General features: G+C 62.5%; 54 protein-coding genes (2 of these 54 only partly in view). 36 read left to right on the plus strand and 18 right to left on the minus strand.

The window, feature by feature from the left end; translation table 11 throughout:
• From metF to LPA36_RS19635, 7 genes are all read left to right on the plus strand, one after another.
• Positions 1-374: the 3' portion of a methylenetetrahydrofolate reductase [NAD(P)H] gene (gene metF / locus LPA36_RS19605; protein WP_228880244.1), read on the plus strand. It extends 460 nt beyond the left edge of the window; only the last 374 of its 834 coding nucleotides appear in the window; the start codon falls outside the window, past its left edge; it ends in the stop codon at positions 372-374.
• A gap of 336 nt (positions 375-710) precedes the next feature.
• Entirely contained in the window at positions 711-2,342 is a 1,632-nt protein-coding gene (locus LPA36_RS19610) for an ABC transporter substrate-binding protein (RefSeq protein WP_228880247.1), read from the plus strand.
• Between the two features lie 139 nt (positions 2,343-2,481).
• The gene (locus tag LPA36_RS19615) at positions 2,482-3,492 is read left to right on the plus strand and encodes an ABC transporter permease subunit (RefSeq protein ID WP_228880248.1); all 1,011 of its coding nucleotides are present in this window, start codon (positions 2,482-2,484) and stop codon (positions 3,490-3,492) included.
• A 10-nt stretch (positions 3,493-3,502) separates the two neighbouring features.
• Positions 3,503-4,420, plus strand: coding sequence for an ABC transporter permease subunit (locus LPA36_RS19620; protein WP_228880250.1), 918 nt, complete (start codon positions 3,503-3,505; stop codon positions 4,418-4,420).
• A gap of 1 nt (position 4,421) precedes the next feature.
• The gene (locus LPA36_RS19625; RefSeq protein ID WP_228880255.1) at positions 4,422-5,426 is read left to right on the plus strand and encodes an ABC transporter ATP-binding protein; all 1,005 of its coding nucleotides are present in this window, start codon (positions 4,422-4,424) and stop codon (positions 5,424-5,426) included.
• Positions 5,423-6,448, plus strand: coding sequence for a peptide ABC transporter ATP-binding protein (locus LPA36_RS19630; protein ID WP_228880256.1), 1,026 nt, complete (start codon positions 5,423-5,425; stop codon positions 6,446-6,448). Before LPA36_RS19625 ends, LPA36_RS19630 begins: the two co-directional genes overlap by 4 nt.
• Positions 6,441-7,556, plus strand: coding sequence for a TraB/GumN family protein (locus tag LPA36_RS19635; RefSeq protein WP_228880259.1), 1,116 nt, complete (start codon positions 6,441-6,443; stop codon positions 7,554-7,556). The genes LPA36_RS19630 and LPA36_RS19635 overlap by 8 nt, the downstream gene beginning before the upstream one ends.
• A 72-nt stretch (positions 7,557-7,628) precedes the next feature.
• Here the strand turns inward: LPA36_RS19635 and LPA36_RS19640 are convergent, their stop codons facing one another.
• The 5 genes from LPA36_RS19640 to pxpB form a co-directional block, all read right to left on the minus strand.
• On the minus strand, positions 7,629-8,582 hold the full coding sequence (locus LPA36_RS19640) for a DUF979 domain-containing protein (RefSeq protein WP_228880261.1): 954 nt from the start codon (positions 8,580-8,582) through the stop codon (positions 7,629-7,631).
• A complete protein-coding gene (locus LPA36_RS19645) occupies positions 8,579-9,337 on the minus strand; it encodes a DUF969 domain-containing protein (RefSeq protein WP_228880264.1) in 759 nt (252 codons plus the stop codon). The genes LPA36_RS19640 and LPA36_RS19645 overlap by 4 nt, the downstream gene beginning before the upstream one ends.
• A gap of 291 nt (positions 9,338-9,628) precedes the next feature.
• The gene (pxpA, locus tag LPA36_RS19650; RefSeq protein ID WP_228880266.1) at positions 9,629-10,381 is read right to left on the minus strand and encodes a 5-oxoprolinase subunit PxpA; all 753 of its coding nucleotides are present in this window, start codon (positions 10,379-10,381) and stop codon (positions 9,629-9,631) included.
• A 10-nt stretch (positions 10,382-10,391) separates the two neighbouring features.
• Entirely contained in the window at positions 10,392-11,453 is a 1,062-nt protein-coding gene (locus tag LPA36_RS19655) for a 5-oxoprolinase subunit C family protein (protein WP_228880268.1), read from the minus strand.
• A complete protein-coding gene (gene pxpB, locus LPA36_RS19660; RefSeq protein ID WP_228880271.1) occupies positions 11,450-12,103 on the minus strand; it encodes a 5-oxoprolinase subunit PxpB in 654 nt (217 codons plus the stop codon). The genes LPA36_RS19655 and pxpB overlap by 4 nt, the downstream gene beginning before the upstream one ends.
• Positions 12,104-12,309: 206 nt before the next feature.
• Between pxpB and LPA36_RS19665 the strand changes: the two genes are divergently transcribed.
• Positions 12,310-12,822 (plus strand): winged helix DNA-binding protein, encoded by a 513-nt coding sequence (locus tag LPA36_RS19665; protein ID WP_228880273.1) that lies wholly within the window; start codon positions 12,310-12,312, stop codon positions 12,820-12,822.
• Between the two features lie 24 nt (positions 12,823-12,846).
• Here LPA36_RS19665 and LPA36_RS19670 read toward each other — a convergent pair whose 3' ends face one another.
• A complete protein-coding gene (locus LPA36_RS19670; RefSeq protein ID WP_228880275.1) occupies positions 12,847-13,446 on the minus strand; it encodes a 5-formyltetrahydrofolate cyclo-ligase in 600 nt (199 codons plus the stop codon).
• 20 nt (positions 13,447-13,466) lie between these two features.
• On the opposite strand from LPA36_RS19670, the gene LPA36_RS19675 reads away from it, so the two are divergent.
• The 4 genes from LPA36_RS19675 (at position 13,467) to LPA36_RS19690 (ending at position 18,385) form a co-directional block, all read left to right on the plus strand.
• On the plus strand, positions 13,467-15,434 hold the full coding sequence (locus tag LPA36_RS19675; protein ID WP_228880277.1) for a lytic transglycosylase domain-containing protein: 1,968 nt from the start codon (positions 13,467-13,469) through the stop codon (positions 15,432-15,434).
• A gap of 83 nt (positions 15,435-15,517) precedes the next feature.
• Positions 15,518-16,471: a complex I NDUFA9 subunit family protein gene (locus LPA36_RS19680; RefSeq protein ID WP_228880278.1), complete on the plus strand. Its 954-nt coding sequence runs from the start codon at positions 15,518-15,520 to the stop codon at positions 16,469-16,471.
• A 28-nt stretch (positions 16,472-16,499) separates the two neighbouring features.
• Complete coding sequence (locus LPA36_RS19685) at positions 16,500-17,147, plus strand: glutathione S-transferase family protein (protein WP_228880289.1); 648 nt, start codon at positions 16,500-16,502, stop codon at positions 17,145-17,147.
• Entirely contained in the window at positions 17,144-18,385 is a 1,242-nt protein-coding gene (locus LPA36_RS19690) for a multifunctional CCA addition/repair protein (RefSeq protein ID WP_228880292.1), read from the plus strand. The genes LPA36_RS19685 and LPA36_RS19690 overlap by 4 nt, the downstream gene beginning before the upstream one ends.
• Positions 18,386-19,201: 816 nt before the next feature.
• Here LPA36_RS19690 and LPA36_RS19695 read toward each other — a convergent pair.
• Both LPA36_RS19695 and LPA36_RS19700 read right to left on the minus strand, forming a co-directional pair.
• Positions 19,202-19,396, minus strand: coding sequence for a DUF2905 domain-containing protein (locus LPA36_RS19695; protein WP_228880295.1), 195 nt, complete (start codon positions 19,394-19,396; stop codon positions 19,202-19,204).
• Positions 19,397-19,406: 10 nt separating this feature from the next.
• A complete protein-coding gene (locus LPA36_RS19700; RefSeq protein ID WP_228880298.1) occupies positions 19,407-20,594 on the minus strand; it encodes a class I SAM-dependent methyltransferase in 1,188 nt (395 codons plus the stop codon).
• A 13-nt stretch (positions 20,595-20,607) separates the two neighbouring features.
• Here LPA36_RS19700 and LPA36_RS19705 point away from each other — a divergent pair, with 13 nt between their 5' ends.
• Both LPA36_RS19705 and LPA36_RS19710 read left to right on the plus strand, forming a co-directional pair.
• Entirely contained in the window at positions 20,608-21,432 is an 825-nt protein-coding gene (locus tag LPA36_RS19705; protein WP_228880300.1) for an SDR family oxidoreductase, read from the plus strand.
• An 80-nt stretch (positions 21,433-21,512) separates the two neighbouring features.
• Positions 21,513-21,908, plus strand: a complete 396-nt coding sequence (locus LPA36_RS19710) for a dihydroneopterin aldolase (RefSeq protein ID WP_228880303.1) — start codon at positions 21,513-21,515, stop codon at positions 21,906-21,908.
• Here LPA36_RS19710 and ttcA read toward each other — a convergent pair.
• Entirely contained in the window at positions 21,905-22,855 is a 951-nt protein-coding gene (gene ttcA, locus LPA36_RS19715; protein ID WP_228880306.1) for a tRNA 2-thiocytidine(32) synthetase TtcA, read from the minus strand. The two genes, LPA36_RS19710 and ttcA, sit on opposite strands and share 4 nt — an antisense overlap.
• A gap of 331 nt (positions 22,856-23,186) precedes the next feature.
• Here ttcA and LPA36_RS19720 point away from each other — a divergent pair, with 331 nt between their 5' ends.
• From LPA36_RS19720 to LPA36_RS19790, 15 genes are all read left to right on the plus strand, one after another.
• Positions 23,187-23,576, plus strand: a complete 390-nt coding sequence (locus LPA36_RS19720; RefSeq protein WP_228880308.1) for a hypothetical protein — start codon at positions 23,187-23,189, stop codon at positions 23,574-23,576.
• A gap of 227 nt (positions 23,577-23,803) precedes the next feature.
• Positions 23,804-24,949 (plus strand): amine dehydrogenase large subunit, encoded by a 1,146-nt coding sequence (locus LPA36_RS19725; protein WP_228880309.1) that lies wholly within the window; start codon positions 23,804-23,806, stop codon positions 24,947-24,949.
• 10 nt (positions 24,950-24,959) lie between these two features.
• Positions 24,960-25,526: a MauE/DoxX family redox-associated membrane protein gene (locus LPA36_RS19730; RefSeq protein ID WP_228880312.1), complete on the plus strand. Its 567-nt coding sequence runs from the start codon at positions 24,960-24,962 to the stop codon at positions 25,524-25,526.
• Complete coding sequence (gene mauD, locus LPA36_RS19735) at positions 25,526-26,143, plus strand: methylamine dehydrogenase accessory protein MauD (RefSeq protein WP_228880315.1); 618 nt, start codon at positions 25,526-25,528, stop codon at positions 26,141-26,143. The genes LPA36_RS19730 and mauD overlap by 1 nt, the downstream gene beginning before the upstream one ends.
• A gap of 37 nt (positions 26,144-26,180) precedes the next feature.
• Positions 26,181-26,720 (plus strand): methylamine dehydrogenase light chain, encoded by a 540-nt coding sequence (locus tag LPA36_RS19740; RefSeq protein ID WP_228880317.1) that lies wholly within the window; start codon positions 26,181-26,183, stop codon positions 26,718-26,720.
• A 35-nt stretch (positions 26,721-26,755) separates the two neighbouring features.
• Positions 26,756-27,223, plus strand: a complete 468-nt coding sequence (locus LPA36_RS19745; protein WP_228880320.1) for a c-type cytochrome — start codon at positions 26,756-26,758, stop codon at positions 27,221-27,223.
• The gene (locus tag LPA36_RS19750) at positions 27,220-27,687 is read left to right on the plus strand and encodes a c-type cytochrome (protein WP_228880322.1); all 468 of its coding nucleotides are present in this window, start codon (positions 27,220-27,222) and stop codon (positions 27,685-27,687) included. Before LPA36_RS19745 ends, LPA36_RS19750 begins: the two co-directional genes overlap by 4 nt.
• Before the next feature lie 49 nt (positions 27,688-27,736).
• A complete protein-coding gene (locus LPA36_RS19755; protein WP_407674308.1) occupies positions 27,737-29,098 on the plus strand; it encodes a DUF1329 domain-containing protein in 1,362 nt (453 codons plus the stop codon).
• Between the two features lie 60 nt (positions 29,099-29,158).
• Positions 29,159-30,982 (plus strand): DUF1302 domain-containing protein, encoded by a 1,824-nt coding sequence (locus LPA36_RS19760; RefSeq protein ID WP_324250954.1) that lies wholly within the window; start codon positions 29,159-29,161, stop codon positions 30,980-30,982.
• A gap of 85 nt (positions 30,983-31,067) precedes the next feature.
• A complete protein-coding gene (locus LPA36_RS19765; protein WP_228880327.1) occupies positions 31,068-33,431 on the plus strand; it encodes an efflux RND transporter permease subunit in 2,364 nt (787 codons plus the stop codon).
• A gap of 9 nt (positions 33,432-33,440) precedes the next feature.
• Complete coding sequence (locus LPA36_RS19770; protein WP_228880329.1) at positions 33,441-34,451, plus strand: YCF48-related protein; 1,011 nt, start codon at positions 33,441-33,443, stop codon at positions 34,449-34,451.
• Positions 34,452-34,467: 16 nt separating this feature from the next.
• Positions 34,468-35,946 carry a phenylacetaldehyde dehydrogenase StyD gene (styD, locus tag LPA36_RS19775; protein ID WP_228880333.1) on the plus strand — a complete coding sequence of 493 codons (1,479 nt, stop codon included), beginning with the start codon at positions 34,468-34,470 and terminating at the stop codon, positions 35,944-35,946.
• A gap of 25 nt (positions 35,947-35,971) precedes the next feature.
• Complete coding sequence (locus LPA36_RS19780) at positions 35,972-37,162, plus strand: MFS transporter (protein ID WP_228880334.1); 1,191 nt, start codon at positions 35,972-35,974, stop codon at positions 37,160-37,162.
• Positions 37,163-37,198: 36 nt separating this feature from the next.
• The gene (locus LPA36_RS19785) at positions 37,199-38,482 is read left to right on the plus strand and encodes an aminotransferase class III-fold pyridoxal phosphate-dependent enzyme (protein ID WP_228880337.1); all 1,284 of its coding nucleotides are present in this window, start codon (positions 37,199-37,201) and stop codon (positions 38,480-38,482) included.
• Between the two features lie 10 nt (positions 38,483-38,492).
• Positions 38,493-39,530, plus strand: a complete 1,038-nt coding sequence (locus tag LPA36_RS19790) for a phosphotransferase enzyme family protein (protein WP_228880339.1) — start codon at positions 38,493-38,495, stop codon at positions 39,528-39,530.
• Positions 39,531-39,560: 30 nt separating this feature from the next.
• Here the strand turns inward: LPA36_RS19790 and LPA36_RS19795 are convergent, their stop codons facing one another.
• Positions 39,561-40,346 (minus strand): helix-turn-helix domain-containing protein, encoded by a 786-nt coding sequence (locus LPA36_RS19795; protein WP_228880342.1) that lies wholly within the window; start codon positions 40,344-40,346, stop codon positions 39,561-39,563.
• A 6-nt stretch (positions 40,347-40,352) separates the two neighbouring features.
• Here LPA36_RS19795 and LPA36_RS19800 point away from each other — a divergent pair, with 6 nt between their 5' ends.
• From LPA36_RS19800 to glmS, 3 genes are all read left to right on the plus strand, one after another.
• Positions 40,353-40,586 (plus strand): hypothetical protein, encoded by a 234-nt coding sequence (locus LPA36_RS19800; RefSeq protein ID WP_228880345.1) that lies wholly within the window; start codon positions 40,353-40,355, stop codon positions 40,584-40,586.
• A gap of 354 nt (positions 40,587-40,940) precedes the next feature.
• Positions 40,941-42,302, plus strand: a complete 1,362-nt coding sequence (gene glmU, locus LPA36_RS19805) for a bifunctional UDP-N-acetylglucosamine diphosphorylase/glucosamine-1-phosphate N-acetyltransferase GlmU (RefSeq protein ID WP_228880346.1) — start codon at positions 40,941-40,943, stop codon at positions 42,300-42,302.
• A gap of 60 nt (positions 42,303-42,362) precedes the next feature.
• Entirely contained in the window at positions 42,363-44,180 is a 1,818-nt protein-coding gene (gene glmS, locus LPA36_RS19810) for a glutamine--fructose-6-phosphate transaminase (isomerizing) (RefSeq protein WP_228880348.1), read from the plus strand.
• 87 nt (positions 44,181-44,267) lie between these two features.
• On the opposite strand, the gene LPA36_RS19815 is transcribed toward glmS, so the two are convergent.
• A complete protein-coding gene (locus LPA36_RS19815) occupies positions 44,268-45,515 on the minus strand; it encodes an MFS transporter (RefSeq protein ID WP_228880353.1) in 1,248 nt (415 codons plus the stop codon).
• A gap of 467 nt (positions 45,516-45,982) precedes the next feature.
• Between LPA36_RS19815 and LPA36_RS19820 the strand changes: the two genes are divergently transcribed.
• Together LPA36_RS19820 and LPA36_RS19825 are read left to right on the plus strand one after the other, a co-directional pair.
• On the plus strand, positions 45,983-46,210 hold the full coding sequence (locus tag LPA36_RS19820; protein WP_228880355.1) for a DUF2964 family protein: 228 nt from the start codon (positions 45,983-45,985) through the stop codon (positions 46,208-46,210).
• Positions 46,211-46,574: 364 nt separating this feature from the next.
• Positions 46,575-46,832: a DUF4148 domain-containing protein gene (locus LPA36_RS19825; protein WP_228880358.1), complete on the plus strand. Its 258-nt coding sequence runs from the start codon at positions 46,575-46,577 to the stop codon at positions 46,830-46,832.
• Between the two features lie 95 nt (positions 46,833-46,927).
• Here the strand turns inward: LPA36_RS19825 and LPA36_RS19830 are convergent, their stop codons facing one another.
• From LPA36_RS19830 to LPA36_RS19855, 6 genes are all read right to left on the minus strand, one after another.
• Entirely contained in the window at positions 46,928-47,746 is an 819-nt protein-coding gene (locus tag LPA36_RS19830) for a winged helix-turn-helix domain-containing protein (protein WP_228880361.1), read from the minus strand.
• Positions 47,747-47,788: 42 nt separating this feature from the next.
• Positions 47,789-49,573 carry a tetratricopeptide repeat protein gene (locus LPA36_RS19835; RefSeq protein ID WP_228880364.1) on the minus strand — a complete coding sequence of 595 codons (1,785 nt, stop codon included), beginning with the start codon at positions 49,571-49,573 and terminating at the stop codon, positions 47,789-47,791.
• 285 nt (positions 49,574-49,858) lie between these two features.
• Positions 49,859-50,224, minus strand: a complete 366-nt coding sequence (gene copC / locus LPA36_RS19840; RefSeq protein ID WP_228880366.1) for a copper homeostasis periplasmic binding protein CopC — start codon at positions 50,222-50,224, stop codon at positions 49,859-49,861.
• On the minus strand, positions 50,221-51,144 hold the full coding sequence (locus LPA36_RS19845; RefSeq protein WP_228880369.1) for a hypothetical protein: 924 nt from the start codon (positions 51,142-51,144) through the stop codon (positions 50,221-50,223). The genes copC and LPA36_RS19845 overlap by 4 nt, the downstream gene beginning before the upstream one ends.
• A gap of 105 nt (positions 51,145-51,249) precedes the next feature.
• The gene (locus tag LPA36_RS19850; RefSeq protein WP_228880372.1) at positions 51,250-51,651 is read right to left on the minus strand and encodes a DUF2946 domain-containing protein; all 402 of its coding nucleotides are present in this window, start codon (positions 51,649-51,651) and stop codon (positions 51,250-51,252) included.
• 135 nt (positions 51,652-51,786) lie between these two features.
• Positions 51,787-53,310 carry a DUF1254 domain-containing protein gene (locus LPA36_RS19855; RefSeq protein WP_228880374.1) on the minus strand — a complete coding sequence of 508 codons (1,524 nt, stop codon included), beginning with the start codon at positions 53,308-53,310 and terminating at the stop codon, positions 51,787-51,789.
• A 242-nt stretch (positions 53,311-53,552) separates the two neighbouring features.
• Here LPA36_RS19855 and LPA36_RS19860 point away from each other — a divergent pair, with 242 nt between their 5' ends.
• On the plus strand, positions 53,553-54,281 hold the full coding sequence (locus tag LPA36_RS19860; protein WP_228880485.1) for a DUF2242 domain-containing protein: 729 nt from the start codon (positions 53,553-53,555) through the stop codon (positions 54,279-54,281).
• Between the two features lie 72 nt (positions 54,282-54,353).
• Here LPA36_RS19860 and LPA36_RS19865 read toward each other — a convergent pair whose 3' ends face one another.
• Positions 54,354-55,661: an NYN domain-containing protein gene (locus tag LPA36_RS19865; RefSeq protein WP_228880377.1), complete on the minus strand. Its 1,308-nt coding sequence runs from the start codon at positions 55,659-55,661 to the stop codon at positions 54,354-54,356.
• A gap of 552 nt (positions 55,662-56,213) precedes the next feature.
• Between LPA36_RS19865 and LPA36_RS19870 the strand changes: the two genes are divergently transcribed.
• Positions 56,214-57,146: the 5' portion of a M30 family zinc metallopeptidase gene (locus tag LPA36_RS19870; protein ID WP_228880380.1), read on the plus strand. Its footprint extends 765 nt past the window's final position; only the first 933 of its 1,698 coding nucleotides appear in the window; it begins with the start codon at positions 56,214-56,216; its stop codon lies beyond the right edge, outside the window.

The following is a 57,146-nucleotide window of genomic DNA, read 5'->3' on the forward strand; positions in this document are numbered from 1 at the left end:
CGCGCAAGGTGAAAGCCGGCGCGAACTCCGCGATCACGCAGTATTTCTTCAATGCGGACGCGTACTTCCGTTTTGTCGACGATGCGAGGAAGCTCGGCGTCGATGTGCCGATCGTGCCGGGCATCATGCCGATCACGAACTTCTCGCAGCTGATGCGCTTCTCCGACATGTGCGGCGCCGAAGTGCCGCGTTGGGTTGCACGCCGCCTCGAGAGCTTCGGCGACGATCTCGAATCGATCCGGGCGTTCGGACTCGATGTGGTGACCGGCCTGTGCCAGCGGCTCGTCGACGCGAAAGTGCCGGGCCTGCACTTCTACACACTGAACGGTGCTGTGGCGACCCGAACCATCTGTGAGCGTCTCGGCGCACAATAGCCGGATCGCCGCGGCGCGCATACGTGCACCGCGGCGACCCTGACATGATGCAAACGCGCCTTCGGGTTTAAGATCAACCCCATTGATCCCATCACCCGGATGTCCCTGCGTGTTTCCGCGGTTGGCTGCACAAGCGGGCAGAAATAGAACAATAGCGGACGATATTTCTGAAATATTCCTGTAAGCCACGCGCCGCCCGCCTGCCGCATTGCAGCAACGCACGTCAAGTGTGTTTCCGATCGTGAACGCAGGGAATTTCCTCCGCTTGTTCGGGTTAGCAAAGGTCAGTAATATCGCGCTACGCCGGCGCAAGCCGGTTCCGAACCTGGAGGAAACATGAAGCAAAACAATCTGTTGCGCGTCGCGCGTATGACCACGCTCGTCGCTGCTGCAGCGGCGTCGATGGTGGCGGCCAATGTTGCTGGCGCTGCCGAGATTCCGAACAAGACGCTCGTTTACTGCTCAGAAGGCAGTCCTGCGGGCTTCGACCCGGCCCAGTACACCACGGGCGTCGATTTCACTGCGAACACGTTCACTGTTTACAACCGTCTCGTCGAATTCGAACGGGGCGGCACGAAAGTGGAACCTGGCCTCGCTGAAAAGTGGGATGTTTCGGCTGACGGCAAGACCTACACGTTCCACCTGCGTCATGGCGTGAAGTTCCAGACCACGTCGTACTTCAAGCCGACGCGCGAATTCAACGCGGACGACGTCGTGTTCACGTTCCAGCGCATGCTGGATACGAACCAGCCGTTCCGCAAGGCGTACCCGGTCCAGTTCCCGTACTTCACGGACATGGGCCTCGACAAGCTGATCGACAAGGTCGAAAAGGTCGACCCGTACACCGTCAAGTTCACGCTGAAGGAAGTCAACGCGCCGTTCATCCAGAATCTGGCGATGGAATACGCGTCGATCCTGTCGGGTGAATACGCCGATGCGCTGCTGAAGGACGGCAAGGCCGCCGACATCAACCAGAAGCCGGTTGGCACGGGCCCGTTCATCTTCCGCAGCTATACGAAAGACGCGACGATCCGTTTCGACGGCAATCCGGATTACTGGAAGCCGAACGCGGTCAAGATCTCGAAGCTGATCTTCTCGATCACGCCGGACGCCGGCGTGCGCGTGCAGAAGCTGAAGCGCGACGAATGCCAGGTGATGAGCTACCCGCGTCCGGCCGACATCGCGCCGCTGAAGGCGGAAGCGAACATCGCGATGCCGTCGCAGGCAGGCTTTAACCTCGGCTACCTCGCGTACAACGTGACCCACAAGCCGGTCGACAAGGTCGAAGTGCGTCAGGCACTCGACATGGCGATCAACAAGAAGGCGATCGTCGAATCCGTGTACCAGGGCGCAGGCCAGTCGGCAACGAACCCGATGCCGCCGACGCAATGGTCGTACGACAAGAACCTGAAGTCGCAGACGTACGATACGGAGAAGGCGAAGGCGCTGCTCGCGAAGGCCGGCTACCCGAACGGCTTCGACATCACGCTGTGGGCTATGCCGGTGCAACGTCCGTACAACCCGAACGGCAAGCTGATGGCCGAAATGATCCAGGCTGACTGGGCGAAGATCGGCGTGAAGGCGAAGATCGTCACGTACGAATGGGGTGAGTACATCAAGCGCGCCCACGCAGGCGAAGACGACACGATGCTGATTGGCTGGACCGGCGACAACGGCGATCCAGACAACTGGCTCGGCACGCTGCTCGGTTGCGATGCGGTGAACGGCAACAACTTCTCGAAGTGGTGCGACAAGCCGTTCGACAGCCTGGTGCAGAAGGGTCGCGAAACGTCGGATATCGCGGCACGGACGAAGGCGTACATGGACGCGCAGCAGATTTTCGCGCAGCAGCTGCCGTTCTCGCCGATCGCTCACTCGACGGTGTATCAACCGGTCAGCAAGAAGGTTGAAGACATGCGCATCGAGCCGCTGGGTTATGCCCGCTTCGACGGCGTTAGCGTGAAGTAAGACTGGCGTACCAGGTTTTCCACACGTTCCATAAAAACAGGAAAACTGGTCGAAAATATACCGGCGACCGGGGCCACGAGCCCTCGTCGCCGGTTGCATTTTTTCTGTTCATCAAGCACCAAGCATATAGGGACGAACCATGTTCCGATTCGTTTTGCGCCGCATCGGCATGGTGATACCGACGTTCATCGGCATCACCATTCTGGCGTTTGCGCTGATTCACCTGATCCCCGGCGACCCGATCGAAGTCATGATGGGCGAACGCGGGGTCGATCCAGCGATGCACGCTGCCGCGATGCATCGCCTCGGGCTCGACGAGTCTCTTCCCATGCAGTACGTCCATTACGTTGGGCGCGCATTGCATGGCGACCTCGGCATGTCGATCATCACCAACACGAGCGTGATGGATGAATTCCTCGCGCGCTTTCCGGCCACGGTCGAACTGTCGATCTGCGCGATGTTTTTTGCGCTGATCGTGGGTCTGCCCGCTGGCGTGTTCGCCGCGCTCAGACGCGGCACGGTGGTCGATCACGGCGTGATGGGCACGGCGCTCACGGGTTACTCGATGCCAATCTTCTGGTGGGGGTTGATTCTCATCATGGTGTTCTCGGCCGATCTTCAATGGACGCCGGTTGCCGGCCGCATCGCCGTGGAATACGACATTCCGCGCGTGACGGGTTTCCTCCTGATCGACTCGCTGCTCTCGACTGACGAAGGCGCGTTCCGCTCGGCGGTGAGCCATCTGATCCTGCCTTCGATCGTGCTCGGCACGATTCCGCTGGCGGTGATCGCGCGCATGACGCGCTCGTCGATGCTCGAAGTGCTACGCGAGGACTACATCCGTACCGCCCGCGCGAAGGGTCTGGCGCCGGCGCGGGTGATCGTCGTGCATGCGCTGCGTAACGCGCTGATTCCCGTGGTGACCGTGATTGGTCTGCAGGTCGGCACGTTGCTCGCGGGCGCGGTGCTGACCGAGACGCTGTTCTCGTGGCCGGGCATCGGCAAATGGCTCATCGATGCGATCAGCCGGCGCGACTATCCCGTCGTGCAGGGCGGCATCCTGATGATTGCCACGTTAGTGATCTTCGTGAATCTGATCGTCGATCTGTTGTACGGCGTGCTGAATCCACGCATTCGCCATACGAGGTAATAGAAAAGCTATGGCAGACATCCAAAACACCGTCCCCACGGCGGTCACTCCCCCGAGCGGCCGCGCGCTGGCCGCCCGTGAATTCTGGGCCAACTTCTCGCGCAATCGTGGCGCGGTCGTGGCAGGCATCATCGTGCTGACGCTGATCTTCATCGCGATCTTCGCGCCGTTGATCTCGCCGCACAGCCCGATCGAGCAGTACCGCGACTTCGTGAAGATTCCGCCGGCATGGCTTCAGGGTGGCAACTGGAAGTTCATCCTCGGTACCGACGAAGCCGGTCGCGATATTCTTTCGCGCCTGATGTACGGCGCGCGGCTGTCGTTCTGGATCGGCTTCGTTTCGGTGGTGCTGGCGCTGATTCCGGGCATCGTGCTCGGGCTCGTCGCCGCGTTCTTCGACAAGTGGGCCGATACGCCGATCATGCGCATCATGGACGTGCTGCTCGCGCTGCCGTCGCTGCTGCTGGCTGTGGCGGTGGTCGCGATCATCGGCCCGGGTCTCATCAATACGATGCTTGCGATCGCGATCGTCGCGCTGCCCGGTTATGTGCGTCTGACGCGCGCGTCGGCGCAGGGCGAGTTGCAGAAGGAATACGTGACGGCTTCGCGCGTCGCGGGTGCGGGCACGCTGCGGCTGATGTTCTCGCAGGTGCTGCCGAACTGCACCGCGCCGCTGATCGTGCAGGCGACGCTCGGCTTTTCGTCGGCGATTCTCGATGCCGCCGCGCTCGGTTTTCTCGGCCTCGGCGTGCAACCGCCTTCGGCGGAGTGGGGCGCGATGCTCGCTTCGGCGCGCGACTATATCGACAGCGCCTGGTGGATCGTCACGATGCCGGGCCTTTCCATCCTGATTTCGGTGCTCGCCATCAACCTGCTCGGCGACGGGCTGCGCGATGCGCTCGATCCCAAACTGAAACGGATGGCCTGACATGAGTAATCTTCTAACCATCCGCAACCTCGCGGTGAACTTCAGCGGCGCGCCCGCTGTCGATCGTATCAATCTGGACGTGAAGCCTGGCGAAGTGGTTGGTGTGGTCGGTGAATCCGGTTCGGGCAAAAGCGTGACGATGATGGCGCTGATGGGCCTCATCGACGCGCCAGGCAAGGTCACCGCCGACGAAGTCACGTTCGACGGCAAGGACCTGTTGAAGGCATCGGCGAGCGCACGCCGGAAGATCATCGGCAAGGACATCGCGATGGTCTTTCAGGATGCGCTGACGAGCCTGAACCCGAGCTACACCGTCGGCTACCAGATCAAGGAAGTGCTGAAGCTGCACGAAGGCCTGCGCGGCGACGCGTTGCATAAGCGCGCGCTGGAACTGCTCGACCAGGTCGGCATTCCGGACGCGAAGAACCGCATCACGTCGTTTCCGCACCAGATGTCGGGCGGCATGAACCAGCGCGTGATGATCGCGATGGCGGTGGCGTGCAACCCGAAGCTGCTGATCGCCGACGAGCCGACCACCGCGCTCGACGTCACGATCCAGGCGCAGATCATGGAACTGCTCGTGAAGCTGCAAAAGGAACGCGGCATGGCGCTCGTGCTGATTTCGCACGATCTTGCCGTGGTGTCGGAAGTCGCGCAGCGCGTGGCCGTGATGTACGCCGGCGAGATCATCGAGACCAACAAGGTGCCCGATATTTTCGCCGCGCCGCATCATCCGTACACGGAGGCATTGCTGGCGGCGATTCCCGAGCACAACGTGGGCGCAGTGCGGCTCGCCGCCTTGCCCGGCATGGTGCCGGGCAAGGACGACCGGCCGCGCGGGTGCCTGTTCGCACCGCGCTGCAAGTATGTGGTCGACGATTGCATGAAGGCGCGTCCGGCGCTCGCGCCGCTGCCGTCGCACGGCGAAGCGGCGCAGGTCCGCTGCATCAAGCCGCTGAACCTGACTGGCGACGCCAACATTCACACTCGCGGAGGCGCACGATGAATGCAGTATCCGAAACGCGCCGCGCGGAACCGGCGCGTCCCGCCGGCGACAAGGTGCTGATCGCCGACCAGCTCGCACGTCACTACGCCGTGAAGCGCGGCATGTTCGGCCACGGCACGGTGAAGGCGCTCAACGGCGTCTCGTTTTCGCTGGAACGCGGCCGCACGCTCGCCGTGGTCGGCGAATCCGGCTGCGGCAAGTCGACGCTCGCGCGTCAGCTCACGATGATCGAAGCGCCCACGGCCGGGCGTCTGCTGATCGACGGTGAAGATGTCGCGGGTGCGGATCACACGAAAATCGCGGCATTGCGCCGGCGTGTGCAGATGGTGTTCCAGAACCCGTTTGCCTCGCTGAATCCGCGCAAGACGGTCGAGCAGACGCTCGGCGAACCGCTCGCGATCAACACGCAGCTCACCGCCGCGGAGCGCGCCGAACGCATCGCGCAGATGATGCGCACGGTCGGCCTGCGCCCCGAGCACGCGAAGCGTTATCCGCATATGTTCTCGGGCGGGCAGCGTCAGCGTGTCGCGATTGCGCGCGCGATGATTCTCGATCCGCAGATCGTCGTGGCCGATGAACCCGTTTCCGCGCTCGACGTGTCGATCCAGGCGCAGATCCTGAACCTGTTCATGGATCTCCAGGAAGAGTTCAAGACGAGCTACGTGTTCATCTCGCACAATCTGTCGGTGGTCGAGCACATCGCGGACGACGTGATGGTGATGTACTTCGGCGGCGTCGCCGAACTCGGCGACAAGAAGACGATTTTCAGCCGGCCGCGGCACCCGTACACACGGGCGCTGATGTCGGCGACACCGTCGATCTTCGAAGCCGACCGGCGCATCCAGATCAAGCTGCAGGGCGAAATGCCGTCGCCGCTCAATCCGCCGCCGGGCTGCACGTTCCATCAGCGCTGCCCGTACGCGATCGACCGGTGCCGCGCCGAAGAGCCGAAGCTGCGCGAAGTGGATGGCCGTCAGGTATCGTGTCACCGCGCCGAGGAGGTAGGGGAGGCGGATGCCTGATCCGTTGGCGGCGCGTGGTGCTGCGCGCCGCCTGCGTGAGGGCGGCCTCTGCGCCGCCTTCGCGCTTTGTGCTGCGCTTTTGAGCGTGTGTGCCGCGATCACCTCGCCGGTAGCGTACGCCGCGGGCGCATCGGCGAATACGCCGGTGCAGTCCGGGCGTCCCGTTCCCGTTCCAGCACCGCCCGTTCCCCCTCCGGCGCCGCCGCGCGCCACCCTGCCTGGTTTCAACCCGCCGCCGTCGAGCAATTCCACGAGTGGCGCGGTGCGCGTGCAGCCCGCGCGCATGCCGTTCTATGTCGCGACGCGTGGCACCACGACGATCTACCTGCTCGGCACGCTGCATGTCGGCGACCCCGCCGACTATCCGCCGGATCAACCGTTTCGCAAGCCGATCCTGGCCGCGCTCGCCGCCTCGCCGACGCTCGCGCTCGAACTGTCGCCCGACGATCTGCTCGTATCGCAGGACGACGTCTCGAAGTACGGCGTGTGTTCGCGCGAATGTCTGCCGCGCCTCTTGCCCGATTCGCTGTGGCGCAGGCTCGCGATGCGTCTTCGCAGCAATCCGGCCGCGCTCGAAGAAATCAAGAAGATGCGTCCGTGGCTCGCGGCGCTGCTCGTCGAAACCTACGATTCGCTGAGCGCCGGCCTGCAGACCGAATATGGCACCGAGGCGCAGTTGCAGAACGTCTATCTGAAGACGCGTGGCAAGCTTGTCGGGCTGGAAACGCTGTCGGAGCAGATGCGCGCGTTTACCGGGCTTTCCCTCGCGCAGCAGCGCGAAATGCTGGCGCAGGATCTCGTGCAGACGCCCGAAGAAAACGTCGCCGATGTGCGGACGTTGCACCGGCTCTGGCGCGTCGGCGACGCGGACGCGATCGCCGCGTGGGATACCGCGAAGTCCGAGAAGCTGGCACGCGACCCGCGCCTGTCGGCTTCGATCGACAACAAGATCGTCTACGACCGTAACCGGCGCTTCGTCGCGCGGATGGTGGCGATTGCCGCGCCGAACAAGCCGGTGTTCGTCGCGATCGGCGCGCTGCATCTGGGTGGCCCCAAAGGCGTGCTTGCATTGCTGCGCCAGCGCGGATTTATCGTCGACGCAAACTGAGCGTCAACCGAAGCCCGGGGCGCCTGCCCGCTGCGTCAAACGTGACGCAGCGAACAGGCGCGAATCCGGGCCTTAAAGAAACATCAGGAAGTTCAGCAGGAAGATGTTCAGGACGAGCAGCGTCAACGCGGTCGGCACCTGCACCTTGATCACCGCATTCTTGTCCGGCAGTTCCAGCAGCGCCGCCGGCACCATGTTGAAGTTCGCCGCCATCGGCGTCATCAGCGTGCCGCAGTAGCCGGAGAACATGCCGATCGCCACCATCACAGCCGGATTGCCGTGGAACACGCCGACCAGAATCGGCACGCCCACGCCGCCCGTCATGACCGGGAACGCGGCGAAGCCGTTACCCATCACCATCGTGAAGAGCGCCATGCCGATGCAGTACACGGCCACCGCGACGAGCCGGTAGTCGAGGTTCACGTACGCGATCGTCAGATGCGCGACGGCCTTGCCGACGCCCGCGTCCGAGAACACGAGGCCCAGCATGCCAAGCATCTGCGGCAGGACCGCGGCCCACGAAAGCGCGTCGACGAGGCGGCGCGTTTCTTTCATCGACTGCCCGACGGTGTCGCGCGTCATCACACACGCGACGGCGAGCGCGACCACGCAGCCGATGCCAAAGCCGATCAGCGTGACGTTCTTCAGTTCGACGAGCGGCATGCCGCCGACGACGAAATATTTCGCCGTGAGCGTCACGATCACGGTGACGACGGGAATCGTCAGCGCCGGAATGAAAAGCTTGTTGCCGAGGCGTCGCGCGCTGGCAAGCCGCGTTTCTTCCGACAGCACTTTCGGCTTCGCCGCGGTAACGCCGCCGAAACCCGCGATCAGCGCCATCACGATCACCAGCACGCCGACCACTTCAGGCGGCAACCGGTCGCCGACGAGGAAGATCAGCGCATAGAGGATCCAGAACCCGCCCGCGAGAAAACGGCGCGGATGCTCGCGGTCCGACATGATCATGCCGCCGACCACCAGCAGCACGATGCCGAGCAGCCAGAACAGATAGTTGATGGTGATCATGCGCGGTCTCCCGAAGCCGTCTGCGATTGCGACTGCGACTGCGATTGCGACGCGCCCGCCGGCGCGCTGCCGCGCAGTTCGCGCTCGAGCCTGCGATCGAGCAGCCACAGCCGGAACCCGTGCACGATGAACGCGCAGATCGCAGTCGGAATACCCCACACCGCCACATGCATCGGCTCGACGACGATGCCCGCTTCCTTCAGGAAGGTGACCATCAGCACGATCGCGCCGAACGCGACGAAGATGTCTTCGCCGAAGAAGAGCCCGACGTTGTCTGTCGCCGCCGAATACGCGCGCAGTCGATAGCGGATGGCATCGCTCAGCTTGCCGAAGCGGGTTTCCGTCGCACCTTCGGCCATCGGCGCGAGAAGCGGACGCACCATCTGCGGATGGCCGCCAAGGCCGGTCAGGCCGACGGCGGCGGTCAGCTCGCGCACCAGCAGATAAACGATCAGCAGACGCCCGGCGGTCGCGGCCTTGATGCCGCCGATCCAGATCTGCGCGCGTTCACGCAGGCCGTGGCGCTCGAGCAGCCCGATCACCGCGAGCGGCAGCAGGATGATGAGCGGAATGTTGCGGGTCTTGATGAAACCGGTGCCGATGGCCGCGAGGATTTTCTCGGGCGGAAAGTGCGCGGCGAGCCCCGTGGCGATCGCGGCGGCCGCCACGATCAGCATCGGATTGAAGCGCAACACAAACCCGATGATGATGACGGCCACGCCAATGAGCGGCCATAAACTGACTGATGTCTGCATCTGGATCTCCAAACTGGGTTCGTTGTGTATGAATGAACCCGGATGCCGCGGTTGGCGGCTCATATCGGGCGGCGTGCGGGCGTGCCGTGCGCCGTCCTGCCCTGCGCGGCTCTTCGTGGCCGCGTCGACTGTGTCGTTGTTGCAGGTGTTACGGTGATGCGGGTAGTGCGTTTGCAACGTGTGCTGCGGCTGAGGCGACTGCTGTTTCAACGGTATCTGGCAAACGCCCCGCGAAGGGCGGGGCGTCGTTGTGTTTCGTTTGCTGTCGGTGGGACCGGCGCGCGCAGTGGATCAGACGCGCGTGCTGCCGGCCGCATGAACGTCGATGCCGGCATCCGCGAGCGCCGCGCGGATGCGCCGCGCGAACGCTAGCGCGTGCGGACCGTCGCCGTGCAGGCAGATCGTCTGCGCGTTGAGCGGCACCCACTGGCCGTCGACCGCCTGCACGCGCTGCTCGCGCACCATCGCGAGCGTGCGCTCGAGTACGAGCTCTTCGTCGTCGAGGAGCGCACCCGGTTGCGAGCGCGGCACGAGCGAGCCGTCCGCGCGATAGCCGCGGTCGGCGAACACTTCTTCGATGGCGGTTAGCCCGGCTTCGCGCGCCGCCGTCACGAGCCCGCTGTTCGCGAGCGCGAACACCGCGACCGAAGGATCGAAGTCGTGCACCGCGGACGCGATCGCATCGGCGATCTTCGGGTCGCGCGCGGCCTGGTTGTAGAGCGCGCCGTGCGGCTTCACGTGCGCGATGCGCCCGCCTTCCGCCTCTGCAATCGCCGACAGCGCGCCGAGCTGGTACAGCACGCCCGCGTAGATATCGCCGACGGGCAGATCCATCTCCTTGCGGCCGAAGTTCTCGGGATCGTTGAAGCTCGGATGCGCGCCGATCGCTACACCTTTCTGCACCGCCCAGCGCACGCAGTCACGCATCGCGGTCGCGCCGCCGGCGTGCCAGCCGCACGCGATGTTGGCGGAGCTCACGAGATCGAGTAACGCTTCGTCGGTGCCGCAGCCTTCGCCGAGATCGGCGTTCAGGTCGATTTCCATGTGTTCTCTCCTACTTGGCCTGCAAGGCCGCCAGCGCCGGCTGACGCGCGCAGCGTTCTTCGTGCATGGCGATCGCGGCATCGATCTGCCGCAGATACGTCCGTTCTTCGAGCAGCGCGTAATGCGCTTCTTCGGGTGTCGTGGGCAGAAAGCGGATCGAGCCGTTCAGGCGCACCTGCGCGAGCTTCCACATGTCGGCCTGGATCACGGCGCCGATCTTCGGATAACCGCCCGTCGTCTGCGCGTCGCCCATCAGGATGATCGGCTGGCCGTTCGGCGGCACCTGGATCGTGCCCGGCAAGACCGCGTGCGACAGCAGATCGGCTTTTTGCTGACGTTCGAGCGCCGTGCCTGCGAGGCGGTAGCCCATCCGGTTGCTATTGGGCGTGACGAGCCATTCGTCGTCCCAGAACGCGCTGTGCGCGCTCGCGGTGAAGCTGTCGTATTCCGGCCCGGCCAGCACGCGGATCGGCACCGCCCAGGGCACGTTCGCAGGATGACGCCCGCGCCGCACGGGCTCATTCACCAGCACGAACTTGCACCAGGCGGGCGCCTTCACGCCGAACTCGGGCGCGTCGGGGCTGAACCACGAGCCGGGGCGCGCGGGCGGCACGCCGACGGGCAGCCGGTCGCCGTCGCGGAGCGCCCGTCCACCGAGCCCGCCAAAACCGCCGGCCAGGTCCGTGCTGCGCGAGCCGAGCATCGGCAGTACGTCGATGCCGCCGGCCACCGCGATGTAGCCCCGCATGCCGCGCCTCGCGCCATTGAGCGTGAGTTCCTGGCCGGCCTGCACCGGCAGGCTCCACCACGAATAAACGGGCTTGCCGTCGAGCGTCGCGCCGAATTCCGTGCCGGTGATCGCGACGCGTGTCGCGCGCGGAAAGCGCAGCACCGTCGGGCCGAACGTGATTTCGAGGCCGGCCGCATCGGGCCGGTTACCGACGAGCCGGTTGCCGACTTCGAGCGACAGCCGGTCGAGCGCGCCGCCCATCGCGACGCCGAGATGCCGGTAGCCGTGGCGGCCGAGATCCTGAATGGTGGTCAGAAGACCTGCGCGGACGACGTCGATCATGCGTCGATCCCCGCGATGGTAAAGCGCACGCGATCGCCCGATTGCAGCAATGTGGGCGGCGTCTGCACCGGATCGAAGAGCGCCAGTTCCGTGCGGCCGATCAGTTGCCAGCCGCCTGGCGACGCGGCCGGATAAATCCCGGTTTGCGCGCCGCCGATGCCGACCGTGCCCGCCGGCACTTCGAGCCGCGGCTCGGCGCGCCGCGGCGTGTGCAGCTTTTCGTCGAGGCCGCCCATGTAGGCAAAGCCCGGCTGGAAGCCGAGAAAGAACACGACGTATTCGCCCGCGACGTGTCGCTTCACGACTTCATCCGCCGACAACCCCGTGTGTTTCGCGACGGCGGCCAGATCCGGGCCCGCCTTGCCGCCGTACACCACCGGGATTTCGACTTCGCGGCCCGTGGCGGTTGGGTCCGCCGCGCTGTCCCAGGCGGCGCGCAGCAGGTCGGTGAGGGCGTCGCGATCGGCTTCGAGCGGGTTGATGACGAGCGTCAGATTGTTCATCCCCGGTACGACTTCGAGCACGTGCGGCCACGCGCGCGCGGCTCCGGCTGCTGCCCAGATACGCTGCTGGCAGGCAAGCGTGGCCGGCGGCGCGGATTCGCAGACGAGTGCGTTATCGCCCAACGGATAGATGCGTGGCTGATTCATGAGTGACCTGGTTCGTTCGGGTACCCACCTGCGCGGGCGCCCGGTCCGGATCGGCTGACCCGTTTGCAAAGCGCGTGGCATGGCAAGTAACGTACATTCTCAATAATTTATCTACAATTTATCAATAAGCGTTTGTGCCAGGCTCCCATTTTCAGGTGGGCGTCGTACACTTCCGGCACCTTCCCAACGTGTGTCGAGATTGCCTCATGTCGCGTCATCCCACCAAGATCGTCTCGTCGGAACACCTCGTTTCCGAATCGAGCGCGGAGCTTTCCGAGCTCGAGTACGCGCTGATCATGGCGGGCAACGCGTTCAACCGCTGGATGGTGCGCTGCATGTCGGCGGCGGGCGACAAGGACATGACCGCCATCGAAGTCTCGCTGCTGCACCACGTGAGCCATCGCGAGCGCCGCAAAAAACTGGCCGATATCTGCTTCGTGCTGAACATCGAGGACACGCACGTCGCGACCTATGCGCTGAAGAAGCTCGTAGCTAGAGGGTATGTAAAAAGCGAAAAGACCGGCAAGGAAGTGTTTTTCGAGGCGACGGAGGCCGGCCGTGCGCTGTGCCTGCGCTATCGTGAAGTGCGCGAGAGTTGCCTCATCTCGACGCTGAAGGAAAGCGGTCTGACCAACGAGCAGATCGGCGAGGCCGCGCAGCTGCTGCGCAACGCATCGGGCCTCTACGACACGGCGGCGCGCGCGGCGGCTTCGCTTTGATGCGCCCGACAGCCGGGCAAAATCTCAATCAGCCTGTTCTGGATAGCGCGCGCGCTCCGTGATGACCGCGTCGAGCGGTATGTCGTGCGCCTCGCGCGGGATTGCATCGGTGCGGCAGGCTTCGTACGCGATACCGACCGTTACCGGGCGCATCGCGCCTGGCCACACCGCCAGCGTGCGGTCGTAATAGCCACCGCCGTAACCGAGCCGGAACGCATCCTGGTCGAAACCCACGCAGGGAATCAGCAGCAGGTCAGGGGTCACGTCGCGGCTCGACTCCGGTTCGGGAATGCGGTGATGACCGGTTTTCATGGCCATGTCCGGCGTCCACGCGTGAAACGCGAGCGGCGAATGGAGGCTGTGAATCACTGGCAGGCCGGCCTCGCGTTTCGCATCGGCGGCGAGCCATTCCGCGATGGCTTCGCGCGCGTCGAACTCGCCCGCGAGCGGCCAGTAGAACCCCACGCATGCCGGCGCATAGCGTTCCAGTGTCTGAAGCACATGATGCTTTAGCGCGAGTGCATGCGCGGGCTCGCGAGCCGCGTCGAGACGGGCTTTGAGCAGTGTTGCGCGCAGTTCCTTTTTCGATTTTGCGTGGGGGTTGCGTGCTATGCTTGGCTTCAATTCCCGCTCCAGAAACAACGATGTCCAAACGCCTCTTTCGAGTATATCGCGCGGCCGGTTCTGCGCTGGCTGCCGCGGCACTCGTCGCGTGCGGCACGGCGTCCGCCGTCCGTCCTGTCACCCTCACCCAGCTCACACCGGACGACCAGACTTTCATCCAGCTTCGCGAAGCAGCGCGCAATAACGACGCGCCGCGCGCCGCGCAGCTGGCGAGCATGATTCCCGACTATCCCGCGCCGTCGTATCTCGAGTACTTCACGCTGAAGCCGCAGCTGTTCGACGGATCGGGCCACGCGCGTATCGACGCGCCCGATGCGCCCGTGCTGTCCTTCCTGCAGAAGTACGATGGTCAGGCGATTGCCGACCGCATGCGCAACGACTATCTCGTCGTGCTGGGCGCGCGTCACGACTGGCGCAACTTCGACCTGCAATATGCACGTTTTGTGCTGAACGACGACACGCAGGTGAAGTGCTACGCACTTGAATCGCGCGCGGCGCGCGGCGAAAACGTCGCCGATGCGGCACGCGCGCTGCTCGTCGATCCGAAGCAGTACGGCGACGGCTGCGTCGATCTGATCACGTCGCTCGCGATCAATCAGCAGTTCACGACCGACGACGTGTGGCAGCAGATCCGCGTCGCGTACGAGCAGAACTACACGAACACGGGCGCGAAGCTGGTCGACGCGCTGGGCAACCAGCGTCCCGATCCGGTGCTGTTCGGCCAGGCCGCCAGCACGCCGCCGCTGCTGCTCGCGCGCGGCGTCGGACCCGATACGCAGTCGCATCAGCTGGCGCTGCTCGCGATCACGCGCATGGCGCGCAACGATCCGGCGATGGCGGCTTCGACGTTCGCCTCCGTCGCGCCTTCGCTCACCACGCCCGAGCGCGCGATCGGCTGGGGCACGATCGCTTACCAGGCGGCGGCAAAGCAGATGCCGGCCGCAGTCGACTGGTACCGGCTCTCGGCGAACGCGCCGCTTTCGAACCCCGCCTACGAGTGGCGCACCCGCATGGCGCTTCTTGCCGGCGACTGGACGATGGTGCGCTGGTCGATCGAGCAGATGTCGCCAACGCTGCGCACACAGCCTTCGTGGGTCTACTGGCACGCGCGCGCGGTGAAGCAGAACGGCGACACCGTCACGGCGAACCAGGAATTCGAGTCGATCGCCGCGGGCTATAACTTCTACGGTCAGCTCGCTGCCGAAGAACTCGGCCAGAAGATCACCGTGCCGCCGAAAACCACCGTGAGCGACGCTGAAGTCGAGCAGGCCGGCGCGACGCCCGGCTTCGCGCTCGCACAGCGTTTTTACGCGCTGAACCTGCGTCTTGAAGGCAATCGCGAATGGAACTGGCCGCTGCGCTCGATGACCGACCGCCAGCTCATCGCGACCGCCGAGTTCGCACGTCGCATCGAACTGTACGACCGCGCCGTGAACACCGCCGACCGCACGAAGTCCGAGCACGACTTCTCGCTGCGCTATCTGTCGCCGTTCCGCGATATCGTCGAACGCGATGCACAGTCCACCGGTCTCGACGTCGAATGGGCGTATGGACTGATCCGGCAAGAGTCGCGTTTCATCATGAACGCGCGCTCGGAAGTCGGCGCGAGCGGCCTGATGCAGCTGATGCCCGGCACCGCGCAGCTGGTGGCGAAGAAGATCGGACTTGGCACGATTTCGCGCGCGCAGATGAACGATATCGACACGAATATCCTGCTGGGTACCAACTATCTGTCGATGATCTACAATCAGTTCGACGGGTCCGCCGTGCTGGCTACGGCCGGCTACAACGCCGGTCCAGGACGTCCGCGCGCGTGGAAGCAGAACCTGTCGCACGGCGTTGAAGGCGCGATTTTCGCGGAGACGATCCCGTTCCAGGAAACCCGCGACTACGTGAAGAATGTGCTGTCCAACACGGTCTACTATGCGGCACTGTTCGAAGGCCGTCCGCAATCGCTGAAAGTGCGTCTGGGCTATATCGCACCATAAACGCCAGCGCCATGCCGCCGCGCTTCGCTGCGCGGCGGCCGCCTCACCAGCCGTTGCTGCGGCTTCCACCCAGGGAGTCGAAAATGCGCCATCAAGCCATCGCGATCATCGGCGGTTCCGGATTCATTGGCAGCCATCTCGTCAACGCGCTCGTTGAACTCGGCAAGGACGTGCGCATTGCCACCCGACGCAGGCATCACGCGCGGCATCTCACGCTGTTGCCCATCGACGTGATCGAAGTCGACGTGTTCGACCCCGTGCAACTTGCCAGCTTCCTCGAAAACGCCGACGCGGTGATCAACCTCGTGGGCACGTTGCACGCGAACCGCGCGAACCCGTATGGCGAAGCGTTTGCGAAAGCGCACGTCGAACTGCCCGCAAAAATTGTGGCTGCCTGCGAAGGCAAGGGCGTGCATCGTCTGATCCACGTGAGTGCGATTGGCGCCGACCCGAAAGGGCCGAGCATGTACCTGCGCTCGAAGGGCGACGGCGAGAAAGCCGTGCGCCAGTCGACACTGGCAACCACGGTGTTCCGGCCATCGGTCGTATTCGGCCCCGAGGACGCGTTCCTGAACAAATTCGCGTTCCTGCAACGTGTTTTCCCGATGATTCCGCTTGCGATGCCTGACGCGAAGTTCCAGCCCGTGTTTGTCGGCGATGTTGCGAAGGCGATTGCAAACGTGCTCGATCTCGATGCCGCGACTGGCCGCACGTATGAACTGGGCGGTCCGACCGTCTACACGCTGGAGGCACTGGTGAAATTCTGCGGCGACGTGATCGGGCGCCACGCGCGGATCATCCGTTTGCCGGACGCGCTGGCGCGACTTCAGGCGATGACGTTCGAAATGGCGCCTGGCGAGCCCGTGCTTACGCGCGACAATCTCGATTCGATGAAAGTGGACAGCGTGCTGAGTGGGCCGCTTGCACCCGAACTCGACATCGAGCCGGCGAGCATCGAAACGATCGCGCCGGTGTATCTGACGGGTGCTTCGATGCGTTCGCGTTTCAACACGTTTCGCGCGAGCGCGGGGCGGTGACTTTTACTTTCTCTTATTCATTAGACGCATGAAACTCGTTATCGGTGACAAGAACTATTCCTCGTGGTCGATGCGGCCGTGGCTCGTGCTGAAGCATTTCGGCATTCCTTTCGAGGAGCGCACGATCGAATTGCAGGAGGCGGATTCGACGACGTCGATTCTGGCGCTGTCGCCTTCGGGCAAGGTGCCGTGCCTGATCACCGACGACAACGTGCCCGTATGGGATTCGCTTGCCATCTGCGAGACGCTTGCCGAACAGTTTCCGCAGCACGCGATGTGGCCGCGCGACGCCGCTGCGCGTGCGCAGGCGCGCAGCGTGAGCGCCGAGATGCACTCCGGTTTTGTCGGACTGCGCTCGTCGATGTGGATGAACATCCGCGCTTCGTTTCCGGGCAAGGGCGCGACGCCGGAGGCGCTTGCCGATATCGCGCGCGTCGATGCGTTGTGGTGCGACTGCATCACGAAGCATGGCGGCCCGTTCCTGTTTGGCGACTTCGGCATTGCGGACGCGATGTATGCACCCGTCGTGATGCGCTTCAACACATGGCAGCCCGCGCTCTCGGAAGTTGCGTCCGCTTACGCGCGTCGCGTGACGGAGCAGCCGGCCGTGCGTGCGTGGATCGACGACGCGTTGCGCGAGACGCATCGCGTGCCGCACTACGACGCTTGCGCATGAATATCTACGCAGTGGGCGGCGCGATCCGCGACGCGTTGCTGGGCGTGCCCGTCAAGGACCGCGATTATGTGGTGGTTGGCGCGACGCCTGAGCAGATGGTCGCGCAGGGCTATCGGCCTGTCGGCAAGGATTTCCCGGTCTTCCTGCATCCGCTGACGCACGAGGAATATGCGCTTGCGCGCACCGAGCGCAAGACAGCGGCGGGTTACCACGGCTTTCAGTTTTTCTACGCGCCCGACGTGACGCTCGAAGAGGATCTGGCGCGACGCGATCTGACGATCAACGCGATGGCGCGCGAGGTGCGTCCGGATGGCGAGCTTGCCGGGCCCGTGATCGATCCGTTCAATGGACAGGCTGACGTGAGGAATCGCGTGTTCCGTCATGTCAGCGATGCGTTTCTTGAAGATCCCGTGCGGATCCTGCGCATTGCCCGATTTGCGGCGCGCTTTGCCGATTTCACGGTTGCGCCGGAGACGATGGCGCTGATGCAGAAGATGGTCACGGCGGGTGAGGTGGATGCGCTGGTACCGGAGCGCGTGTGGCAGGAGGTGTCACGCGGACTGATGGAGGCGAAGCCTTCGCGGATGATCGGGCTGTTGCGGGAGTGCGGCGCGCTTGCGCGTGTGTTGCCGGAGATCGATGCGTTGTTTGGCGTGCCGCAGCGCGCCGATTACCACCCTGAGGTCGATACGGGTGTGCACGTGATGATGGTTCTGGATCATGCGGCTGCGCAGGGATATGCGTTGACGGTCCGGTTTGCCGCGTTGACACATGACCTGGGCAAGGCGACGACGCCCGAGGATGTGTTGCCGCGGCATATTGGGCATGAGGGGCGCAGCGTGAATTTGCTGAAGCCGTTGTGCGACCGGTTGCGGGTGCCGAATGAGTGTCGCGATCTGGCGGTGCTGGTGGCACGTGAGCATGGAAATATTCATCGCGTGATGGAGACCGGACCGGCGGGGTTGGTGCGGTTATTCGAGCGATGTGACGCGTTGAGGAAACCTGGGCGTTTTGCCGAGGCGTTGCAGGCATGCGAGGCGGATGCACGCGGACGTCTCGGGTTGGAGGCGAGGGCGTATCCGCAGGCGGAGCGACTGCGCATCGCGCTTGTTGCTGCGCGGGCTGTGGATGGTGGGGCCGTTGCCGGGCGGTTTGCTGATCGGCCTTCTCTTATCAAGGATGCTGTTCAGCAGGAGAGAATTCGGGTTGTTGCAGCGGCGCTTGGAGAGAGTATTTAGGTTTGTTTTTTTTGCCCCTTTGGCGGGGTTTCTTTTTTTTCGTGCCGAAGCTGGGTCTTTGCTTTGGCCTTTCCTTGTTTTCGTGTCGGTCTATTGGCGTTGCCCCTTGTGCGGGGCGGCACTTACTTTTCTTTGTCCCCCAAGGGGACTTCCTTCGGGGCGTCTTCCAAAGAAAAGTAAGCAAAAGAAAGGCGCTTCGAGAACTCACCTTTTCCAGGTGTGTCATCTCTGGGGAATGGCAACCCGTGAGGTGTCGCCCTCGTGCGTGAAGCCATATGGGTCCGCGCACGATCTGATCCCCACACAGCATCGCCCGTGACACAGGGCTAATCCATCCCCACTCCGCACTCCGTGCGTCGCGGTGCGGTCGTTCGGCGCGGCATGTGCTGGGCCGCGGATCATTGCGATCGCAGCGACGGGTCCGGGTACAAAGCCGGTGCGTTGTCGGTGAGTGAGAGCTGCCGGCGGGGTCATGCCGATCGGCGACGCGCGCAGCGCGGAGTCGGGTGGATGACGGCTTTGTCACGGGGGCGGAATGCGCGCGGGCTGGGATCGCGCGGGGACCGATACGGTCTGAAGTGTGGGGGCGACACTTCATGGGTGGCCATTCCCCGAACGGGGCACACCGGGAAGAGACACGTTTTCGAAGCGCCTTTCTTTTGCCTACTTTTCTTTGGAAGACAAAGAAAAGTAGGTGCCGCCCCGCACAGGGGCGACGCTAATAGACCAAAAGCAAAACAAGGAAAGGCCAAAGCAAAAACAGCTTCGGCACGAAAAGAACCGAAATGCCGCCCCGCCAAAGGGGCAAACCCAACCTCAAATCAACCGAACAACCAAAGACAAAACAATACTGAGCAACAAAGTAGACATAAAGGGAAAAGGGTACTCTTTCCCCCCAACCCGGAGGGTGACATCACCGGGCAATCTCCCGATGCCGACCTTCCTGAGCCAGGGCCAGCACCTGGACAAAACAGCGACGGCAACAAAAGTAGTGAGTAGCCAGCGGATCATGACATCGCGCTCAAAGCGAATGTGACCGGTCGCCGCGAGCAAACGCGGCAATCCCTTCATCGATGCCGCGCGAAAACGCGATCACCTTGAAGAGCTCGCCCATCTCGGCCTCAGAAAGTAGCTTCTGAACGGCATTCGCCGCCGGCAGATACCGCTTGATATCCGAAGGATCAAGATCCCCAAGCGCATCGGTAATGCCGGCATTCAACAGAAACCTCGCCTGCGACGTATACCCAAGCAGATCAGCCCCCGTATCGACAGCCGCTTCAGCAACACCCGTAAACTCGACGTGCGCCGTAATGTCCTGCAACCCGGGATACAAAAAAGGATCGCCATGCGCACGATGCCGGTAGTGACACATCAACGTTCCCTGCGCGCGCTGTGCATGGTAGTACTCGTGTCGCGGAAAACCATAGTCAATAAAGAACGCGGCGCCACGCTCGAGCATCGTGCAGATCGTTCGCGTAAAAGCAAACGCAGCCTCGTGCGTTTCGGCGACGTAGTCGCCCTCCACGTCGAGTGAATCCAGAAACGCCATGTCGGCAGTCGTACCAACCGGCCGGTCCTCGAACGTCAAGGCACCATCGCGCCACGTCACGCCGCGCTCCTGCCACTCCTCATCGCCGCGTGCGAAGAGTCGCACCGGCATCGCGTCAAGCACCTCGTTGCCAATCACGACACCCTCGAAGCGCTCCGGCAACGCATCCAGCCAGCGCACCTTCGCAGCCAGCGCGGGCGCGTCGGCTTCGATCGTCGCGCGCTGACGCTCGCGCAGTTCTCCCGACAGATCGACGATCGAATACGTGTCGAATTCGACGCCCTGCGCGGCAAGTTCATTCAGTAATCCCGCAGCGAGCTTGCCCGTGCCGGCGCCAAACTCCATCACCGCACGCGTGCCGCTCGCGGCCAGCGTCTCCGCGATGGGGCGCGCCAGCGTCGCGGCAAATAGCGGCGACAGTTCGGGCGCAGTGACGAAATCGCTGCCATCCTCCGCGCGACGCCCAAATTTCATGGCGCCGCCGCTGTAATAGCCAAGGCCCGGCGCGTATAGCGCGCGCTCCATGTAGCGATCAAACGGCAACCAGCCGCCGTTCGCGTCGAGTTCCGCGCGGATCTGCGCGACCAGCGCCTCCGACTGCGCAAGCGCGGCGGGGCCAGGAGCGGGTAAACTATCGGGTTCGTGAGCTTTCGGATTCATCCGCATATTGTAAATGACCGACTCTTCCAGCACTTCGCACGCCAGCAGCATCCACAGCGCCCCCGCCCGCGTCGTCCTGATCACCGGCGCCGCCCGCCGGATCGGCCGCGCACTCGCCATCGGCTTCGCGTCGAAAGGCTGGGACGTGGCCGTGCATTACGGCGCATCCCGCGAAGAAGCGGATGAAGTGGTCGAGGAAATCGTCGCGCTCGGCCGTCGTGCCGTCGCGCTGCACGCGGATCTCGCCGATGAGACACAGGTCCTGAAGCTCGTGCCGGATTGCGTCGCGGCGCTGGGGCGTCCGGCGTGCGTGATCAACAACGCGTCGCTCTTTGCCGAAGACGCGGCGACCGACATCGGCTACGAGCGTCTGCTACATCTCACGGCAATCAATCTGGCCGCGCCGCTTGTGCTTGCGCGTACGTTGCACGAAGCGACGCCGGACGCCGCACGTAGCGATGAATTGCTGCGCGGTTGCGTCATCAACGTGCTGGATCAGAAGCTGTACAACATGAATCCGGACTATCTTTCATACACGGTGCTGAAGGCCGCGCTGCAAACGGCAACCGTCGCGCTCGCGCAGGCGCTCGCGCCAAAATTGCGTGTGGTCGGGCTCGCACCAGGACTCACGCTGCAATCCGCAGATCAGACGCCACAAGGTTTCGCCGAAGCGCATACGGTCACGCCGCTTGGCCGTGCTTCGCGTCCGGACGATCTGGTGGCGGCCGCGCTGTATCTTGCAGATGCACACGGCGTGACGGGTTCGACGCTCGTCGTCGACGGCGGTCAGCATCTCGTGCCGCTGCCGCGTGACGTCATGTTTTTAACGGGCGCCTGAACGTACGCAAAGGTTCTTCAGGCCCGCTGCGCACAGCGCTCCTTGCGTGTCCGCACGCTTTTATCGACACTGGAACAATCATGTTCGACGCTCTCTCGCATCCCCGGCTCGCCGACTGTCGCAGGCTCTTTCTACGCAACTATGAAGTGCACATCAACATCGGCGTGCATGACTTCGAGAAGCGCGGCGAACAGCGCGTCGTGATCAACGTGGAGCTATACGTGCCGCTCGCCTTGTCGACACCGGTAGCCGACAAGCTGAGCGAAGTCGTCGACTACGACTTCATGCGCTCCACCATCGCGCGTCGCGTCGAACAGGGGCACATCCATCTTCAGGAAACGCTCTGCGACGATCTCGTCAAGACGATGCTCGCCCATCCGCAGGTGTGCGCCGCACGCGTCTCGACTGAAAAACCCGATGTGTATCCGGACTGCGACGCCGTCGGCGTCGAAGTCTTTCGGATCAAGGAAGATTAAGCGTCCGCTGTGTTGCCAGCCGTCGCACCGACGTCAGCTTTAGCGGCAGCGTTGCGCGCGGCAGGGCGCACGAACTCGATGCGGTTCTCGCTCGAATGCGAGAACACGAGCGCCGTCTGCGTGTAGGACGTATCGCCGAAAAGCGACGCCTCGTCGATTTTGGCGAGGCCCGTGGCGAGCGCGCGGAAGTCGAACAGGCTGGTGTCGGCGAGATGCGACGGCACGACATCGGACAGCGCGCGGAACACGTTATCGACGCGGCCCGGCGTGTCGCGCTCCCATTGTGTCAGCATGTCCTTCACTTTCTTGCGCTGCAGATTTTCCTGCGAGCCGCACAGGTCGCACGGAATGATCGGGTATTCCATCGCACGCGCGTAAGTCGCGATATCCGACTCCTTGCAGTACGCAAGCGGACGGATCACGATGTGCGCGCCGTCGTCGGTGGCAAGCTTCGGCGGCATCGCTTTCATCTTTCCCCCGAAGAACAGGTTCAGGAAGAACGTCTCGACGATGTCGTCGCGATGGTGGCCCAGCGCAATCTTGTTGACGCCCAGCTCTTTTGCCGTGCGGTAAATCACACCGCGGCGCAGACGCGAGCACAGCGAACACGTCGTTTTGCCTTCAGGCACCTTTTCCTTGACGATCGAATGCGTGTCCGCTTCGACGATGCGGTACTTCACGCCGATCGACTCGAAATACTGCGGCAGGATTTCGTCGGGAAAGCCAGGATGCTTCTGGTCCAGATTCATCGCGATGATCTCGAAGTCGATCGGCGCGCGCTTTTGCAGCGCGAGCAGAACGGAGAGCATCGTGTACGAGTCTTTGCCGCCGCTCATGCAGCACAGGATCTTGTCGCCGTCTTCGATCATGTTGAAGTCGGCGATCGCTTTGCCGACCTGCGACTGCAACCGGGTTTCGAGACGGAAAAAATTGTTTGAGGCTTTCATGGCAGACACGCGACAGAGTGAAGGTTGTCGCAGCAGCGCATGGACGCTCGGAAAAAGCGCCAAAAAACGGTGCCGGACAGAACCCCGAATGATACATCCAAATACAAATCAAGGACTTGGGCGACGAACGGGGCATCCTCAGGAAAATCGCGCGACTCGGCTTTTCGCGTAGGAAACGGCTCATATCGAACCGGTACCGCGCCATGGTGCCAGGCCGCCAACACCTCCGAATTCGGCAAAGCGAATAGCGGCGAACGCTCGCGGCGGTCCTTTTCGGCGATGATGTCCGCGCACTAGTCAACGCATCGTGGACAGGATGGCCCAGGCTGATATGAACGAAGGTCTTTTGTTGTTTCCCGTCGCGGCGCTGCTCGTCGAGCCGACCGGGCGGCCCCTATGGTTTCGCCGTCCAGTGGATGCGCACGCCGCTGTCATTTCCGAGTTCGACGATGTCACCGAGGTCCTCGTCCGCCTGCCGGAAAGCTGGAACGTCGTACCCGACGCGCGCCTTGAAGGCCTGCACGACGACGAAGACATCGTTGCCGCCGATCCGCGCTTCAACGGCGAACTCAAGGAGCGCGCGTTCGCGGTGATACGCCACACCGATCGCAAGATCTGCGTCTCGCTGCTTCTGATCAACGCAGTGGAAGCGATCCTCCTGCCCAGGCGCACATTCGCACGCGGCAATCTCTTTGACCTTTGCGTGCCCGGCATTGCTTAGGCATGCCACTTTTCTTCAATAGACGCGCCGTATCTGGCTACTGCGTTCATCCTTTCACATGCCTTAAGCCCTAGCTTTCAGTTTGGCGTCGCATTCTGCAGCGTAATCGCAACGTAAGTATTTCCTTGACGGTTTGCCGATTTGGGAACTGCCCTGCAATATTTTCCAAGCTAATTTTCCCCACACGCAAATGCGCTTGATGAAGTCGCTTAGTGAGTGGAGAAGAAATGCGAAGAAAATGGAGACTGGCGTTCGCACTGGCCGGCACTGCAATGATGTCCTTGCATGCTGCAGCCGTCGAAAAGCCGGAGGAACTGACAACTGCAAAGATGCCGGCGTACAGCCCGCATCAGGTCTACGTGATCGACGCGAACTTTCCGTCGATGACGGATGGGCGCGTGTACGTCGTCAATGGCGACGACGGCAAACTGCTCGGTCAGATCGACGGCGGCTTTTCGCCGGGCCTTGCCATCAGCCCCGATCACAAGACGACCTATATCGCGACGACCTACTTCGCACGCGGCTCGCATGGCGCGCGCACTGACGTCGTCGAATCGACGGACAACACCACGCTGCAGATCACCGGCGAAGTCGTGATTCCAGCGAAGCACGGACAGCAGACGCCCACGCCTTACAACACCGCGTTGTCGACCGACGGCAAATGGCTGTACGTCGCGAACATCACGCCGGCCACGTCGGTGACGGTCATCAATCTCGCCGCGCATCGTGTCACCGCGGAAATCGATACCGATGGCTGCGTGCTCGCGTATCCGAGTGGGAACGACCGCTTTACGGCGATGTGCGAAAGCGGCAAGGGCCTGACGATCACGCTAGCTAACGGCAAGGAGAAGAACCGCAAACTCTCCGAAGCATTCATCGACGTCGACAAGGATCCCGCCTTCGTCAACGCCGTGCGCGACCAGAACACGTACTGGTTCACCACGTTCAACGGCAACGTACGCACCGCGAATTTCGCAGGCGCGGCACCCGTGTTCGGGAAGTCGTGGGCGCTCGTTACCGCAGACGAACAGAAGGCGGGCTGGCGTCCCGGCGGTCTCCAGCAAACGGCATTGCACACCGGTACGCAGCGTCTTTTCGTGCTGATGCATCAAGGCGGTGAGGGCTCGCACAAGGAGCCGGCGACGGAGATCTGGGTCTTCGACGTCAAGGCGCAAAAGCGCGTTGCGCGCTGGAAGCTGGCTGACCAGAAGATCGATCCGCTTCTCGCGGTGCAGGTGAGCCAGGATGCGCATCCGCTGCTGTATGGCATCACGACGACCTCCGATGTGGTCATTGCGGACGCAACGACCGGCAAGCTCAAGACCGTGCAAAAGCAGATCGGCGCGACGTCGTCGTTGCTCGTCAATCCGTGAGGCAGATGAAATGACTTTAAGCCTCGCTCTTGACCCCGTTGTATCGACCATCGCGCTTGCCGCGACATCGATTGTCACGCTGATCGGCGCGTTAGCCAAAGCCTTGCGTCTGCACGCGTTCAAGCGCTCGGTGGCCGGCTTTGGCCTCCTGCCGCAAGCGCTCGTCGCGCCAGTTGCCGCCGGCATTCCTGCATTCGAAGTCGTCGCCGTGCTTGCGTTCCTGCTGCCTGCAACGCGCTTCTCCGGCGCTGCCGCGCTCGTCGTGCTGTTCGCTGCATTCGCACTGGCGCTCGCCGTGAACGTCGCGCGTGGACACACCGACATCGATTGCGGCTGTTCCGGATTCGTCACGTCGACGCGCGAGGTCCCGCACGCAATCGGCTGGACGCACGTGGCACGCACGCTCTTTCTCGCATTGCTCGCGGCAAGCGCCTGGATGCCGCAAACCGCGCGCGACATCGTGTGGATCGATTACCTGACGGTACTCGCTGGAACGCTGATCACCGTCGCTGTCTTGCTGACCCTGGATGTGTTGCTGGCCAACCGTCCGAAGTTGAAACACCTGAGGAACTCGTAATGGAAAACGCACTGTTGATTTCGACCGCTCTGCTGTGGATCGCGGTTCTCGCGCTTGGCGCCATCTCGCTGGCACTCGTTCGCCAGGTCGGCATTCTTTACGAACGCCTGATGCCGGTTGGCGCACTGATGATCGACAAGGGCCCGGCCGTCGGCACGGTGGGCCCCGCATTCGAACTCGGCGCGCTGGATGGCCGTCAGGTGAAGGTGGGCGGCGTTTCGCCGAAGGGCCGCAGCACGCTCGTGTTCTTCCTTTCGCCGACGTGCCCGGTCTGCAAGAAGCTCCTGCCGCTGCTGCCTTCGATCCAGTCGCGCGAAACCGCCACCGACATCGTGCTCGCAAGCGACGGCGACACAACCGAACACGCAGCGTTCTACAAGAAGACTGGCCTGCAACAGTTCCCGTACGTGCTTTCCCAGGAACTGGGTCTTGCGTATCAGATCGGCAAGCTGCCTTACGCGCTGCTGCTCGACGAAACAGGCAAGGTGCGCGCAAAGGGCCTCGTGAATTCGCGCGAGCACCTGGAGAGCCTCTTCGAGGCGAAGGAACGTGGCGTGGCATCGCTACAGGAGTTTGTCCACGGCGAGCACCACGATCACGGCGAGCAACACGCCTGAACGCGCCATACAAGACACGAACGACAGGACATCAAGCATGAAATGGTTCGACTCCTTCTTTGAGCTGTCGGCACGCGGCGTCGCGCAGCGCAGCTCGCGACGCGGTGCGATGGCGAAGCTTGGCCGTGTGCTGGTGGGCTCGGCACTCGTGCCGCTGCTGCCGGTGGACCGCACGTTCGCCGCTGGAAACGCGGAGCCTGCCAGCGGCGCGTCGGGCGCCGCCGCCGGCAAAAGCGACGACCCGTATAGCTGCGACTACTGGCGCTACTGCGCGATCGATGGCTGGCTTTGCAGCTGCTGCGGTGGCACAGCGAGCAGCTGCCCGCCGGGCACGACGCCTTCGCCGATCACATGGATCGGCACGTGCCGCAATCCGCACGACGGCAACGATTACATCGTTTCGTACAACGACTGCTGCGGCAAGACTTCGTGCGGCCGCTGCTTCTGCAACCGCAACGAACGCGAGAAGCCGCTTTACAAGCTGTCCCTGAACAACGACATCAACTGGTGCATGGCAAGCGGCAACGCCAATTACCACTGCTCGGTATCGGCACTGCTCGGAGTATCAAAGCAATGAAGTCCTCAATCGCAAGGCGGCGCTGGAGCCGGCTCATGTCTGCGTTGCTCGCGTTGAGCGCGTCGATCGTCTCGGCGCACGCACTCGCACAAAGCGTTCAATACGCGTCGGGCAAAGGCATTTTCGACACGAAATGCGCGGTGTGCCATCAGGCAGGCGGCAAGGGCCAGGATGGTCTCGCGCCTCCGCTGACGCAACTGCCCGGCAGGTACGCAGGCGATGCAGCCGGGCGCCGTCAGCTGGGCCTGACCGTGCTGAACGGCATGTTCGGCGCCATCACGATCAAGGACAAGACGTACAACTTCAAGATGCCGAGTTTTGCTTCCGCCTCGGATGAAGAACTCGCCAGTGTCCTGAACTACGTCGTGTTCGACCTGAACGCAAAGCATGACAAGGCAAAGCCGTTCACCGCAGCAGAGATCAAGACGCTGCGTGCGGCGCCGATGGACGGCGCGCAGGTGCGTGAGAACCGCGCTGCGCTGATCAAAAGCCTCGGTCTATGAATCCGCTGCTGATCGTGTTGCGCGCCGCGTGTGTGTTGGGCGTGGCGCTGTCGCTGCCCGCTCATGCAGAGGACGGAGCCTATGACGCGGTCGCGGCGAAACAGGCATGGACGCTCAACTGCATGGGATGTCATACACCGGACGCGCACGCCATCCGTGGAAAAGTACCGGCGTTGAGCGACTCGTTAGGACATTTCGTTCGACTCAAGGAAGGGCGCGAGTTCGTGATGCGTGTGCCGGGTGCATCGAACTCGGCGCTGACCGATGCTGAACTGGCGAACGTTCTTAACTGGCTTATCGATACGAAGAACGCGAAGAGCCGGCCGGCGGATTTCAAACCTTTTACCGCGCAGGAGATTGCCAGTAACAGGCGGCCTGCGCTAACCGATGTCGCGGTTCACCGCGCGATGCTGGTCGACAGATTGCACGCGACGGGCGACACGGCAGTCGCAAAAGACTACTAGCGGGCGGCTTAAGCCCCATCACGAATTACAGGTACTGGAGATCGAGGCAATGAGAGCGAAGACACGTGTAATGGCAATGTGCTCAACGGCGGTGTTGACCGGCCTGCTAGGCGCGATGGCCGGTTCGGCACTGGCGGACACGACCGGTATGGACAAGGCAGCCAGCGCGGACGGCAAGATTCCCGCGTATGCGGGTCCGCAGGCATCGCCCGTGGACTGGTCGTACGGCAAGGTGCGCGGCGACTTCTGGAAGCACAAGGGTGAAAAGCCGCTGTACTCGATCGATGCCAGCAACGTCGACAAGTATGCCGACCGCCTGACGCCCGGACAGATCCAGCTCGTCAAGCAGAAGAAGGGCTATCGCATGGACGTCTATCAGACGCATCGCGAATGCGGCGCGCCGGACTTCGTGCAGGCCAACATGGAAAAGAACGCCACCCAGGCGAAGCTCGATGCGGCCGGCGAATCGCTCGAAACCGCTGCGCTGCCGGGCATGCCGTTCCCGGCGCCGAAGAACGGTGCCGAGGCAATGTGGGACCACCTTGCGCGCTATCGCGGCGTGGGCATGGAATGGCAGAAGGCGATCACAGGCGCGTCGCCGCGCCCGGGCAGCAGCGAATGGATTCTCGCGGAATCGAAGCAGACGGTGTTCTTTCCGTGGGGCAAGAAGGGTGTCACCACGCCACAGCAGGCGGGCATTCTCTACGGCATCTACTTTGCGTATCAGACGCCGGCGGCCCTGGCGGGGCAGGGTCTTGTTCAACGCGACTTCTTCGACAAATCGAGCGATACGTTCTACTACTTCACGGGTCAGCGCCGCGTGCGCCGCATGCCGTCGTACTCGTATGACGCGCCGCAGATCGGGTTCGAGAACCAGTACACCGTCGATGAACCGTGGCTCTTTAACGGCACGCTCGACCGCTTTAGCTGGAAGCTCGTCGGCAAGAAGGAAATCTATGTGCCGTACAACGACTTCGGCATGTTCAACTTCAAGGCGAAATTCGACGACATCTACAAGGCCGACGGTGTGACGCCGGATGCGCGTCGCTATGAGCTGCATCGTGTGTACGTGGTGGAAGCAACCGTCAAGCCGGGCGTGCGCCACGTCGCGTCGAAGAAGGTCTTCTATATCGACGAAGACAGCGGTATCGCGCTTGCCGGCGAAGACTACGACGCACAGGGCAAGCTCTGGAAGGTCAAGGAGGCGTATCTGATTCCGGTGTACGAACTGCACGGTGCATGCGATATCGAGCCGTTCGTCCAGTACGACCTGAGCAATGGCCGCTACGTGATCGACCAGTCGACGATCGGCACGAACACCGACATCCGCTGGTATGACGACGTCAACGATCCGCGCTTCAAGGACGACTTCTATACGTCTGAAAGCCTCCGCAGCGTAAGCGAACGATAACAATGACCGGGCGCCTCGCGCGCCCGGCAAAACACAACAAGGACAGCAGGGGAAAATGCAATGACGAGACTGGCTTCAAGAAGCGTTCTATCATTAGGTATGCTAATGGCGTCAGCGAGCGCATATGCATACGACTTTTCGCTGTCTGATGGAACGATCAACGGTTCATGGGTCACGAACCTGACGGCGGGCGGCGGTGTCCGTACCAAGAGCCCGAGCTGTTCACTGACGGGCGACCCGAACTCGAACGGTTGTGGTGCGGCAGCGAACGTGAACCAGTGGGGTTTCGGCGACATGGGCGACCTGAACTACCGCAAGGGTCAGGCGTTCTCCACGTACGTCAGCGCCACCAGCGAACTGCTGCTGGCGATGCCGGACAAGGGCCTCAAGTTCCTCGCGCGCGGTACCGCGTTCTACGATTTTCTCGCGCCGGATACGGCACGCACCTCGCTTGCAAGCGACGCCAAGGCGCAGCTCGCGCAAGACGCGTATCTGCTCGATCTCTGGGCGCAAAAGGATTTCCGCCTTGGCGACCAGTCGGCGCACGTGCGACTGGGTAACCAGGTGATCAACTGGGGCGAAAGCGTATTTGCGACGGGCGGTATCAATGCAACCAATTCGGTCGATATCCAGAAGCTGCTGATTCCCGGCTCGCAATTGAAGCAGGCGCTGCTGCCCGCGCCGATGATCAGCTTCGCGTCTGGCATCGCGTCGGGTCTGAGCACCGAGGCTTACTACCAGTTCCAGTGGAACGGTAACCGCTATCCGCCGGTCGGCAGCTACTGGTCGGTGACGAACAACTTTGGCCGCGGCGCGCTGCCCACCACGATCAACAGCAACAACTTCAACGTCGGTGGCGTGGATGCCGGCACGATCGCCGGTCCGAATTCGAAAGATACGAATGCCGTCAACGCGGCAAGCAATGGTCTTGTGAATGGCGTCTACGCGGGACCGCCGTACAACTCGATCGGCGTGCCGATTTCGGTGGCGCTGCCGGACAAGTCGCATCCGCAATTCGGCGTGAAGTTCAACTACAAGCCGAAAGCGGTCGACGTCAATCTCGGCTTCTACTACGAGAACTACACCGACAAGTCACCGGTGCTCTCGACACTCCCCGATGGCACGAACCGCTGGCAGTATCTGCAGAACCGTCAGCTGTTCGGCGTGAGCGCGAACTTCTCGCTGGGTGACTGGGCAATCGGCACGGAACTCTCGTACCGCCCGCACGACGCCGTTTCGCTGTCCAGCTGCTACAACCCGGGTGGTCCACTCGACCTGAACACGAATGGCGTGGCGGGCGTGCAGTGCAACCAGTGGATGGACACGAAGAAGTTCCAGTACGACATCAACGGTCTCTTGAGCCTCACGCAGAGCGAGTACCCGTTCCTCAAGCTGATCAAGGCCGATCAGGCTTTGCTGACCGCGGAACTGACGTGGATCTACTACCCAGGTCTTTCGTCGAATGGGACGATCACGCGTTCGGTGGGCGGCACGAACGTCATGCAGGCGCCGGCAGCGGGCTATTTCCCGTGGCTCAACAACGGCTCAAGCCTTGGTTATCCGATTGCCGAATCGAAGGGCACGTCGAACTCCGTCGGTGCCACGCTCGACTTCAACTGGACGTATGACGGCACGGTAATTCCGGGCTGGCAACTGACGCCGGGGATCACGTACACGCAGGCGCTCTACGGCTATACGCCGACGATGACCGGCAACTATCTGCAGGGCGCGAAGTCGGCGAACTTCTACGTGCTCTTCAACCAGAACCCGACGAAATGGCAGGCAGGTCTTAACTACACGATGTTCTGGGGCGGTCACGAAACCGTCGGGCAGCCATTCGCAGACCGTAACTTTGTCGGCTTCTTTGCGACACGCAATTTCTGATCTTTACATCGCAATACAGGCGCGTGCCTTCAGGCATTTCAGGCACGCGTGTTTATGGCAAGTCGCGGCATAGAAGGGGCGCAACGTGTTGAACCGGCTGGTTGGAAAGCTCGAGACAGTGTTCTTTGGGCATCGTGCGATCACGCTTGGCGTCATCGCTGTCTTTACGGTGGTGATGGCGTTCTTTGCGCTGCAGTTGCGTATGGACGCGGGTTTCGAAAAGCAGATCCCGATCGGGCACGAATACATCAAGACGTTCCGGCAATACCGTGACGTGCTCTTTGGCGCAAACCGCATTACGGTTGTCGTCAAGGCGCGCAAGGGAACGATCTGGTCGCAGGAGGGCTTAAGCCGCCTGTATCAGGTCACGCAGGCCGTGAGCTATCTGCCGAACGTGGACCGTGGCGGCGTGCAGTCGCTGTGGACGCCGAATTCGTTCGTCAACGAAATCACCGAAGACGGCTTTCGCGCCGACCCGCTGATCGACGGCACAATCACGCCGGAAAAACTCACGACGCAGAATATCGAGGCGATCCGGCAGTCGACCTCGGTGGGCGGCTATGTCGGCGTGCTGGTGTCGCGCGACCAGACGAGTGCGATGGTGACGGCCGAACTCAATGAGCGGGATGCGAACGGCAATGCGCTCGACTACGTCGCGTTCAACCGAATTCTTGAGGAGAAGTTGCGCAAGGCGTATGAAGACGGCAACTTCCAGGTGCAGATTATCGGTTTCGCGAAGCAGGTCGGTGACATCGCCGACGGCGCGTCCGGCGTGCTCGTGTTCTGTGCGCTCGCGCTCGTGCTGACGGCAGGCGCCGTGTACTGGTACAGCCAGTCGCTGCGCTTCACGATCCTGCCAATTGCCTGTTCGCTGACGTCGCTCGTATGGCAGTTCGGCACGTTGCGTCTGCTTGGCTTCGGCCTCGATCCGCTTGGCGTGCTGGTGCCGTTCCTCGTGTTCGCTATTGGCGTCTCTCACGGTATCCAGCAGATCAACTACATCGTGCGTGAACTGTCGCACGGCCGTAGTTCGCTCGAAGCCGCACGTCACAGCTTTAGCGGCCTGTTGATTCCTGGAACGCTCGCGCTTGTGACAGCACTCGTGTCGTTCATCACGCTGCTGCTGATTCCGATTCCGATGGTGCGCGAACTGGCGATCACCGCGTCGCTTGGCGTCGGCTACAAGATCGTGACGAATCTGGTGATGCTGCCGGTCGTCGCTTCGTGCCTGCAATTCACGAAATCTTACGCAGATCGTGCGCTCGCCACACGCGAGCGTCGTGCGCGCTGGCTCAGGACGCTTGCACGCGTCGCCGAGCCGCGCAATGCCGTTATCACGCTTGCGATCACGGCTGTGGTGTTTGGCATTGCGGTATGGCAAAGCCGCGACCGCGTCGTCGGAACGTTGCAACCCGGCGCGCCCGAACTGCGTGCGGATTCGCGCTTCAATCAGGATGCGGTTGCGATCGCATCGAGTTACGACGTGGGGCTTGACTGGCTGACGGTCGTATTCGAGGCGTCGAAGTCGTCGGACTGTACGGACCCACGTATTGGTCTCTTTGAAGACGAATTCGTGTCGTCGATGGGACGTGTGCCTGGTGTGATCTCGGTGGGTTCCTACGCGCAGATGTTGCGCACGTATAGCGAAGGCTATAACGAAGGCAGTCCGAAGATGTCCGTGATTCCGATCGATCCGACGAACTACGCCGCGCTGAGCGCCGAAATCAATCGCGTGCACGGCTACATGACCAAAGACTGCGCGATGACGGCGGTGCATCTGTTCCTTGCTGATCACAAGGCATCGACGATCAATCGCGTGATCGATGCCGTCAAGGCGTATCGCGCGGCGCATCGTCTTGACGGCCTGACGATTCGCCTCGCCGCTGGCAACGCAGGCGTGCTGGCCGCGACGAATGATGAAGTCGCAAGCAGCGAACTGCCGATGATGCTCTATGTGTACGCCGCGATCATCGTGCTCGTGCTGCTCGCGTATCGCGACTTCCGCGCAATGATCGCGTGCTGTCTGCCGCTGACCGTGGCCACGTTCATCGGCTACTGGTTCATGAAAGAACTGCAGATCGGCCTCACGGTCGCGACGTTACCGGTGATGGTGCTGGCCGTCGGCATCGGCGTGGACTACGCGTTCTACATCTATAACCGCCTGCAGTTCCATCTGGCGAACGATGTGCCCATCGTCAAGGCGGTCGAGCAGTCGATTCTGGAAGTGGGTGTTGCCACGATCTTCACCGCGATCACGCTGGCTGTCGGCGTCGCGACGTGGAGCTTCTCGGCGCTCAAGTTCCAGGCCGACATGGGCAAGTTGCTGGCGTTCATGTTCATCGTGAATCTGGTGATGGCCATGACCGCGCTGCCGGCGCTCGCCGTGCTGCTCGCGCGACTCTTCCCGCGGCGCAAGGCAGTCAGGCGTTCCAGCTTCTTCAGCCACTAGGACACCATCATGAAAGTACATATGAGCCTGAAGAAGGTCACTCATATTGCACAGGCAGCGTGTCTCGTCGCGACGCTGCAAATGACAGGCAATGCCTGTGCGCAATCACAGCCGCAGGGCGCGTCGGGCGAAACGCAACTGAAGCTGCACGCAGCCGACGTGCGCGCGGACGCGACGCGTTCGATGCTGCTTGGCGCGACGCGTGCGGGTAGCCGCATTGTTGCTGTCGGTGAGCACGGCATCGTGTTGCTGTCCGACGACAACGGCGCGACCTTTCGTCAGGCAAAGCGCGTGCCGGCAAATTCAACGCTGACGTCCGTGACGTTTGTCGACGCACAGCACGGCTGGGCCGCCGGCCACTGGGGCGTCGTGGTGAAAACCGACGACGCCGGCGAAACGTGGACCCTGCAGCGCTCCGATACCACTGTCGATCAGCCTCTTTTCTCGATTGCGTTTCGCGATACGCGACACGGCTGGGCCGTCGGCTTGTGGTCGCTCCTTCTCACGACCGACGACGGCGGCGCGACGTGGACCACCCGCAAGCTCGACGAGAGCGCCGGCATCGGCAAGAGCGGGCTGAACCTGTACTCGGTATTTGCAGGTGCGCAGCAGGACGTCTACATCGCAGCCGAGCAGGGCACGGTGATGAAGTCGACCGATAACGGAGCGACCTGGCAGGCCACGCACACCGGCTACAAAGGCACGTTGTGGAGCGGCACCGTATCGCCAGACAACGTCATTTACGTCGGCGGTTTGCGTGGAAACATGTTCGAAAGCCGCGACGGCGGCACATCGTGGGCTGCATTGAAAACCGGCGTCAGCGGCTCGGTGACGGACCTCGTTGCGACGCCGCAAGGCATCGCAGGCGTCGCGCTGGACGGCTTCGTGATGCTGCTCAAGCCGGGGCAAACCACGTTCACGGTGAACCGGCTCGCCGGGCGTGATGCGCTCACCGCACTCGTTATGACGGGCGAAGGTTCGCCCGTACTGTTCTCTAAAGATGGCGTGATCGCCAGATAACAAGCCAGGAGCTGACATGCAAGTGAAGGAATTGCTCGCGAACATTCGCACGAAGATGTTCGTCGGAGGCCGGTTCGTCGATGCTCATAGTGGCAAGACGTTCGCCGTTTTCAACCCGGCGACCGGCGCGGAAATCGCGCAGGTGCCGGAAGGCGACGCGGAAGATGTCGCCGGCGCGATTGCGAGCGCGCGCACCGCGTTCGAGTCGAATGAATGGCGACGCATGGCGCCCGCTACGCGCGAGCGTCTGCTGCTCAAGCTGGCTGATCTGATCGAGCAGCACGGCGACGAACTGGCCGCGCTCGAAACGCTGAACCAGGGCAAGCAGTTCGGCTTCGCAAAGATGCTCGAAGTAGGCGGCAGCGCGCAATGGCTGCGATATATGGCCGGCTGGGCAACGAAGATCGAAGGCAGCACGCTTGATCTCTCGATCGGCTTTCCGCCTGGCGTTCAATATCAGGGCTCGACGCGACGCGTGCCGGTCGGCGTGGTCGCCGCGATTGTGCCGTGGAATTTTCCGCTGCTGATGGCCGTGTGGAAGATCGCGCCGGCGCTGGCATGTGGCTGCACCGTGGTGCTCAAGCCTGCCGAAGAAACCCCGCTAACCGCAATCCGCCTCGCCGAACTCGCGTTCGAAGCAGGCTTCCCGGCAGGCGTGCTGAACGTCGTCACGGGACAGGGCGAAACGGCGGGCGCGGCGCTCGTGCGTCATCCGGATATCGACAAGGTGACGTTCACGGGTTCGACCGAAGTCGGCCGCATTATCGGCGCGCAGTGCGGGCGCGATATCCGTCGCGTTTCGCTGGAACTGGGCGGCAAGAGCCCGGTGATCGTGCTCGACGACTGCGATCCGCGCAAGGCGATCGAAGGTGCGGCTAACGCGATCTTCTTCAATCACGGCCAGGTGTGCACAGCGGGTTCGCGGCTTTATCTGCCGCGCTCGAAGTTCAGCGAAATTGTTGGCGGCGTGGCGGCGATTGCCGACAGCCTCGTACTCGGTTCGGGCTTCGAGGAAACCACGCAGATGGGTCCGCTCGTATCCGCACGTCATCGCGACAAGGTCGCGGGCATGATCGCCGAAGGCCGTGCGCAAGGGGGGGAGATCGTCGCCGGTGGCCGCGCGTTCGACGGCGAAGGCTTCTTTGTCCGGCCGACCGTCGTGGCGAATGAAAGGCGCAAGCCGCTTTCGCTCGTCAATGAGGAAGTGTTCGGCCCGGTGCTCGTCGCGATGCCTTACGACGATATCGATGAAGCCGTGCACGCCGCGAATACCAGCGAGTACGGACTCGGTGCGAGCGTGTGGACGAACCAGCTCGACAGTGCCTTGCGCCTGACGGATCGCATCGAGGCGGGCACCGTGTGGGTCAACACGCACAACATGCTCGATCCGGCGATGCCGTTCGGCGGCTTCAAGTCGTCGGGCGTCGGCCGCGAACACGGCCGCGCAATCATCGACGCCTACACCGAGACGAAATCGATCTGCTTCGCCTACTAACGCAGTTTTCCTCATCAGGAAAATCATGAACACCACACACCTCGCGGCACCGGATGAAAGCGCATCGTCAGACGATGGCGCACATTCGCGCGGCCGCCTCTGGGTTGCGATTCTGGCCGGCGTAGTCGGGCCGGAAGTCTTCATCGTGCAGCCCGCAGTTGTCCAGGGCTTTGTGCAGTACCTGGGTTTCGACGCGCAAAGCGCGGGCTACGCGGCGTCGATCGAGGTGTGGGGTATCGCGTTCAGCACAATCCTTCTGTCGTTCTTCGCGCGACATCTGAACTGGCGGACCGTCATCGTCGTTTCGATTGCGCTGATGGCGGCCGGCAATGCGGGTTCGGCAATCGTTGCGGATCGCAACGTGTTCCTGCTGCTAAGACTTCTAGTGGGGATTGGCGCCGGTAGCCTGGTGTCGCTTAGCTTCGCGATTGTCGGACTTACGAAGAATCCCGACAGGAACTTCGGCTACATGATCATGTGGGTGCTGATCTACGGCGCGCTCGGCTTGTGGGCCGTGCCGACCGCGTTCGCGATCGGCGGCATGAAGTTGATGCTGTATTTCTTCGCCGTGTTTCCGATGCTCGTGCTGCCGTTCGTGCGGTTTCTGCCGCGCGGCGGCGACAGCGCCGTGACTGCCGATGCAAACGCGGTCGAACTTTCGCTGCCGATGAAATCGATGGCGCTCTCGGCCATGCTGTTTTACTTCATGGCGCAAGGCGCGGTGTGGGCCTATCTCTTTCTGATCGGCACAGCCGACGGCCTGACCGATCAGGAAGTCGCCAACGCGTTGACGATCTCGCAGTTTGCGGGCGTGGCCGGTGCGTGGTTCGCGGGCGCGTTTGGTTCGCGCGTCGGACGTATTCGCGCGCTGACGCTCGGCATTCTCGGCGGATCGCTGTGCCTGCTGCTGCTTGCCGCGCACGCTTCGTACGTCGTGTTCGCGGTGGTCGTGTGCATCTACAACTTCTTCTGGAACATGACGCACCCGACGCTTCTGTCGGCGATGGCAGGTTTCGACCGGCGCGGGCGCATCGTGCTCGGCGCAACCGCGATGCAGATGATCGGCCTTGCAATCGGCCCGGCACTCGCCGCTTCTCTGCTGGGCGACGGTCACTACGCCAACGTCATCTGGATCGGCGTCGCGCTCTTCGTGCTGAGCTGGTTTGCCATCTGCGTGCCGGTCTTCCGCCACGTCGCCATGCTGCGCCGCGCCTGATGCGCCGGCGCGCACCCAACGAAAGGACCTATCTCCATGCTTGACGAAGCACTTCTTCAACGCCGCTTCAACGTGCTCGGAAAACATTCGCCGCTCTTCTATGAGAAGCCGCTGCATCTGGTGCGCGGTGAAGGCGTGTGGCTTTACGACGCCGACGGCAACCGTTATCTCGACGCGTACAACAACGTGCCGCACGTGGGGCATTGCCATCCGCGCGTCCTGGACGCAATTGTCCGTCAGGCGAGCCAGTTGAATACGAGTACGCGCTATCTGCACGAGAACGTCGTGGAATACGGCGAGCGGCTCGTGTCGAAGTTCGACGCGTCGCTTTCGATGGCGATGTTCTGCTGCACCGGCAGTGAAGCGAACGAACTCGCACTGCGCATTGCACGCGAAACGACCGGCAATATGGGCATGATCTGCACGTCGCATTCGTATCATGGCAATACGGCTGCGGTGGTTCAGGTGAGTTCGTTCCTGTCGACGCCTGAACAGCGGGGCCGTTATGTGCGCACGATTCCGGTCATCGATCCCTGGCGCGACCGTGCTGGCCGCGACGACGAAGCGCTCGCAATCGAATACGCGGAACAGATCCAGAAAGCCATCGACGATTTCCACGCCGATGGTGTCGGCGTCGCGGGCCTGCTGCTGTGCACCGGGCTTTCGTGCGAAGGCCTGCCGGATTTTCCGGCCGGCTACATCGCACGCGCGGTCGAGAAAGTGCGACGCGCGGGCGGCGTGTTCATCGCCGATGAGGTGCAGGGCGGGTTTGGCCGCTTCGGCAAGCATTTCTGGGGGCATGAGCGGCTTGGCGTGACACCGGACATCGTCACGATGGGCAAGCCCATGGGCAACGGTCATCCGCTCGCGGGCGTGGTTGCGCGCCGCGAGCTGGTCGAAGACTTCACCGATCGCAATCCGATGTACTTCAATACATTTGCCGGCAATCCGGTGTCGTGCGCGGCGGGCATGGCGGTGCTCGATGTAATCGCGGACGAACAGTTGCAGGAGAACGCGGAGACGGTCGGCAACTACGTGCTGGAGAGTCTGAGAGCGCTCCAACGCCGTCATACGGTGATTGGCGACGTGCGCGGCAGCGGCCTTTTCTTTGCTGTCGAGCTGGTCAGCGATCGCAACAGCAAGGCGCCCGACGGCGCGCTCGCCAAACGCGTCGTGAACGGGATGCGCGAGCGCAACGTGCTGATCAGCCGCATCGGCATTCACGACAACATCCTGAAGATCCGCCCGCCGATGCCGTTCTCGCGGGCGAACGCAGGCCAGCTGATCGAAACGCTCGATCACGTTCTAGCCGCGCTCTGAGGACCGTCCGATGACCACGACACAATCCGCCGCAGCAGAAGACGTCGGCGCGCTGCACGATCTCGCCACACTTGCGCTTGAGCAGTGGCGCCTCGACCCCATCGCCATCGAGCCGCTGAAAATTCGCGAAAACGCGGTATTTCGCGTCGATCTGCGCGATGGCGGGCGCGTCGTGCTGCGTATTCACCGCGCGGGTTATCACGGCGACGACGCGCTTCACGCCGAGTTTCACTGGATGGACGCGCTCGCCGCGTCAGGAATCGAAGTGCCCCGTGTGGTGAATTCGAAGCAGGGGCGACCGTTCGAAAGCGTCAGCAGCGTCGGCGTTCCGGAAGGTCGTCAGATCGACGTGCTCGAATGGGTCGACGGCCAGCAGCTGGGTGCGCTCGAATCCGGCCTCACGGGCGCAAGCGAAGACATCGCGTCGCGCTATCGCACGCTTGGCGGCATCGCCGCACGCATGCACAACCATACGAGCCAGTGGAGTGCGCCCGCAGGCTTCGTGCGTCACAGCTGGTGTGAGGAAGGGTTGGCGGGTGCGCAACCGCTCTGGGGACGCTTCTGGGAACTGGAGCAGCTGAGCGCCGCGCAACGCGCAATGTTCGAGCGCGCACGCGATGCGGTGTGGCAAGACCTGAGCGCATTCGGCAAGACGCGCGAGCAGTTCGGGCTGATTCACGCGGATCTCGTACCGGAAAACGTGCTGGTCGACGGCGAGCGCCTGCGGGTCATCGATTTCGACGACGCCGGGTTCGGCTGGCATCTGTTCGATATCGCGACGTCGCTTTACTTCATCCGCAACGACCCCGGTTTTGACGTCGCGCTCGATGCATTCGTGGAAGGTTACCGCGCGTGCCGTCCGCTCGCAGACGCCGATCTGCGGCGTCTGCCGCTCTTCATGGCTGCGCGCAGCACGACGTATCTGGGCTGGGTGCACAACCGCAAGGAGACGGAAACCGCAAAGGAACTCACACCGTTGCTGATCGATTACGCGTGCAGCGCCGTCGATGAATATCTGACGGGCAGGGCAGCAATGGCACTGGCCTGAGCCGCACGACGAAGGACGGGCGTTGCCCGTCTACTTCATGCGGATGTCGGATGGCATCGTGCCGAAGAGATCGCGATAGTCCTGCGTGAAATGGCCGGAATGGAAGAAACCCCAGCGCTGCGCCGCATCCCGCACCGTCATTTCGTTGCGCCGCGAGTTACGCAGCAATTCACGCACGAAGTTGAGCCGGATGGCGCGCATGTATTCCACGGGCGATTTGCCCGTGACAAGCCGGAAACTGGTTTGCACCGTTCTGCGGCTGATGCGCAGGATCTCGCACAATTGCTGCACCGTCACCGGCTCCTGAGGGCGCGCTGCGATCATGTCGTGCGCACGGGCCACGACGTCGCTGTGCGACATCCACGTGATATCGGCTCTCGCATCGCAGCGTTCGTCCTCGAGCAGCACGTCGATGAGTTCGAGCAGTTCGGCGGCGATGCGTCGCTCGGCAAGCGCCTGGTCCTCGATCGCGGCGAGCGATGCGGCTTCTTCCGTGAAGGTGCGCCACATTTCGACCACGCGTTGACGTGCAGAGGGTGCGAGCGCAACGACCTGCGTGTTCGACGCGAGCCGCCGGTGTACACGCGAGGCAAGGCACGGGTTCTGTTCGAGTTGCTTCAGCTTGACTTCGATGCCGAGAATCTCGACGCCGTCGGGGGAATGCAGCAGAAACTCGCGGTTCGCGCGCGCAAGAATCATCGAATCGGTCGTGACGGCGCGGCCGGAAAACGTCAGCGGCGAGGGCGAGTCGAGCACGATGCCGAGCGCGAGTGCGTCGTCCGGCGTGCAGCCCTGCTGCACAACGCGGCGGTTCACCGATTCATGAAACAGATGGAAGCCGTCGATACTGAGCTGCTGGAGCGTGCTGTGAAACTGCCCGCAATCCATCTGGAAGTAGCGTTGATCCCAGCCTGCAAGAAACGCCGCGTGCTCTCCGACATCCGTAAAAGTGTGATCGTTAATTTGCATGGCGCGAACCACCTGGGGATTGCCGGAGACGAAAAACCTGCGTTGCAGGCTGTAAAAGCATTAACCGACCGCTGGGTCGGCGAATGAGGATGCGAGTATAGGCGACCACCCACGGTGCCGCCAACGCGGGTTGACCCGAGGTTCTGCCCTCCAGTGAGCCGGCTTGCGACACGTGCAGTTCTCCTCGCTCAATGTCTGGACTGTGGAGAAGGCGTCAACGGCTCGTCACATGTCGAGCGTACGGAATACTGGCTGGAAAAAAAATTCACGCGAGTGACAAAAACGCGGCGGTATTCACCAGGCCGGCTAAAGAAATCACCAGGTGCGTCACGCTGGTGGGTTTTGCGCTACAGTTGCGGCCGCGCCGGGCGGGCGGCGTCTTCGATAGTGGGACACGCGTGCTAACATTGACGGCTTCCAACTCGACCCCTCGTCGGCGCCATGAATATTGTCATTTTGGCGGCAGGCACCGGTAAGCGCATGCGTTCCGCGCTGCCCAAGGTACTGCATCCACTGGCCGGCCGGCCGCTTCTGTCCCATGTCATCGATACCGCCCGTACGCTTGATCCGACCCGACTCGTCGTCGTGATCGGTCATGGCGCGGAAGCCGTTCGCAGCGCCGTCGCCGCGCCCGATGTGCAGTTTGCCGTGCAGGAGCAGCAGCTCGGCACCGGGCACGCCGTGCAGCAGGCGCTGCCGCTCCTCGATCCTTCCGTGCCCACGCTCGTGTTGTATGGCGACGTGCCGCTCACGCGCGCCAGCACATTGAAGCGCCTGACCGACCGCGCGGGCCACGGCGGCTACGGCGTGCTCACCGTGACGCTCGAGGATCCCACGGGCTACGGCCGCATCGTGCGCAATGCGAACGGCAAGGTGCTGCGCATCGTCGAACAGAAAGATGCGACGCCCGAACAGCTGAAGATCGCGGAAATCAACACCGGCATCATCGTCACGCCGACGCAGCAGCTCACGCGCTGGCTCGCATCGCTGAAGAACGACAACGCGCAAGGCGAGTATTACCTCACCGATGTGGTCGAACTTGCGATCGAGGGCGGTCTCGATGTTGTGACCGCGCAGCCTGACGAAGAGTGGGAAACGCTGGGCGTCAACAGCAAGCAGCAGCTTGCGGAACTCGAACGCATCCATCAGGGCAACGTGGCCGAAGCTCTGCTCGTGGCGGGTGTCACGCTGGCCGATCCGGCGCGTATCGATGTGCGCGGCACGCTGGAGTGCGGTCGCGACGTGTCCATCGACGTGAATTGCGTGTTCGAAGGTACCGTTACGCTAGGCGACAACGTAACGGTCGCGGCGAACTGCGTGATCCGCAACGCGACGATTGGCGTGGGCACGCGCGTCGACGCATTCACGCATATCGAAGGCGCGGACGTCGGCGCGAACGTCGTGCTGGGTCCGTATGCACGTCTGCGCCCAGGCGCGACGCTGAAGGACGAATCGCACGTCGGCAACTTCGTCGAAGTGAAGAATGCGGTGCTCGGCCATGGCTCGAAAGCGAACCATCTCACGTATATCGGCGACGCCGATATCGGCGCGCGCGTGAACATCGGTGCGGGCACGATCACGTGCAATTACGACGGCGCGAACAAATCCCGCACGATCATCGAAGACGACGTGTTCGTCGGTTCCGATACGCAGCTTGTCGCACCGGTGCGCGTCGGACGCGGCGTGACGATCGCGGCGGGCACGACAGTATGGAAGGACGTCGAGGAGAATCTCCTCGTGCTGAACGAGAAGACGCAGGTCGGCAAGACCGGCTACGTTCGTCCGGTCAAGAAGAAAGGCTGACGGGAAGCGCCGCGCAGGTATGCAGCGCGGTACCCACTCCCTGCAAAGGAACTGATATTTATGTGCGGCATTGTCGGCGCAGTTGCGCAACGTAACATCGTCCCGGTTCTCATCGAAGGACTGCGACGCCTCGAATATCGCGGCTACGATTCCTGCGGCGTGGCCGTGCTTGCTGGCGGCGAGCCGCATCGCGCACGCAGCGTGGCGCGCGTCGCCGATCTCGACGAACAGGTGCGCGAGACGCATCTCGAAGGCGTCACGGGTATCGCGCACACGCGCTGGGCGACGCATGGCGCGCCCGTCACGAACAACGCGCATCCGATCTTTTCGCGCAACGCGCTTGCGCTCGTGCACAACGGGATCATCGAAAACTACGAATCGCTGCGTGAAACGCTGCGCGGCAAGGGCTACGAGTTCGTCTCGCAGACCGACACCGAAGTGATCGCGCATCTGATTCACAGCCTCTATCGCGGCGATCTGTTCGCGGCCGTGCGCGAGGCCGTGCAGCAACTGCACGGCGCGTATGCGATCGCAGTGGAACACAAGGACCAGCCGAACACGGTGGTCGGCGCGCGTCAGGGTTCGCCGCTTGTGGTCGGTCTCGGCGAGGGCGAAAACTTCCTCGCCTCCGACGCGCTCGCGCTGGCGGGCAGCACGGAGCGTTTCATCTTCCTCGAAGAAGGTGATGTGTGTGAGCTCACGCTGGAGCGCGTGCGCGTTGCGGATCGCGACGGCAACGACGTGCAGCGCGAAGTGCGCACCGTTGCGGCGTATGGCGGTGCGGTCGAGCTCGGCCCCTATCGTCACTTCATGCAGAAGGAAATCTTCGAGCAGCCGCGCGCGATCAGCGACACGATTCCGCAGGCCGATTCGTTCGATGCGTCGCTCTTTGGCGACGCGGCGGCCAAAGCGTTCGGCGAGATCGACAATCTGCTGATTCTTGCGTGCGGCACGAGCTACTATTCGGGGCTGACGGCGAAATACTGGCTCGAATCGATCGCGAAGATTCCGACGCAGGTCGAGATCGCAAGCGAATATCGCTATCGCGATTCGGTGCCGAATCCAAAGTCGCTGGTGGTGGTGATCTCGCAGTCAGGCGAGACGGCCGACACGCTCGCCGCGCTCAAACATGCACAGTCGCTGGGCCACAAGCACACGCTTTCGGTGTGCAATGTCGGCACGAGCGCGATGGTGCGCCTCACCGAACTGTCGTTCCTGACGCATGCCGGGCGCGAGATTGGCGTCGCATCGACGAAGGCGTTCACCACGCAGCTCGTCGCGCTGTTCGTGCTGGCCGCGACGCTCGGGAAGCTGCGCGGGCATGTCGATGCTTCGCTTGAGGCGGACTACGTGCGCCAGCTGCGCCATCTGCCGGCGGCGCTCAATAGCGTGCTCGCGCTGGAACCGCAGATCATCGCGTGGTCGGAAGATTTCTCGCGCAAGGAAAACGCGCTGTTCCTGGGGCGTGGCCTGCATTACCCGATCGCGCTGGAAGGCGCGCTGAAGCTCAAGGAAATCTCGTACATCCACGCGGAAGCGTATCCGGCGGGTGAACTCAAGCACGGGCCGCTCGCGCTCGTGACGGAAGCGATGCCCGTCGTGACAGTCGCACCGAACGATGCACTGCTGGAGAAGCTGAAGTCGAACATGCAGGAAGTGCGGGCGCGCGGCGGCGAACTGTATGTGTTCGCCGACTCGGACACGCGGATTGTCAGCGAAGAGGGGCTGCATGTGATCCGCATGCCGGAGCACTACGGCCTGCTGTCGCCGATCCTGCACGTCGTGCCGCTGCAGTTGCTGGCGTATCACACGGCCTGCTCGCGCGGCACGGATGTAGACAAGCCTAGAAATCTCGCTAAATCTGTGACTGTTGAGTGATCGGGTGGGGTGCGGACGCACTCCACTGACCGTCAATCACGCTTTGCAGGACATCCCGATCCTGCAAAGCGCATCTACCACTCCCTCTTAATCCGGACTCACCCGGCACGCGACGGCTTCCGCTTCGCGCGTCTTTTCCTGCGCACCGAAACTGGCCAGCGCGGCAAGTCCGAGCAGCGCGAGGCCGCTGCCGAACAGGAAGTCGGCCTGGATGCCGATATGGTCGACGATCAACCCGCCGGCCAGCGAACCGGTTGCGATCGCCACCTGAATGATGCCGACGAAGAGTGCCGAGCCCGCTTCCGGTGCATCTGGCGTCGCACGTTGAATCCAGACGCTGAAACACAGGGGGAGTGCGCCGAACGCGACGCCCCACGTCATCACGATGGCGGCAACGCCAAACGATGAGTGCGCCAGCAAAGGCAGCGACAGCAGCGCGAACATCAAAAGCGAGATCATCGCGGCTACCGATGTCTTCAGATTGCGACCCACCGTCGATGAAATCGCGAAGTTCGAGAAAAACCCGATAATCCCGAAGCCAAGCAGCAGCCATGTGATGGTTGCCATCGAGAGGTTTGCGTTTCGCAGCAGGAACGGCGTGATGTACGTATAGGACGAAAAGTGCGCACCAAACGCGAGCGCCACCATCAGCATGCTGCGGCGCGGATGCGGCTGGCGCATCAGGCCGACCAGATCCTTCATGCGCAGTGCAGTCGTCGAGGGCAGGGAGGGCACGAGGAAGAACTGCGCAACCAACGCAATTGCGACGAGCACGCCCGTCGCCATGAACGACGCGCGCCATGACGCGAAGCTCGCGATGAAGGTGCCGAGCGGCACGCCGATCACCGTTGCACACGTCACGCCGGTCAGGATCGTCGCCATGGCGCGAGCGGAATCGCGGGGTGCGACGAGGCGTCCGGAGGCCGCTGTTGCGAGCGTCCAGAAGCCGCCGAGCGACGCGCCCAGCAACGCACGCCCCAGCAGCATGACCAGGAAATCCGGTGCGAACGCGGAGATCAGGTTCGACGCAAGCAGCAGGGTTGTCAGCAGCAGGAATACGCGACGGCGGTCCATGGTTCCGGCCACGAGCATGAGCCCGGGCGCGGAAATGGCGGCGATGATGCCGGGCACGGTCACCATGAGGCCCGCGGTTCCAGGCAGCACGCCCAGGTCTTTCGCGACATGCGGCAATAGCCCGACGGGCAGGAACTCGGTTGTCACGAACGCAAACGCGCCGATTGCAACAGCGATCACGGCAAGCCATGAACGCAGCGACGACGCATTACCGTTTTCCGGCGAGGCACTGCCAGCCGGCAGATTTTCTTCCACTAACATGATTTTGTTTGCAGGTTACTAAACAGCGATCTGGATTGGGCCAGCCGCGCTGGCTAATCGCGGCCGAAATACTGGATCTGAAACAGAATGCGGGTGGAAATCGCCCGTATTGGCGGAAGACACCATAGCATCGTATTTAAACGCTCGCAGGCGCCTCAAAATAATCGCACTCGCGGGTAAGGTTATTGGCGCGCCTGGAATCGTATCTAGCGTGCAGACACGTATTTTCAACGTCGTATATGAACGTGGAACTCGCGCGCTAACGACGCTAAAGAATCGCAAGCAGAGGCGGATGTCCGTTGAATTGCCGTGCCGCAACCCTTGGGTATTGAAAGCCAGGCCATCGGCGGGAACAATGCGTTGCGCGACCCTATAATGGGGCGAGATGCCGCCGCACCTGTATGCGGACGCGCGATCAACGTCAACCGCCGCTTTCGTCGCAGCCCGCGATCGGGCAAGGGCCATTCATGAAATTCAGCCGCTGGAGAGAAGGTGCAGGTCCGGAGCGCCGCAAGCTGATCTGGACAAAGCTTCGCGTGCTGCTTGCGGCAATCGGCACGCTGACCGCTGTCGCGGGCATTGCCGTCTCGGTAAACGGCCTGCTCGAATTCAACAAGGTCAAGGTCGCAGTCGGCGTCGCGATTATCGTCGTATCGACGGTTCTTTATATCGCCATGCTCTCCGGTTCCGACTAGCGCCACCTGGCGTTTCATGTCGCCGGCCGCAGTGAGTTGCCCGGCCGCCATGAACTCGAACGCGGACCTGCCAGAAGCACCTGTCAACACGAATGCGGCAATACCTGTTGCAGGCGTCGCCCTGTCCGCGCGAAATGCCGCGGTAAGGGACTCACTCTGTCGTCAAACGATCGATTGACGAATTAAGGATTTCTTCATGCTCCGTCCATGGGCGCAATCGTGATCCGAAGGCACTATTCGATCACGGGGTTCGGCATAACAACACCATTTCGATACTTACGAATCGCGCCGGGGACATCGCCTGTTGGGTTCGCCTTCGTTGGCATCGTGATCGATGCATTGTTCAATATCGGGAGTACGGGAAATGAAAGCACTTCGAATGGTAATGGTCGGAATCGTCGCGCTCGCATGCGCAACCGCATACGCGGACGACTCGACGATGCAGGCGCAAGTTGCGCAACAGGATGCGGCGGCGACTTCAGTCGGCGGCACGAATTCGACGCGTAGCGAGATGGGTTCGCCACAAGGAAAAAGCCGTGACCAGGTCTACCAGGAGCTCGTCCAGGCGCAACACAATGGTCAGATAGCGCGCTTGCAGGAACTCTACAAAGGCGGCAACTGAACGTCAGTGCTCCAATGTGTTCCCGTCATGGTCCGACGCCATCGGGAACACCAGGTTGCCCGCAAGGGTCTGCGTTCAATAACCGATCTCTTGCCCTACATTGCGAAATCGTCCTGTCGAATGATAGCGTTGGAACCCTGGGTTTGTGCGCAATTCGCGGAGGCGCGTGCAAGCGTCGGCGTGACGTCCGCCGCGATTGCCGTGCCGACTTCTTTCTGGATATCGAGTACGCCGCGCGCGACCGGCTCGTATGCGCGACGCCAGATCTGCACCTGATCGGCGCAGCGGATCGACTGCGCCAGTATCCGTAGCCGTTCGCCCTCGCGTGTCAGTGAACCCTCGAGTACGTAGCTGACTGCCAGCTCTCGACCGATTTCACCGACGCTCTTTTCTGTGCGCCGGTAACGCGCTGCCGTCGTTCTCGCGATGACCATCACATGTTCGGGCTGCACCGTGCCAAGCATCGCCGATGTTTCATCCGCGAGTGCGTCACAGAAACTGTCTTGAGCGCCGTCGTCCGTGATGTTGGTGAAGGGCAGCACCAGCACACGAACGGCAGGTGAACGACGGGCGGTGGCTTCTTCGAGAGAAACCGGCGATATGCCGTCGAGGCGATAGCCCTTGCCCTTGACTGTTTTTACATACTGCGGACAGCCGGAATTGTCGCCGAGCGCGATACGGATTTTTCGCACCGCCGTGTTGATGCCGTTCTCAGTGTCGCGGAAGACGTTTCCACCCCACAAGGACCTGACAATCTCTTCACGCCCGATGAGCCTTCCGCCACGGGATGCGAGCAGGATGAGCAAGTCCATCGGCAGACGTTCGAGCCGGATTTCGTGTCCGGCGCGGCGCAGCGCATAGCGATCCACGTCGAGCTCGAAGTCGGCAAATCTGAAAAGCCCGTACATGTTCATGTTTCTCCCGCGCGGCGAGTTTTGCGTCCAGTGAGCCATGCGTCAGCGAGCGGATGCAGGTGCAAACGCATCACGCGTGCTGACGTCTGCGATGCGTGCGCTTTCCTGACCGCGCTGCGCCGCAATTCTGCGAATCCCGCCGACCGCACGCTGGACTTCCGGCTTCGCGGCTGGCGTTGCGTTTTCCGTCGCGTCGACGTAACGGTCGCCCGTACCATACGACTTCGGCATGCGGACGCTACCCGGCAGTACGAGTTCCGGATCGCTGCACATCCGCGCCTGTTTCGCCGTGCCCGGCATGGCCGCCTGTTTGAGCGCAGGATCGCGAAGCGTCACGGGCCGAAGCGGGGCATCGCTGCAACCCCACGCTTCGAGAAGCGACGGCGCCATGCCCGTCTGACACTGGCGGCGCGTTTTCGTAATGCGCTCGCTGACGCCGACATAGGTGTCGTCGTGCAACGCGGCCAGCCGCTGATACGCGCGGGCGGCCGTTTCGATGTTCAGTGCAACGGCGATCCGGTAGTCGTGGCGCGCATCGTTTTCCATGCGTTCGAGCGAACCAGGATGCAGGTCCATCGAGTAGACCTCCGACGATGAAACCGGCAGCCGCAACGCGTCACCGCGATTGACCCATGCTTCCTGGTACCCCGGGCTCTGTTTGATCGCCGTATCCAGTTCCGCGAGCGCCGCTGCGCGGTAGCCGCCGGGCGGTATCGCGTCGTCGCTGCCTTTGCTGAACTTGCCGCCGCCCTGCGCCAGTGCGAGGTACGCGCGGGCCAGCGCGTTGTGCGCGGGCGCGTAGTCGAATTTGCTGTCGACTGCCTTGCCCAGGACCTCGGCGGCCTGTTGATAGCAACCCAGATCGCTCAGCGCAACGCCCCAGTTGTAGTACGCCCACGACCGGGCCCCTTTCCACTTCCAGTCGCGCCTGCCTTCGTCGACGATGCGGCGCGCGTAGCGGATCGTGCCGTCGAACCGGTGATCGTAAGTTTCAATTTTCGACAACGCGAGCAGCGCCCACTCCGCGTTTTTCTCGTGGGCAGATCGGTTTTCCGCACTGCCGCCGGCCGCGAGACTTTCGAACAGTTCGCGCATTGGCCTGAAGTCGCACGCGTACTGTCCGCCGAGGCAACGGTCCTGTTCAACCGCCGTCAGATATTCGGCATGAAGCAGCGGGCTTTGATGTTTCAGGATCGCGATCCCGGCCTGCTTGAGCGCGTTGCTGAGTGCGGCCTCTGTGCTCGGCGTGTCGGGTTTTGGCGTGGCGCGATGCTTCGTGCGCTCGGTGCGTGCCGGGCGCGGTGCGCTTTCCTGCACACCCGGATCGTTCAGCGGGACGATATGACCATCCGGATCGCGCAGCGTGAGGACCAGCGTGAACTTGTCGGGCGTCCCGATCACGCTGCCGTAAACCGATGAATCCCGCTGCAACAGTGACCTCAGGAACTCGATCACGGGACGCACGGAAAGCCCGGTGCCGGGCACGGTGAAATCGGGCAGCTTGAACTCGGTCAGCACCTGTTCGGTGTCCGTCGCGGGCGTGACGCCTTTGGCCTTTTCGCGCAGATCGCTGATCGTGTCGACCAGCATGTGCTGCAGCATCACGTCGGTGTAGCCGCGATCCTTGAACGCGTCGGAGATCTGGATCGGTTCGACGATCGTCATCGGATCGAGCAGGCTGCCCATCCATCTGATCGCGTAAGGGGTGATGAAGTACACGCTCGTCGCGACGATCAGACCGACCGCCACCGTGTACAGGACCCGCGACCAGACAAAGCGGGCGAACGACAGCAGCCAGCTTCCGGGGGGACTTTCAAAGAAGGCCATGATGAATCTCCTCATGCGCCGACTTGAACCTGAAACGGGACCTGCGCGATGCGGAGGTCGTTGGGAAAGGCGCGACACCGTTAAGGCATCGTTCGTGCCAGCGGACGCGAGGCGTTGATGCGTAAGGCGCGAGGAGAAAACGGCGGTCGTGCGAATCCCGGAATGGTCGGAGGATTCACAACGGTTTGATCAGACCAGTTGGTTCGCGCCCACCACCCGTCAATGCGGCTCCCGCCGCACGATGGCGCGCGGCGGGACATACTGGTTAAACGAATCGGGCGTGGGTTATTTAACGGTGAATGTGTAGTGACCCTGCGTGCGGTGGCCGTCGCTCGCGACCGCCACCCACGCGACCGTGTACACACCGGGCGTCACGCTCGCGAGCACCACTTTCATGTGTTTCGGGTCGGTGGTATCGACGGCTGCCTTGCCGTCCGTGACCGCCTTGCCGGCGCTGTCTGTGACGGTGATCGAGCTGAACGCGGGTTCGAGCGCCTCGCTGAATTCGATCGACACCTCGTGCGGTGCGCCGTCGACGGTCGCGCCGGCAGCAGGCGTCTGGAGTTTGGGAAACGCGTGCGCGTGGGCGAACTGCGCGAACGCGAGCGTGAGGGCGGCAAGCGTGCCGCGCGCGAAGAGAGTCGTTTTCATGGATAGATCAGAGGTTTGCCAACGGAGTTCGGAAAGATGTCGTCGAGATAAAGATGGGCTTGCAGCAGTACGCCCGTGTGTCGTCCGGATGCCCGGTTCACGGGAATCTGCGCTTCGACGCCGAGTTGTCCCCAGCTGTTGAGCCAGATGAAGCCGGGATTCACGGTGCCCGTCGTATGACCGGAGCACGGACCTGCGGTACACGTATTCATCGGCAGTTCGACGACTGGAATCAGGTTATTGAACGGCGCCCCCAGCCCGATATTTTTCACCTGCGTCTGCAGGTATGGAATGCTGTACTGGAACGTCAAACCCCAGTCGAGCGAGTTTGGCGCCGCAGCGTTCGTCGTGAGATTGGGCGCGATTTCGCCGGTGATCGCAAGCGGGCGCAGATAGCTGAGACTCGTGGGCAAATCGCCGAAGCCCTTGCCGAAGAACACCGCCGGGGAAATCGTCGAGAACGAATCGCTGACCGCTTTTGCGCCCGTTCCGCCAAAGCTCGCGTTCACGCCCACCGACACCATGAACTCGTGCGGCGCGTTCACGTACGCGAGGTACTTCAGTCCCGCTTCCAGGTTGTCGAAGCCTTTCGCGGTGCCGTCAGGGCCGTACTGGTTGATGTAGCCGCTTCCAATGCTGAACGCCAGATTCGACGTGATCAGCTTGTCCCATTCGAACGAGACGGTGTTGATGTTGACGTTGTCGCCATCATCGTTGGGCGCCTTGATGTGACCGTACTGGAAGTCGACTTCGTCGCCGACGCCCGGATCGTCGACGGCCATGGTCGCAGGAAACACGCGGTCGCCGGCGATGGCGTGCGCGCTGGCCGCCGCGGGGCAAAGTAGCGCGCAGGCAAGCGCGACAGGTACGGCTGAAGGCACGCGCGCCCGCCGGGCGGTGCGTGATACAGGAATGTGCATGAGTTCATCCTCGATGGCGGTTCGTGGCAGCGCCGTCGCTGCGTTCCATGCGAACGCGCGGTGACGCAGCGATGCAATCGATGCATCGCCAGTCGCTTGCTCGAATCAGGATGAAAACGGTGGGGCGCGCGGCTGCGCCGAAGTGAGCGGCGCAATGCGGCGCAAGCTTTCGAAACGCGTGACGCTTCGATGCTGGAACACCCAGACGGTGCCGGCGAAAGCGACCTCGGCGCTGGGCAGCGCGGGCGCATGCGCGAAGAGATTGCAGTAGCCGCACGCCTGCAGATGCGACAGCGTGGTCGGGTGGGAAGCAGGTGATCCGGGAGAACGCGGCGTGGGGGCGGCGGTTGCGTCGGTCGTGCCGTCGGCGGAACAGTAGACGGAGAGCAGCGCGTCCACGCGGCCGTTGCGCTGAAGCGCCTGCGAAACAGTCGGCGCAAGCGTCGCCATCAGGATTGCGAGCAATCCGAGGATACTGCCGATCTTCCGCAGACGACGATGCAGCATGGTTGACCGGAATCGCGCGTGAATGTCGGCGAATTATGCCACTGCGCGCAAGCGCTGGCTGATTTGCCGCGCGGTCATCCGCGCGCGGCGGATGACCACGACGGCCGCGTCAGCGGACCGTCTGACGCGGCATCGTCAAGACGCCTGCCGGATGTCTTCGAGTTTCCAGCCCTTGTCGAACCACGGCGCGAGCGGGCCGTACAGCCGGAAAATCGTGAACCAGCTCTTGCCCGGAATGGTTTGAATCCAGTTGCTTTCCTTGCCCGCCGGCGCTTTCGGTCCGAAAAACAGATCGACGGAGCCGTCCGCGTTTTTCAGGAGACCCTTTTCGCTGGAGAGGCTTGGGAACTGCTGGTCGGTCTGCAGCATCGAGCGCGTCTGCGGGTCGTACAGTACGACCGACCAGAAGTCCTTCACCGGCACGTTGGGCGGAACGTGCAATGTGTAGTTTTTCGCGCCGTCGAACGGTTTGCCTGACGCGTCGTAATTTGCCGCGGCGTACTGTGAGCCGATGCCCGGCATCGCGATCGCCATCGCAGGCGTATCGACGGTCGCGGCGTAGAAGAACATCGTGCGTGCGTCGAAATTGCGTGCGCCGTCGTTCAGCCACTGATAGCTGCCGCCGATGAACGGCGTGGTCCAGTGACGATCCGGATAGATCAGCGCGGCCTTGTCGCGGTTCGCGAAATCGATCGCGCGTGCGGTTGCGTTACCGACCGCGACGGCATCCGTGAGGATCTTCGTCATGCGTTCATCGGGTGCGAACGGTTTGCCTTTCACCATGCCGATCGACGCGAAAAGCCCTGTCATGTCAGGACCGTAGGCACCGGCGGGCTCTTCCTGCACGATCTCGTTCAACTCTTCGTAGAACTTGATCGTGTTCGCGTGCACCGTGTTCATGACCTTGCCGGACATGTCGACGAATGTGGTCGCGGGCGGCGAGCCTGCCTGCGCAAGCGGATACACACGCAGGTGCGCCTTGAGGCTCGCGACACCGGGTTTCGGGTCGCCGTTCTTCATGAACGCGCGGCCGAACAGCAGGTTGCCGAACGTCGGCGACTTCACGATGATGTAGCCGCTCTTTGGCAGCGCGCCGGTATAGCCCGGCGGCACGAACAGGTACTTGCCGCCTTTGCCCTTGTCCGGGCCGGCGTTGCCGAGGTCGGTGACGTAGCGGAACCAGAAGTCGTCGACGACGCCGAGGATGTTTGGCGGCGTTTCGACGACCACTGGCCCGTTCTTCAGATCCATCCAGTTCCAGAAGTAGACCGTTTCGGTATTCGCAGTCAGGAAGAGCGACTTCGAATCCATCAGCGATTCGAAAATGCCGATGGTGCTGCCGGTTGCGCCCGCTTCGCGCAGGGCCGTGCGGATCGCGACGAGCGATGCGCCCGGCACACCGTTCAGGAACACTTCGACGCCGCGCGAGAAGTCGAGATTGTCGTACACTTTCTGCGCCGTTTCGGGCGTCGGAATACCGTCGAAGAATTTGAGCTGACCGATGCGTGTGTCGACGGTGTCGGGCGTCGTGATTTCAGGTGGGATTGGTGTGGCCATCTTCAACGCGGCCGGAGCGGCCTGTGCGGGCACCAGCGCCGACGCGCACATTGCGGCAAGGAAACAGGCAACACTTCGCTTGATCGTCATCTTCTTGTTCACGAAACCTCCACACGGTGAAATTCCGGCAGGCCGGAATGGTAAGGGCAGATGTTGCTGGCACTATTATTACCCGCCCATGCCGGCTACGTGTCCCAAAAAGCCCGGCAAGCGGCGCAGGTCGCGCTTCTCCGCGGTGGCGCCGCGCTTTGTAACGAACGGTTTCCGTATGTTTTCCTTCCCGCGTGACAGGCGCTCTACAATGCATGCCATTCGACGTCGCGTCGCTCCGGTTTCTTTCGACCATGCCTCAAGTCCTTGCCCGAACCACCTTCACCACGCTTGTGCTCGTCGCGCTCGCTTCGCTTGCCGGCTGCTCGACCACGCCGCAGCCCAAATTCCAGCAGGAACTGTTCGATACAGGCGTAAGCCCGTACGCGCGCAACTTCAACGCGAGCACCACGGATACCTGTGAAGCGGCCCGTCGCGCGTTGCTCAGTCAGGGTTACATGACGACCATGACGCGCAGCGACACGATTGACGGCACCAAGAATTTCCAGCCGAGCGGCGATTCGCACGTCGTGGTGGAATTTCACGTCGTCTGCACGCCGGGTGAATCGGCGAGCGACACGAGCATCGCGTATGTGAACGCGGTGCAGAATGGTTTCGCGCTGAAGAAGAGCGATACGTCGGCCAGTGTGGGCCTGAGCGTGCTCGGTTCGCTGTCGCTGCCGATTCGCTCGAACAGCGACGCGATGGTGAAGATTTCGAGTGAGACGATCCCGTCGGGCAAGTTCTACGACCGCTTCTTCGCGCTCGTCGATCATTATCTGCAGACGGTCGTGCGCACGTCGCCGGTAGTGCCGGACACGGTTGTCACCCGCGAAATTGCGCCAGACGCCGCAGTTGATGTGGCCGCGCGGGCAGCCGCGCAGGCCGTGACGCAGACGGCCGCGCAGACAACCGGTGAAGCAGCCGCGCCTGCGCCGGCAAGCGACAGCCTCGCGCCGCTCCTGCAGTCGCTGACGCCTTGATGCGCTGAAGCGGCCAGAGGCTGCGGGACGCGCCGGTCGATCCGGCGCGCTTCTACCAGGCCTGCTTTGCCGCTATTCAGTCGCCGCAGCCGCCTTGCGCGGACGACGTGCCCGCGGTGCAGTTTTGCGAGCGGTTTTCTTTGCTTTCAGCGCGCGTTCTTCACCCTGTGCGGCCTGGGCAATCTGCGCTTCCGGCGCAGGCGATGGCTGATCCGCTGTGTTGTCGCTGGAGGCGGACGTTTCCGCGACATCGACCGCTTTGGCTTTCTTCGATGCCGTCTTCCGGCTTCCGCGCCCCTTGCGTCGCGCGGTGGCTGGCTCTGCCGGCGCTTCTTCATCCGCCGCGAATTCAGTCACTGCCGGCACGTACGGCGCATCTGACGGTTCGTGGACTTCGTGCATGTCCGGCGTGGTGAACAGATCCTGCGCGACGGGCAACTCCAGGCCGGTGGTCGCGGCCACCGCGGGTTCCTGCGCGCCCTTCCTGCGCACACCCCGTTTCGATCTGCTTTCACGCTGCTGCGACTGCTGCTGCGCAGGCTCGCTGCGCACCGTGCCACCATTGCCGCCGCGAAACACGAACGTGCCTGATTTTTCGTCGCGGCCGACTTCGAACAGACCACGCGTCTGCGCTTCTTCGAGCAGATTGCCGAACGCACGAAACCCGTAGTACGACTCGCTGAAATCCGGCTTGCGACGCTTGATCGCGTCCTTCAACGCCGATGCCCATACCTTGCCGCTATCGCCGCGCTCGGTCACGAGCGCATCGAACGTCTGCACGGCGATCTCAATCGCTTCGCTGCGACGCGATTCGAGATCGTCGCGGCGGCGCTTCTCTTCATCGGGCGAGCGTTTCGGCGCCGGCTGCGTTTCCTTCACGCGCTTCGCGGCGGCGCGCTGGCTTTCGCGGGCGAGGTCGTCGTAGAAAATGAATTCGTCGCAATTCGCGATCAGCAGATCGGAAGTCGACTGCTTCACGCCGACGCCGATGACCTGCTTCGCGTTTTCGCGCAGTTTCGAAACCAGCGGCGAGAAGTCCGAGTCGCCGCTGATGATCACGAACGTATTGACGTGCGATTTCGTATAGCAGAGGTCGAGCGCATCGACGACGAGCCGGATGTCAGCCGAGTTCTTGCCTGACTGGCGCACGTGCGGAATCTCGATCAGTTCGAAGTTCGCTTCGTGCATGGCGGCCTTGAAACCCTTGTACCGCTCCCAGTCGCAATACGCTTTCTTGACGACGATGCTGCCCTTTAGCAGCAGACGTTCGAGCACAAGCTTGATGTCGAACTTCTCGAACTTTGCGTCGCGCACGCCAAGCGCGACGTTCTCGAAGTCGCAAAAGAGCGCCATGCTGGGCGTGTCACTGGATGATGTCATGTGGGTGTTCTCCCTTGGTTCGGGCGAGTGCAGGAATAACCCGCAGCATAACGGTCTTTTGCGCGCGCGCCTGGCAGATTGATTCCGGTCGGTGCGCGGACCGGCTTCTCGTTGAGACTGAACCGGGCGTACCGTCGCCGGTTAAATATCGTATTCGCATAAATGAAATAGAATGCGGCCTGTGGTTTCTCCAGCCTCGAAAATCGAGCGCGCCTGGTCATTTCATCAGATGATTCGCGATTAACTCACGGCGGTCCTTGCTGGTTGCAACGGACGCGTCGTTGCGCATCGTCTTGCGCCGAAAATGCCTTGGTTCAAGGGCTCAAATGCGCGCTCGCGCTTTGCTGGCGGCACTCTGATTTCTAAAGTTGAAACCCGGTTTTGCCGATATCCCGATCAAACCTTCAGATGCCAATGTGCCGTTAATCGGCACGGTAACGAAACGGGTGTGCTCACCGGCCGTTCGATTCAGGCGGCCGTTTTTATTTTGCGTTCTGACGGTGAAACAAGGTCCTGCAAAGACTGGCCGTTGCAGAGAAGGAGAAATAGCGTATGCGCGCATCGCGCCTGAAATTGCTGACGGGGCACACCCTCGCCCTCGTATTGTTCGCGAGCCTTGCCGCCTGTGGCGGCGGTGGTGGCGGCGACACTTCGCCGGCAACGAAGAGCGGCGCGCCGGTCGTGGGCCCGAGCGGATCCGTCCAGTCGCTTCTGGCGGCCTGTACGAACTGCGCGGCCGTCGATGCGTCGACGTATGCAGGCAGCGGCACCGGTATCTGGCAGGTCGACAACATCGGTACGTCACCCACCAATGTGCCGTTGTCGATCAGCGGCCTGCGCGGTCAGAACGTGACACTTGTGTTCTCGAACGAAAGCGCGTCGAACCAGACGATGCCGGGTATTGCGCTCACGCAGAGCGTCTCCGTCGCACATTCGATGGTGGGCGCGACCAGTACATCCGCTGCGCAGGGCGAAGACCCGACCGCCGCCGCAATCCGCCAGTTCAACTACAAGGGTTGGGCCGATCTTGCCAGCGCGGCAAGGTCGCAGGCAGTCATGCGCTCGCAGGTCGCCGTGCCGCCGGGCCCGTCTGCGTCGTACAGCCTCTACTCGCAACGCGACTTCTACTATTCCGACCTCACGCTGCGCCACACGACGCTGGAAGAACAGGCGACGACACAGGACGGCACGCTCATCAACCTGTGGGTCGAGAACTCCGAAATTGGCGCGACACAGATGACCTCTGCGCTGGTCCACACGCTCCTCACCCGTTACGCGCAACAGGGCGGCATCTACGACATGGTGACAGGCGTCGGCGGCAAGCTGTACGGACCGAACTCGCAGAGCGCGCTGATCGACGGCACCAGCCAGCCGATCGATCTCGTCGTGCTCAACTTCAATCATGACGGTCAGGCGTTCGGTTCGATCGGCTACTTCTGGGGGTTGAACAACTTCAGGAAAGGCACAGGCCAGAGCGCCTACAGC

Origin of the sequence: Paraburkholderia saeva (assembly GCF_907164555.1) — a bacterium.
GTDB lineage: Bacteria > Pseudomonadota > Gammaproteobacteria > Burkholderiales > Burkholderiaceae > Paraburkholderia > Paraburkholderia saeva.

Bases quoted from the DNA above. Each gene is read 5' to 3' on its own strand.
- LPA36_RS19610 (WP_228880247.1), top strand. From the start codon at position 711: ATGAAGCAAAACAATCTGTTGCGCGTCGCGCGTATGACCACGCTCGTC.
- LPA36_RS19615 (WP_228880248.1), top strand. From the start codon at position 2,482: ATGTTCCGATTCGTTTTGCGCCGCATCGGCATGGTGATACCGACGTTC.
- LPA36_RS19620 (WP_228880250.1), top strand. From the start codon at position 3,503: ATGGCAGACATCCAAAACACCGTCCCCACGGCGGTCACTCCCCCGAGC.
- LPA36_RS19625 (WP_228880255.1), top strand. From the start codon at position 4,422: ATGAGTAATCTTCTAACCATCCGCAACCTCGCGGTGAACTTCAGCGGC.
- LPA36_RS19630 (WP_228880256.1), top strand. From the start codon at position 5,423: ATGAATGCAGTATCCGAAACGCGCCGCGCGGAACCGGCGCGTCCCGCC.
- LPA36_RS19635 (WP_228880259.1), top strand. From the start codon at position 6,441: ATGCCTGATCCGTTGGCGGCGCGTGGTGCTGCGCGCCGCCTGCGTGAG.
- LPA36_RS19640 (WP_228880261.1), bottom strand. From the start codon at position 8,582: ATGATCACCATCAACTATCTGTTCTGGCTGCTCGGCATCGTGCTGCTG.
- LPA36_RS19645 (WP_228880264.1), bottom strand. From the start codon at position 9,337: ATGCAGACATCAGTCAGTTTATGGCCGCTCATTGGCGTGGCCGTCATC.
- pxpA (WP_228880266.1), bottom strand. From the start codon at position 10,381: ATGGAAATCGACCTGAACGCCGATCTCGGCGAAGGCTGCGGCACCGAC.
- LPA36_RS19655 (WP_228880268.1), bottom strand. From the start codon at position 11,453: ATGATCGACGTCGTCCGCGCAGGTCTTCTGACCACCATTCAGGATCTC.
- pxpB (WP_228880271.1), bottom strand. From the start codon at position 12,103: ATGAATCAGCCACGCATCTATCCGTTGGGCGATAACGCACTCGTCTGC.
- LPA36_RS19665 (WP_228880273.1), top strand. From the start codon at position 12,310: ATGTCGCGTCATCCCACCAAGATCGTCTCGTCGGAACACCTCGTTTCC.
- LPA36_RS19675 (WP_228880277.1), top strand. From the start codon at position 13,467: ATGTCCAAACGCCTCTTTCGAGTATATCGCGCGGCCGGTTCTGCGCTG.
- LPA36_RS19680 (WP_228880278.1), top strand. From the start codon at position 15,518: ATGCGCCATCAAGCCATCGCGATCATCGGCGGTTCCGGATTCATTGGC.
- LPA36_RS19685 (WP_228880289.1), top strand. From the start codon at position 16,500: ATGAAACTCGTTATCGGTGACAAGAACTATTCCTCGTGGTCGATGCGG.
- LPA36_RS19690 (WP_228880292.1), top strand. From the start codon at position 17,144: ATGAATATCTACGCAGTGGGCGGCGCGATCCGCGACGCGTTGCTGGGC.
- LPA36_RS19695 (WP_228880295.1), bottom strand. From the start codon at position 19,396: ATGATCCGCTGGCTACTCACTACTTTTGTTGCCGTCGCTGTTTTGTCC.
- LPA36_RS19700 (WP_228880298.1), bottom strand. From the start codon at position 20,594: ATGAATCCGAAAGCTCACGAACCCGATAGTTTACCCGCTCCTGGCCCC.
- LPA36_RS19705 (WP_228880300.1), top strand. From the start codon at position 20,608: ATGACCGACTCTTCCAGCACTTCGCACGCCAGCAGCATCCACAGCGCC.
- LPA36_RS19710 (WP_228880303.1), top strand. From the start codon at position 21,513: ATGTTCGACGCTCTCTCGCATCCCCGGCTCGCCGACTGTCGCAGGCTC.
- ttcA (WP_228880306.1), bottom strand. From the start codon at position 22,855: ATGAAAGCCTCAAACAATTTTTTCCGTCTCGAAACCCGGTTGCAGTCG.
- LPA36_RS19720 (WP_228880308.1), top strand. From the start codon at position 23,187: ATGAACGAAGGTCTTTTGTTGTTTCCCGTCGCGGCGCTGCTCGTCGAG.
- LPA36_RS19725 (WP_228880309.1), top strand. From the start codon at position 23,804: ATGCGAAGAAAATGGAGACTGGCGTTCGCACTGGCCGGCACTGCAATG.
- LPA36_RS19730 (WP_228880312.1), top strand. From the start codon at position 24,960: ATGACTTTAAGCCTCGCTCTTGACCCCGTTGTATCGACCATCGCGCTT.
- mauD (WP_228880315.1), top strand. From the start codon at position 25,526: ATGGAAAACGCACTGTTGATTTCGACCGCTCTGCTGTGGATCGCGGTT.
- LPA36_RS19740 (WP_228880317.1), top strand. From the start codon at position 26,181: ATGAAATGGTTCGACTCCTTCTTTGAGCTGTCGGCACGCGGCGTCGCG.
- LPA36_RS19745 (WP_228880320.1), top strand. From the start codon at position 26,756: ATGTCTGCGTTGCTCGCGTTGAGCGCGTCGATCGTCTCGGCGCACGCA.
- LPA36_RS19750 (WP_228880322.1), top strand. From the start codon at position 27,220: ATGAATCCGCTGCTGATCGTGTTGCGCGCCGCGTGTGTGTTGGGCGTG.
- LPA36_RS19755 (WP_407674308.1), top strand. From the start codon at position 27,737: ATGAGAGCGAAGACACGTGTAATGGCAATGTGCTCAACGGCGGTGTTG.
- LPA36_RS19760 (WP_324250954.1), top strand. From the start codon at position 29,159: ATGACGAGACTGGCTTCAAGAAGCGTTCTATCATTAGGTATGCTAATG.
- LPA36_RS19770 (WP_228880329.1), top strand. From the start codon at position 33,441: ATGAAAGTACATATGAGCCTGAAGAAGGTCACTCATATTGCACAGGCA.
- styD (WP_228880333.1), top strand. From the start codon at position 34,468: ATGCAAGTGAAGGAATTGCTCGCGAACATTCGCACGAAGATGTTCGTC.
- LPA36_RS19780 (WP_228880334.1), top strand. From the start codon at position 35,972: ATGAACACCACACACCTCGCGGCACCGGATGAAAGCGCATCGTCAGAC.
- LPA36_RS19785 (WP_228880337.1), top strand. From the start codon at position 37,199: ATGCTTGACGAAGCACTTCTTCAACGCCGCTTCAACGTGCTCGGAAAA.
- LPA36_RS19790 (WP_228880339.1), top strand. From the start codon at position 38,493: ATGACCACGACACAATCCGCCGCAGCAGAAGACGTCGGCGCGCTGCAC.
- LPA36_RS19800 (WP_228880345.1), top strand. From the start codon at position 40,353: ATGAAACAGATGGAAGCCGTCGATACTGAGCTGCTGGAGCGTGCTGTG.
- glmU (WP_228880346.1), top strand. From the start codon at position 40,941: ATGAATATTGTCATTTTGGCGGCAGGCACCGGTAAGCGCATGCGTTCC.
- glmS (WP_228880348.1), top strand. From the start codon at position 42,363: ATGTGCGGCATTGTCGGCGCAGTTGCGCAACGTAACATCGTCCCGGTT.
- LPA36_RS19815 (WP_228880353.1), bottom strand. From the start codon at position 45,515: ATGTTAGTGGAAGAAAATCTGCCGGCTGGCAGTGCCTCGCCGGAAAAC.
- LPA36_RS19820 (WP_228880355.1), top strand. From the start codon at position 45,983: ATGAAATTCAGCCGCTGGAGAGAAGGTGCAGGTCCGGAGCGCCGCAAG.
- LPA36_RS19825 (WP_228880358.1), top strand. From the start codon at position 46,575: ATGAAAGCACTTCGAATGGTAATGGTCGGAATCGTCGCGCTCGCATGC.
- LPA36_RS19830 (WP_228880361.1), bottom strand. From the start codon at position 47,746: ATGAACATGTACGGGCTTTTCAGATTTGCCGACTTCGAGCTCGACGTG.
- LPA36_RS19835 (WP_228880364.1), bottom strand. From the start codon at position 49,573: ATGGCCTTCTTTGAAAGTCCCCCCGGAAGCTGGCTGCTGTCGTTCGCC.
- copC (WP_228880366.1), bottom strand. From the start codon at position 50,224: ATGAAAACGACTCTCTTCGCGCGCGGCACGCTTGCCGCCCTCACGCTC.
- LPA36_RS19845 (WP_228880369.1), bottom strand. From the start codon at position 51,144: ATGCACATTCCTGTATCACGCACCGCCCGGCGGGCGCGCGTGCCTTCA.
- LPA36_RS19850 (WP_228880372.1), bottom strand. From the start codon at position 51,651: ATGCTGCATCGTCGTCTGCGGAAGATCGGCAGTATCCTCGGATTGCTC.
- LPA36_RS19860 (WP_228880485.1), top strand. From the start codon at position 53,553: ATGCCTCAAGTCCTTGCCCGAACCACCTTCACCACGCTTGTGCTCGTC.
- LPA36_RS19865 (WP_228880377.1), bottom strand. From the start codon at position 55,661: ATGACATCATCCAGTGACACGCCCAGCATGGCGCTCTTTTGCGACTTC.